Source organism: Aeromonas sp. RU39B (assembly GCF_900156095.1).
Lineage (GTDB): Bacteria > Pseudomonadota > Gammaproteobacteria > Enterobacterales > Aeromonadaceae > Aeromonas.
Genome location: NZ_FTMJ01000004.1, coordinates 228492 through 284112, shown reverse-complemented (window position 1 = coordinate 284112; position 55621 = coordinate 228492). Strand labels below are relative to the sequence as shown.

At 58.8% G+C, this 55621-nt stretch carries 59 protein-coding genes, 1 tRNA gene and 1 pseudogene (2 of these 61 only partly in view); 35 read left to right on the top strand and 26 right to left on the bottom strand.

The window, feature by feature from the left end:
* Window positions 1-338, bottom strand: the start of a protein-coding gene (locus tag BW958_RS08770) for an FdhF/YdeP family oxidoreductase (protein WP_076575348.1). Its footprint begins 1957 nt before the window's first position; 338 of the gene's 2295 nt are visible here — the first part of the coding sequence; the start codon lies at window positions 336-338; its stop codon lies beyond the left edge, outside the window.
* Window positions 322-1101, bottom strand: a complete 780-nt coding sequence (fdhD, locus tag BW958_RS08765; RefSeq protein WP_076575347.1) for a formate dehydrogenase accessory sulfurtransferase FdhD — start codon at window positions 1099-1101, stop codon at window positions 322-324. Before fdhD ends, BW958_RS08770 begins: the two co-directional genes overlap by 17 nt.
* A gap of 187 nt (window positions 1102-1288) precedes the next feature.
* Here fdhD and BW958_RS08760 point away from each other — a divergent pair, with 187 nt between their 5' ends.
* Complete coding sequence (locus tag BW958_RS08760) at window positions 1289-2203, top strand: LysR family transcriptional regulator (protein WP_076575346.1); 915 nt, start codon at window positions 1289-1291, stop codon at window positions 2201-2203.
* A gap of 251 nt (window positions 2204-2454) precedes the next feature.
* On the opposite strand, the gene BW958_RS08755 is transcribed toward BW958_RS08760, so the two are convergent.
* The 5 genes from BW958_RS08755 to BW958_RS08735 form a co-directional block, all read right to left on the bottom strand.
* Window positions 2455-2544, bottom strand: a tRNA-Ser gene (locus tag BW958_RS08755).
* 111 nt (window positions 2545-2655) lie between these two features.
* Complete coding sequence (fecE, locus tag BW958_RS08750; RefSeq protein WP_076575345.1) at window positions 2656-3420, bottom strand: Fe(3+) dicitrate ABC transporter ATP-binding protein FecE; 765 nt, start codon at window positions 3418-3420, stop codon at window positions 2656-2658.
* Complete coding sequence (locus BW958_RS08745) at window positions 3414-4415, bottom strand: iron chelate uptake ABC transporter family permease subunit (protein ID WP_076575344.1); 1002 nt, start codon at window positions 4413-4415, stop codon at window positions 3414-3416. The genes fecE and BW958_RS08745 overlap by 7 nt, the downstream gene beginning before the upstream one ends.
* Window positions 4412-5377: a FecCD family ABC transporter permease gene (locus BW958_RS08740; RefSeq protein WP_076575343.1), complete on the bottom strand. Its 966-nt coding sequence runs from the start codon at window positions 5375-5377 to the stop codon at window positions 4412-4414. The genes BW958_RS08745 and BW958_RS08740 overlap by 4 nt, the downstream gene beginning before the upstream one ends.
* Before the next feature lies 1 nt (window position 5378).
* Complete coding sequence (locus tag BW958_RS08735; RefSeq protein WP_076575342.1) at window positions 5379-6269, bottom strand: Fe(3+) dicitrate ABC transporter substrate-binding protein; 891 nt, start codon at window positions 6267-6269, stop codon at window positions 5379-5381.
* 180 nt (window positions 6270-6449) lie between these two features.
* Between BW958_RS08735 and BW958_RS08730 the strand changes: the two genes are divergently transcribed.
* Window positions 6450-8570, top strand: coding sequence for a TonB-dependent siderophore receptor (locus BW958_RS08730; RefSeq protein ID WP_076575380.1), 2121 nt, complete (start codon window positions 6450-6452; stop codon window positions 8568-8570).
* 59 nt (window positions 8571-8629) lie between these two features.
* On the opposite strand, the gene BW958_RS08725 is transcribed toward BW958_RS08730, so the two are convergent.
* Window positions 8630-9136: a MarR family winged helix-turn-helix transcriptional regulator gene (locus BW958_RS08725; protein WP_076575341.1), complete on the bottom strand. Its 507-nt coding sequence runs from the start codon at window positions 9134-9136 to the stop codon at window positions 8630-8632.
* Window positions 9137-9230: 94 nt separating this feature from the next.
* Between BW958_RS08725 and BW958_RS08720 the strand changes: the two genes are divergently transcribed.
* The 7 genes from BW958_RS08720 (at window position 9231) to BW958_RS08690 (ending at window position 14936) form a co-directional block, all read left to right on the top strand.
* A complete protein-coding gene (locus BW958_RS08720; RefSeq protein WP_076575340.1) occupies window positions 9231-10061 on the top strand; it encodes a DMT family transporter in 831 nt (276 codons plus the stop codon).
* Window positions 10062-10113: 52 nt separating this feature from the next.
* Window positions 10114-10971, top strand: a complete 858-nt coding sequence (locus BW958_RS08715) for a hypothetical protein (protein ID WP_076575339.1) — start codon at window positions 10114-10116, stop codon at window positions 10969-10971.
* Window positions 10972-11575: 604 nt separating this feature from the next.
* Complete coding sequence (locus BW958_RS08710) at window positions 11576-12070, top strand: Lcl C-terminal domain-containing protein (protein WP_179078835.1); 495 nt, start codon at window positions 11576-11578, stop codon at window positions 12068-12070.
* Between the two features lie 62 nt (window positions 12071-12132).
* The gene (locus BW958_RS08705) at window positions 12133-12444 is read left to right on the top strand and encodes a hypothetical protein (protein WP_076575338.1); all 312 of its coding nucleotides are present in this window, start codon (window positions 12133-12135) and stop codon (window positions 12442-12444) included.
* 338 nt (window positions 12445-12782) lie between these two features.
* On the top strand, window positions 12783-13607 hold the full coding sequence (locus BW958_RS08700) for a pyridoxamine 5'-phosphate oxidase family protein (protein WP_076575337.1): 825 nt from the start codon (window positions 12783-12785) through the stop codon (window positions 13605-13607).
* 58 nt (window positions 13608-13665) lie between these two features.
* Window positions 13666-14385, top strand: a complete 720-nt coding sequence (gene pgl, locus BW958_RS08695; RefSeq protein WP_076575336.1) for a 6-phosphogluconolactonase — start codon at window positions 13666-13668, stop codon at window positions 14383-14385.
* Between the two features lie 176 nt (window positions 14386-14561).
* The gene (locus BW958_RS08690; protein ID WP_076575335.1) at window positions 14562-14936 is read left to right on the top strand and encodes an AAA family ATPase; all 375 of its coding nucleotides are present in this window, start codon (window positions 14562-14564) and stop codon (window positions 14934-14936) included.
* Window positions 14937-15101: 165 nt separating this feature from the next.
* Here BW958_RS08690 and BW958_RS08685 read toward each other — a convergent pair whose 3' ends face one another.
* The 8 genes and pseudogenes from BW958_RS08685 to BW958_RS08650 all read right to left on the bottom strand — a co-directional run bounded on the left by BW958_RS08685 (window position 15102) and on the right by BW958_RS08650 (window position 23593).
* Window positions 15102-16052 (bottom strand): transposase, encoded by a 951-nt coding sequence (locus BW958_RS08685; RefSeq protein ID WP_076575334.1) that lies wholly within the window; start codon window positions 16050-16052, stop codon window positions 15102-15104.
* A 41-nt stretch (window positions 16053-16093) separates the two neighbouring features.
* Window positions 16094-16387, bottom strand: coding sequence for a hypothetical protein (locus BW958_RS08680; protein WP_372629362.1), 294 nt, complete (start codon window positions 16385-16387; stop codon window positions 16094-16096).
* A 251-nt stretch (window positions 16388-16638) separates the two neighbouring features.
* Window positions 16639-17103 (bottom strand): annotated as a pseudogene (locus BW958_RS08675) (GNAT family N-acetyltransferase); the annotation flags it as partial.
* A 119-nt stretch (window positions 17104-17222) separates the two neighbouring features.
* On the bottom strand, window positions 17223-17792 hold the full coding sequence (locus BW958_RS08670) for a helix-turn-helix domain-containing protein (RefSeq protein ID WP_076575332.1): 570 nt from the start codon (window positions 17790-17792) through the stop codon (window positions 17223-17225).
* A gap of 194 nt (window positions 17793-17986) precedes the next feature.
* The gene (thrC, locus tag BW958_RS08665; protein ID WP_076575331.1) at window positions 17987-19261 is read right to left on the bottom strand and encodes a threonine synthase; all 1275 of its coding nucleotides are present in this window, start codon (window positions 19259-19261) and stop codon (window positions 17987-17989) included.
* The gene (gene thrB, locus BW958_RS08660) at window positions 19258-20214 is read right to left on the bottom strand and encodes a homoserine kinase (RefSeq protein ID WP_076575330.1); all 957 of its coding nucleotides are present in this window, start codon (window positions 20212-20214) and stop codon (window positions 19258-19260) included. The genes thrC and thrB overlap by 4 nt, the downstream gene beginning before the upstream one ends.
* Window positions 20215-20216: 2 nt before the next feature.
* Window positions 20217-22676: a bifunctional aspartate kinase/homoserine dehydrogenase I gene (gene thrA / locus BW958_RS08655; protein WP_076575329.1), complete on the bottom strand. Its 2460-nt coding sequence runs from the start codon at window positions 22674-22676 to the stop codon at window positions 20217-20219.
* 227 nt (window positions 22677-22903) lie between these two features.
* Window positions 22904-23593, bottom strand: a complete 690-nt coding sequence (locus BW958_RS08650) for a tRNA/rRNA methyltransferase (protein ID WP_076575328.1) — start codon at window positions 23591-23593, stop codon at window positions 22904-22906.
* A gap of 129 nt (window positions 23594-23722) precedes the next feature.
* On the opposite strand from BW958_RS08650, the gene aceK reads away from it, so the two are divergent.
* Window positions 23723-25450, top strand: a complete 1728-nt coding sequence (gene aceK / locus BW958_RS08645; protein ID WP_076575327.1) for a bifunctional isocitrate dehydrogenase kinase/phosphatase — start codon at window positions 23723-23725, stop codon at window positions 25448-25450.
* 127 nt (window positions 25451-25577) lie between these two features.
* On the opposite strand, the gene BW958_RS08640 is transcribed toward aceK, so the two are convergent.
* On the bottom strand, window positions 25578-25973 hold the full coding sequence (locus BW958_RS08640) for an META domain-containing protein (protein ID WP_076575326.1): 396 nt from the start codon (window positions 25971-25973) through the stop codon (window positions 25578-25580).
* 254 nt (window positions 25974-26227) lie between these two features.
* Between BW958_RS08640 and aroQ the strand changes: the two genes are divergently transcribed.
* The 6 genes from aroQ (at window position 26228) to BW958_RS08610 (ending at window position 31781) form a co-directional block, all read left to right on the top strand.
* Window positions 26228-26695: a type II 3-dehydroquinate dehydratase gene (gene aroQ / locus BW958_RS08635; RefSeq protein WP_076575325.1), complete on the top strand. Its 468-nt coding sequence runs from the start codon at window positions 26228-26230 to the stop codon at window positions 26693-26695.
* Between the two features lie 19 nt (window positions 26696-26714).
* Complete coding sequence (gene accB, locus BW958_RS08630; protein WP_076575324.1) at window positions 26715-27170, top strand: acetyl-CoA carboxylase biotin carboxyl carrier protein; 456 nt, start codon at window positions 26715-26717, stop codon at window positions 27168-27170.
* A gap of 10 nt (window positions 27171-27180) precedes the next feature.
* The gene (accC, locus tag BW958_RS08625; RefSeq protein WP_076575323.1) at window positions 27181-28521 is read left to right on the top strand and encodes an acetyl-CoA carboxylase biotin carboxylase subunit; all 1341 of its coding nucleotides are present in this window, start codon (window positions 27181-27183) and stop codon (window positions 28519-28521) included.
* Between the two features lie 30 nt (window positions 28522-28551).
* Entirely contained in the window at window positions 28552-28857 is a 306-nt protein-coding gene (locus tag BW958_RS08620) for a DUF997 family protein (protein WP_372629354.1), read from the top strand.
* Window positions 28847-30304: a sodium/pantothenate symporter gene (gene panF / locus BW958_RS08615; RefSeq protein ID WP_076575322.1), complete on the top strand. Its 1458-nt coding sequence runs from the start codon at window positions 28847-28849 to the stop codon at window positions 30302-30304. Before BW958_RS08620 ends, panF begins: the two co-directional genes overlap by 11 nt.
* Before the next feature lie 82 nt (window positions 30305-30386).
* Window positions 30387-31781: a PTS transporter subunit EIIC gene (locus BW958_RS08610; RefSeq protein ID WP_076575321.1), complete on the top strand. Its 1395-nt coding sequence runs from the start codon at window positions 30387-30389 to the stop codon at window positions 31779-31781.
* On the opposite strand, the gene BW958_RS08605 is transcribed toward BW958_RS08610, so the two are convergent.
* The gene (locus tag BW958_RS08605) at window positions 31769-32662 is read right to left on the bottom strand and encodes a LysR family transcriptional regulator (protein ID WP_076575320.1); all 894 of its coding nucleotides are present in this window, start codon (window positions 32660-32662) and stop codon (window positions 31769-31771) included. The two genes, BW958_RS08610 and BW958_RS08605, sit on opposite strands and share 13 nt — an antisense overlap.
* A 90-nt stretch (window positions 32663-32752) precedes the next feature.
* Between BW958_RS08605 and BW958_RS08600 the strand changes: the two genes are divergently transcribed.
* The 9 genes from BW958_RS08600 to BW958_RS08560 all read left to right on the top strand — a co-directional run bounded on the left by BW958_RS08600 (window position 32753) and on the right by BW958_RS08560 (window position 41650).
* Window positions 32753-33772 (top strand): zinc-binding alcohol dehydrogenase family protein, encoded by a 1020-nt coding sequence (locus BW958_RS08600; RefSeq protein WP_076575319.1) that lies wholly within the window; start codon window positions 32753-32755, stop codon window positions 33770-33772.
* A 683-nt stretch (window positions 33773-34455) separates the two neighbouring features.
* The gene (gene gluQRS, locus BW958_RS08595) at window positions 34456-35334 is read left to right on the top strand and encodes a tRNA glutamyl-Q(34) synthetase GluQRS (protein ID WP_076575318.1); all 879 of its coding nucleotides are present in this window, start codon (window positions 34456-34458) and stop codon (window positions 35332-35334) included.
* A gap of 116 nt (window positions 35335-35450) precedes the next feature.
* Entirely contained in the window at window positions 35451-36848 is a 1398-nt protein-coding gene (gene pcnB / locus BW958_RS08590; RefSeq protein WP_179078834.1) for a polynucleotide adenylyltransferase PcnB, read from the top strand.
* Entirely contained in the window at window positions 36845-37342 is a 498-nt protein-coding gene (gene folK, locus BW958_RS08585; RefSeq protein WP_076575316.1) for a 2-amino-4-hydroxy-6-hydroxymethyldihydropteridine diphosphokinase, read from the top strand. Before pcnB ends, folK begins: the two co-directional genes overlap by 4 nt.
* Before the next feature lie 8 nt (window positions 37343-37350).
* The gene (panB, locus tag BW958_RS08580; RefSeq protein ID WP_076575315.1) at window positions 37351-38145 is read left to right on the top strand and encodes a 3-methyl-2-oxobutanoate hydroxymethyltransferase; all 795 of its coding nucleotides are present in this window, start codon (window positions 37351-37353) and stop codon (window positions 38143-38145) included.
* A 53-nt stretch (window positions 38146-38198) separates the two neighbouring features.
* Window positions 38199-39050 (top strand): pantoate--beta-alanine ligase, encoded by an 852-nt coding sequence (gene panC / locus BW958_RS08575; RefSeq protein WP_076575314.1) that lies wholly within the window; start codon window positions 38199-38201, stop codon window positions 39048-39050.
* A gap of 238 nt (window positions 39051-39288) precedes the next feature.
* Complete coding sequence (locus tag BW958_RS08570) at window positions 39289-40017, top strand: nucleoside recognition domain-containing protein (protein ID WP_076575313.1); 729 nt, start codon at window positions 39289-39291, stop codon at window positions 40015-40017.
* Window positions 40017-40481, top strand: coding sequence for a YjiG family protein (locus BW958_RS08565; protein WP_076575312.1), 465 nt, complete (start codon window positions 40017-40019; stop codon window positions 40479-40481). Before BW958_RS08570 ends, BW958_RS08565 begins: the two co-directional genes overlap by 1 nt.
* A gap of 44 nt (window positions 40482-40525) precedes the next feature.
* Window positions 40526-41650 carry a M20 family metallopeptidase gene (locus tag BW958_RS08560; protein WP_076575311.1) on the top strand — a complete coding sequence of 375 codons (1125 nt, stop codon included), beginning with the start codon at window positions 40526-40528 and terminating at the stop codon, window positions 41648-41650.
* Window positions 41651-41712: 62 nt separating this feature from the next.
* Here the strand turns inward: BW958_RS08560 and BW958_RS08555 are convergent, their stop codons facing one another.
* The 3 genes from BW958_RS08555 to hpt form a co-directional block, all read right to left on the bottom strand.
* Window positions 41713-42486, bottom strand: a complete 774-nt coding sequence (locus tag BW958_RS08555; RefSeq protein ID WP_076575310.1) for an ABC transporter permease — start codon at window positions 42484-42486, stop codon at window positions 41713-41715.
* Window positions 42483-43400: an ABC transporter ATP-binding protein gene (locus tag BW958_RS08550; RefSeq protein WP_076575309.1), complete on the bottom strand. Its 918-nt coding sequence runs from the start codon at window positions 43398-43400 to the stop codon at window positions 42483-42485. The genes BW958_RS08555 and BW958_RS08550 overlap by 4 nt, the downstream gene beginning before the upstream one ends.
* 82 nt (window positions 43401-43482) lie before the next feature.
* Entirely contained in the window at window positions 43483-44013 is a 531-nt protein-coding gene (hpt, locus tag BW958_RS08545) for a hypoxanthine phosphoribosyltransferase (RefSeq protein WP_076575308.1), read from the bottom strand.
* Window positions 44014-44205: 192 nt separating this feature from the next.
* Here hpt and BW958_RS08540 point away from each other — a divergent pair, with 192 nt between their 5' ends.
* Window positions 44206-44838, top strand: coding sequence for a TetR/AcrR family transcriptional regulator (locus BW958_RS08540; RefSeq protein WP_076575307.1), 633 nt, complete (start codon window positions 44206-44208; stop codon window positions 44836-44838).
* A gap of 49 nt (window positions 44839-44887) precedes the next feature.
* On the opposite strand, the gene BW958_RS08535 is transcribed toward BW958_RS08540, so the two are convergent.
* Both BW958_RS08535 and mpl read right to left on the bottom strand, forming a co-directional pair.
* Window positions 44888-45499 carry a flavin prenyltransferase UbiX gene (locus BW958_RS08535; RefSeq protein WP_076575306.1) on the bottom strand — a complete coding sequence of 204 codons (612 nt, stop codon included), beginning with the start codon at window positions 45497-45499 and terminating at the stop codon, window positions 44888-44890.
* Window positions 45496-46863 (bottom strand): UDP-N-acetylmuramate:L-alanyl-gamma-D-glutamyl-meso-diaminopimelate ligase, encoded by a 1368-nt coding sequence (mpl, locus tag BW958_RS08530; RefSeq protein ID WP_076575305.1) that lies wholly within the window; start codon window positions 46861-46863, stop codon window positions 45496-45498. Before mpl ends, BW958_RS08535 begins: the two co-directional genes overlap by 4 nt.
* A gap of 159 nt (window positions 46864-47022) precedes the next feature.
* Here mpl and ppa point away from each other — a divergent pair, with 159 nt between their 5' ends.
* Window positions 47023-47553, top strand: a complete 531-nt coding sequence (ppa, locus tag BW958_RS08525; protein ID WP_076575304.1) for an inorganic diphosphatase — start codon at window positions 47023-47025, stop codon at window positions 47551-47553.
* Between the two features lie 23 nt (window positions 47554-47576).
* Here ppa and BW958_RS08520 read toward each other — a convergent pair whose 3' ends face one another.
* Window positions 47577-47963, bottom strand: a complete 387-nt coding sequence (locus BW958_RS08520) for a hypothetical protein (protein WP_076575303.1) — start codon at window positions 47961-47963, stop codon at window positions 47577-47579.
* A 176-nt stretch (window positions 47964-48139) separates the two neighbouring features.
* Here BW958_RS08520 and BW958_RS08515 point away from each other — a divergent pair, with 176 nt between their 5' ends.
* Window positions 48140-49003 carry a hypothetical protein gene (locus BW958_RS08515; RefSeq protein ID WP_076575302.1) on the top strand — a complete coding sequence of 288 codons (864 nt, stop codon included), beginning with the start codon at window positions 48140-48142 and terminating at the stop codon, window positions 49001-49003.
* A 183-nt stretch (window positions 49004-49186) separates the two neighbouring features.
* On the top strand, window positions 49187-49729 hold the full coding sequence (locus BW958_RS08510; protein ID WP_076575301.1) for a YtfJ family protein: 543 nt from the start codon (window positions 49187-49189) through the stop codon (window positions 49727-49729).
* 43 nt (window positions 49730-49772) lie between these two features.
* On the opposite strand, the gene BW958_RS20180 is transcribed toward BW958_RS08510, so the two are convergent.
* On the bottom strand, window positions 49773-49955 hold the full coding sequence (locus BW958_RS20180) for a hypothetical protein (RefSeq protein WP_083687281.1): 183 nt from the start codon (window positions 49953-49955) through the stop codon (window positions 49773-49775).
* A gap of 148 nt (window positions 49956-50103) precedes the next feature.
* Between BW958_RS20180 and BW958_RS08500 the strand changes: the two genes are divergently transcribed.
* The 5 genes from BW958_RS08500 to BW958_RS08480 all read left to right on the top strand — a co-directional run bounded on the left by BW958_RS08500 (window position 50104) and on the right by BW958_RS08480 (window position 54061).
* On the top strand, window positions 50104-50670 hold the full coding sequence (locus tag BW958_RS08500) for a DUF2796 domain-containing protein (RefSeq protein WP_076575299.1): 567 nt from the start codon (window positions 50104-50106) through the stop codon (window positions 50668-50670).
* 3 nt (window positions 50671-50673) lie between these two features.
* Window positions 50674-51363: an ABC transporter ATP-binding protein gene (locus BW958_RS08495; protein ID WP_076575298.1), complete on the top strand. Its 690-nt coding sequence runs from the start codon at window positions 50674-50676 to the stop codon at window positions 51361-51363.
* Window positions 51357-52604, top strand: a complete 1248-nt coding sequence (locus tag BW958_RS08490) for an ABC transporter permease (protein ID WP_076575297.1) — start codon at window positions 51357-51359, stop codon at window positions 52602-52604. Before BW958_RS08495 ends, BW958_RS08490 begins: the two co-directional genes overlap by 7 nt.
* A gap of 23 nt (window positions 52605-52627) precedes the next feature.
* Window positions 52628-53101 carry a DUF3299 domain-containing protein gene (locus BW958_RS08485; protein WP_076575296.1) on the top strand — a complete coding sequence of 158 codons (474 nt, stop codon included), beginning with the start codon at window positions 52628-52630 and terminating at the stop codon, window positions 53099-53101.
* A gap of 93 nt (window positions 53102-53194) precedes the next feature.
* Window positions 53195-54061, top strand: a complete 867-nt coding sequence (locus tag BW958_RS08480) for a TIGR03899 family protein (RefSeq protein WP_076575295.1) — start codon at window positions 53195-53197, stop codon at window positions 54059-54061.
* Window positions 54062-54121: 60 nt separating this feature from the next.
* Here BW958_RS08480 and BW958_RS08475 read toward each other — a convergent pair whose 3' ends face one another.
* Window positions 54122-55000, bottom strand: coding sequence for a type VII toxin-antitoxin system HepT family RNase toxin (locus tag BW958_RS08475; protein ID WP_179078832.1), 879 nt, complete (start codon window positions 54998-55000; stop codon window positions 54122-54124).
* A 462-nt stretch (window positions 55001-55462) separates the two neighbouring features.
* Between BW958_RS08475 and BW958_RS08470 the strand changes: the two genes are divergently transcribed.
* A protein-coding gene (locus BW958_RS08470) for an HNH endonuclease (protein ID WP_076575293.1) crosses the window boundary here: on the top strand, window positions 55463-55621 show its beginning. Its footprint extends 768 nt past the window's final position; 159 of the gene's 927 nt are visible here — the first part of the coding sequence; it begins with the start codon at window positions 55463-55465; its stop codon lies beyond the right edge, outside the window.

Genomic DNA, 55621 nt, shown 5'->3' with positions numbered 1-55621 from the left:
TAGCGCAGCGGCTCAGTCAAGCGCCCCTGATACTCGAGCCAGTAATCGCTCTGGGTGTTGAGCTGGCGCACCGAATACTCGGCAAAGAAATCAGCGCCGACCATCTTGGCCGTCGACTCCCACGCCACCGCCTTGGCGCCGTTCTCGCAAAACTGGAAGGTGCCGTGATCGTTATCGCCCCAGGCACAACCCGGGCAGTCAAAGCCGTCAGTCTGGTTAACCCGCAGCAGGTTCTGAATATTCTGACGCGCCTTCTGGCTGCGCATCACCTGCCTCATGGTCGATTGCAGGGAGGACAGACCGCCAGCCTTGGCGGGTTTTTCAATGCGAGTGGACATAGGATTCTCCAGTCAACACCGGGCCAGCAAGGCGAGCGTAATGCACCGGCGTATCACAGCGTGGGATATGAACAAGATTGAGGTGATGCGCCAGCGCCATCTTCACCGCCAGCTGGCTTGGCGCCGCCAGACTGATGAGATGGCGGGCACCAAAGCGCACCGCTTTTTGTACCAGTTCACTGCCAAGACGGCTGGTGACCAGCAGCGTCGGGCAGTGTTGACCGGCACGCAGCTGCATACCGATCAGTTTGTCGAGGGCGTTATGGCGGCCAATGTCTTCACGGCAGGCGACAATCGCTCCCTGCTCATCGAGGCAAAGTGCCGCATGCAGGGCGCCGCTCTGTTGGCCTTTAATCTGCCAGGCAGACACTTGCTCGCGCAGTCCCGTCAGCATCGCCAGCGGCAATGGCTCGGCACCGGCTAACAACGGCAGCGCAGGCAGGGCATGCTCAAGAGCCGTCACGCCGCAGATGCCGCAACCGGTGGCGCCAGCCAGACGACGTTGCCGCTGGTTTAACGTGGCCAGACAGCGATTGGCCACCGTGACATTCATGATCCATCCCTCTTCACCAGCAGAGATCTCGATATCATGCACATCGTGGTTGTGTGTGATGACGCCTTCGCCAAACAGAAAGCCGACGGCAAAATCGTCGAGATCATCCGGAGTGGCCATCATCACCGCATGGTTGATGCCATTGATGGTGATAGCCAGCGCAACCTCTTCCACCAAATGGGATAAGGTCGTGGAGACATCACATGACATGGATGATCCTGCGCGATGTTGTGACATAAGAGGGCGGCCATAAAATGCAGATTGAATCCAAGTTTAGTGAGATCAAAAATGTAAAACCAATGAAACAATTCTATATCCTGATAGAACTTCTCTATTGACCATCGCATTTCAATTGAATAGCTTTAGGCCGGTCAATCCACTCTGATGGCACAACGCCATGAATATCAAGCAACTGCGCTACTTCCATGAGCTGGCCCGCCAGCGCCACTTCGCCAAAGCGGCCAAGGCCTGCCACATCACTCAGCCCACCTTGTCGGCCAGTATTACCGCGCTGGAAAAGAGCCTGGGGACCGAATTGGTGGTGCGCACCAGCCAGTTTGTGGCGCTGACCGATGCCGGGCGCATCGTGCTTGAGCATGCAGAGCGAATATTGCAGGAGCAAGAAGGGCTTAGGCAGGCGTTGAGCCGCTTTAGCGGCGAACTGACCGGAGAGCTGCGTATCGGTATCGTGCCGCAATCCCATGTGGATATCATGCCGCTGCTCAAGCGCTTCAACGAGCGCTATCCGGCCGTGACACTCTCCTTGTCGGTGATGAGTCACGAAACCCTGCTCGGCCAGCTCAACCTGCACCAGACCGATATTGGTCTCGGTTTTGATGAACACCTCTCGGGACTAAACCAGCGGCTGTTTGACACCCACGGGCGCAGCCGCAACCAGATGGCGCTGCTTTGCAACCCTCTCCATCACGGTGAAAAGCCCACCGGCAGCGTGACGCTGGCCGAGCTGGCAACCCGCCCCTTGCTGCTGCTCAGTCGCAACATGCAGTTTCGCCAATATCTCGACCAGGCAGCCACGCAAGAGCAGCTCACCTTTCGGGTGGTGCTCGAGACCGATTCACTGTTTCATCTGGTCAGCGCCGTGCGCCATGAACTGGGCTGCGCTATCGTCAGCGCCGGCACGGCCCGCTCGGCCAGCCGGTTATTTAACCTCTCGTGGCAACCACTGGCTGAGGTCGACGCCGGCCACACCCTGTTTATCACCCGCAAGCACAGCGTCACACCGGCCATGCGCGCCTTTATTGCGTTGCTTGATGATGAAGAGAACGAGTCAGCCGAATCAGCTCAGGATTGATACTATCGACAAGAAGAAACAGACAGCCCGAGGAATCATATCGTTCGGGCTGGCCAGATGGCTAAGAGGTGAAGATGCCGCAGCATGGCAGCTCACACCGGTCTTGGGTACGCAGGACATGTACCATCCCGTGTACCAAAAAACGGTGGCTTCCCTCGGATCTTGGCGGATTTAATCGGACAACAAAAAACCCGCAAAGCCTTATGCCATGCGGGTTTCTGGATTTTCCCGGACGTTGCCGGAAGTCAAAGTGGCGGAGAGGGAGGGATTCGAACCCTCGGTAGGCTTGCACCTACGCCTGATTTCGAGTCAGGTACATTCAACCGCTCTGCCACCTCTCCGTGGCGCTATGTTTTACCCAAACTCGCGGCCAAAGGCAATCGACTTTTCCTGCCAGATCAAGCAAGTGGGCAATTTTTCAGCATCAGACGCCTTTTTACGGCGCACACCGGCTATTTGACGATGATCATCGGCGTTCCCGCCAGCGGATCGGGGAAAATCTGGGCGTCGATATGAAACACCTCACGCAGCAACTCCCGCGTCATCACCTCGCCCGGCGCTCCTTCGGCCATGATCCGACCCTCCTTCATCACCACCAGATGATCGGCATAGCGGCAGGCCTGATTAAGATCGTGCAGCACCGCCACCAGGGTTCGCCCCTCATCGCGTAGCGCACCGAGAAGGTTCATCAGTTCAACCTGATGGTTGATATCCAGATAGGTGGTCGGCTCATCGAGTAGCAGATAGGCGGTATCTTGCGCCAACACCATCGCCAGCCAGGCTCGCTGCCGCTGTCCGCCCGACAGAGAAGCAAGCGGCCGCTCGGCCAGATCATCGAGCCCAACCCGCTTGAGCGCCGCCGCCACCAATTGCTGATCACGCGCCGTCAATCGCCCCCAAAAACCACCGTGCGGCGCCCGGCCATAGCCCACCAGTTGGCGCACCGTGATCCCTTCTGGTATCGGCTGGGTTTGTGGCAGCAGAGCCAGCTCGCGCGCCAATTGCCGCGCCGGTAGTGACGTGATCGATTGCCCTTGCCAGCACACCGTTCCTGCGGCGGGTTTGAGCACCCGCGCCAGTGTCTTGAGCAAGGTACTCTTGCCGCAACCATTGGGGCCAATCAGGGCAGTGAAGCGGCCATGGGGCACGGCAAGATTGAGGCTATGCAGCACCGGGTTGGCGTCATAGCCCACCTCGAGCGCAGTGGCTGTCAGCATGAAACGGACCTCATTCTGGCAAGCAAATAGAGAAAATAGGGGGCACCAAGCAGTGCCGTCATGATGCCGGCCGGCAGCTCTAATGGCGGCGCCAACACCCGACCGGCAAGGTCAGCCAGCGTCAGCAGCAAGGCACCAATCAGCATGGCGGCCGGCAGCAACAGCTGATGACGGCCGCCCACCAACCGACGCGCCAGATGCGGCGCCACCAGCGCCAGAAAACCGAGTGGCCCGCAGGTTGCTACGCTCGCCGCGCTCCAGCCGACGGCCACAGCCAGAGCCAACAGCCGCACCCGCACCGGCGCGATGCCAAGACTGGCCGCTGCTTCGTCACCGAGCGCCAGCAGATTGAGCGATTGACTGAGCCACAGCGCCAGCGGTAACAGCATTAGCCAAGGCAACAAGTGCAACAGGGATGACCAACTGCGTCCCCACAAACTGCCGGTCAGCCACAACAGCGCCTGATTGACATCTTGCGGCCGGGTAAGCAGCAGATAGTCGATACAACTGGCATACAGCGCCGAGAGGGCCACCCCGCCCAGCGCCAATTTAAGCGGCGCTGCGCCGGCACCGCACAACCACCACAAAGCCAGTGCCGCCAGCAGACCACCCAGCAGCGCGACGAGCGGCAGAGCACTCGCTGGCAACGCCGGCCAGAGCATCAAGGCCAGCACGGCCGCCAAACTGGCTCCGTGGCTGATCCCAAGCACATCGGGCGATGCCAGAGGATTACGGATCACCCCTTGCACCAGCGCCCCGGCACCTGCCAACAGCGCCCCCACCAGCAACGCCAGCAGCAGGCGCGGCAAACGATACTCCCAGAGGGTAAAACGGGCCGCCGGGTCGGCAGAGCGCAGCCCAGCCAACAGGGTTTGCCAGTCAAAACTGCTGGTGCCACTGCGCAGGCTATACCAGGCCGCCAGCATCAAAAGCAAACTCAGAAAGGTAAAGGTGCGCGCCGGGCCGGCATCACGAATCAGCTGAAGCGCTCTCATGGCTGCCTACGCACCAGATAGATGAAATAGGGGGCGCCGATGAGCGCCAGCACAGCACCGGCGGGAGTCTCGGTGGGAAAGACCATGGCGCGTCCCAGCAGATCACCGGCAGTGACCAGCACGGCGCCCAGCACCATGCACAGCGGCAATACCCGCCGATAATCATGCCCCACCAGCGCACGCGACAGATGGGGCACCAGCAGACCGACAAAGCCCAAGGTGCCACAGGTAGCGACAGCGAATCCCACCAACAGCAAGACCAGCACACTGATAACAAGGCGCGATATAGCGGGTGACAATCCTAAACTCTGCGCCCCTTCATCACCGAGTGCCAGCAGATTGAGGGTGGGGCCAAGTAGCAGGGTCAGCAGCAACAGAGGCAGCGCGAAGGGCCACAAGCGAGCAAAGGCTGGCCAGTCAATCTGTGCCAGTGAGCCGGCCAGCCAACCGAGCACGGCGCTGGCCTGCTCCTCGTCGAGGATCACCAGGGTGCGGGTCAGCGCCACACACAGGGCCGAGATAGCCACCCCGGCCAGCACCAGCCGGGCCTGCGATTCAGCGCCGCGCCAGCCTTGACCAAGCAGCATTACCAGCGCCCAGCTGGCAGCGCCGCCCAGGGTTGCCGCTAGCGGCATCGGCAGCCAGCCTTGTGGCAGGGTCGAGACCAGCGCCATCCCCAGCCCAGCCCCTGCCGTCACCCCAAGCAGACCGGGGGATGCCAGCGGATTGCGGGTCATCCCCTGCATCAGGGCGCCGGCCAGCGCCAGTTGGGCACCCACCAGCATGCCGCCGAGCAAACGGGGCAAGCGGATCTCGTGCACCAACTGCTGCCCAATTACCCCCGACTCGGGTTGCCATAGACCAGCTAGCGCATCTTGCGGTGCAATCGCCAGCGGCGAGAGGGCAAACAGCGATACCCACCCAAGCAGCAGCAACAACGGCAAGGTCCAGAGCAAGCGCACCTTAGTGGCTCCGCGCCCGGATCAGATCATCGGCCATCGACTCGGCGGCCAGAATGCCACGGCTGCGCGCCCAGTTGTTGCCATCAACGTCAATCAGATGACCGGGCTGGGCGGCTTTGAGCAAACGCCACATGGGATCTTTTTGCCAGCGGTCGAGCGTGCTCTGCTCGCTGTAGCGCCCGATGACCAGATAATCGGGGTTGAGCGCCAGCAACTGCTCGAGGCTTACCTGACGCGACGCTTCGCTGTCACGCTCAGCCATCGGCGGCACTTTCAGACCCAGTGCCTGAATCACGCCAGCGGCGAACGAATCAGGGGCATGGATAAACAGGCCGTTTTCACGAGCCACGGCAAATTGCACCTGGCCTTGCCAGCTGGCCAGTTGCTTACCTTTTTCATTCATCACCTTATGATGACGTGCCAGCTCGCGGTTCATTGCCTCGCGTTGACCGAGTACGGCGGCGATGGTTTCCGCTGCCTGAAGCGTCTGCTCATACCCCACCCGGCGAGAAGCCAGAAACAGGGTCGGCGCAATCTTGTTAAGGGCATCGGCCATGGCGCGATGTCGATCCCAATCGGCAATGATGAGATCGGGTTTGAGAGCGGCAATCGCCTCAAGGCTTGGCTGGGAGCGCGTCCCGACCGATTGCCAGGGTGAGATCTTGGCGCGCACGGCCGGCAGCAGACGGTTGGGATCCAGATCATCGGCCACCCCGACCGGGCTAACGCCGATCGCCGCCAGCGCATCGACAAAGGAGAACTCGAGGGCCACAACCCGTTTCACCGGCCGATCCAGCGTAAACGGCCCTTGTGGCGTTGCCACAGTCAGCGCATTGGCAACACTGGCACTTAACAGACAAAACAGGGTCACTACCCACTTCAATGGTCTCATCTCATCCTCCATATAGGCCTGACGGCCCCGCAAACTAACAGACCCAAAGATGGATTGAAAATGAGAATTTAAAGTGTTTAATCTTTTTTGTCGTTGTAATGAGAATTGGTTTTATTTAAGTTACGCCACTTTCCTCACGCTGATTTTACAAAAATGAAACTAAAAACAATGGGTTGCTTGATGGTTTTGGGACTCGTCCAGCCATCATTTGCGGCAACGACAGAGACAGACACCACACTCGCCACCGGCGTTGCTACTGCGCTAGAGAGCAGCACCAGCGGCGCCGAAGCCACTACCCCGGATGAAACTGTGACCGTGCTCGGCCGCGCCCAAACCCACTACAAGGTGGAAGAGAGCGAGCTGGCCACCGGCACGCCCACCGAGATTGCCCGCACACCGCAATCGGTGCAGGTCATCAATCACACCTTGATTGAGGATCAGTCCGCCCGTCAGGTCACCGACCTGTATCGCTCGATCAGCGGCGTGAGCCAATACTCCTACTCCGACGTCACCTTCCGCGGTTTTCGTCAGGAGGAGATCCGCTATGACGGACTGCGTGGCGATCCGTTTGCCGGCTTTGCCATTCCGCAGCTTGCCAACATTGAAGAAGTGCAGGTACTCAAAGGCCCGGCCAGCGCGCTGTTTGGTACCGGCGAACCGGGCGGTCTTATCAACTACGTCACCAAGCAGCCGACCCAAGAGAGCCAGCGCCGTATCAAGGTGACTGGCGGCAATCAGGACTTCGCCGGCACCCAGCTCGATATGAGCGGCCCGCTCGACGATGACGGGGTACACACTTATCGCCTCGGTTTTTATCAGGACCACGAGAACCCGTCGCGCAACAACACCGACACTCGTAACCGCATTTTCGATCTTGGCTACGGCTGGCAGCTCGACGACGACACCCGTCTGGTAGCCCAGTATCAAAGCATCAAGCAGCGTCTTGGTGGTGCACGCCTGCGCGGTATTCCGACCGATGATGATGGCAACTTCCTGGCCGATATCGACTGGAATGCCAACGAGGCCAGCGACTTTCAACAGCTGATCGCCGATGTTTACCAGCTGCGCCTTAACCACAGCTTCAACGACTGGCTGAGCGGCGAAATCGCCACCCGCTACTATCGCAATGAAGAGACCCAGGCCTATCACGAGCCATCGGCGCTCAAAGATACTGACGGAGATGGTGTGAATGACTGGGTAGATCGCGAATTCCGCGCCCAGACCTATGACAACACAGGTGCCACCATTGCCGGCCATCTGACCGCCCAGCTGGGTGATCACACCGTGCTGACCGGGGCTGATTACTACCGCTACACCCAGGATTACGTCTATTACCGCGCCACCAAGGCCGGCGGCGTCACTGGGCTCAGCCTCACCAACCCGCAATATGGCAGCGACAGCAGCAGCTACAAGCTGAGCCTCTCCAAGTCCACCGATACCCTCTCCGAGCGCTACGGCACCTTTATTCAGGATCAGTGGGCGCTGACTGACCGCTGGGATCTGCTCGGCGGCACCCGTCTCGATGGCTACCGTGACCGGGTGAAAAACCGCGTCTCGGGCACCGAGGATGAATATCAGGGCACGGCCCCTTCGGTACGCTTGGGATCAACCTATGAGCTGAGCCAGCAACTGCGGCCTTATGTGGTATGGTCCACCGGCTTTGTGCCGCAAGATGCCGCCGATCAGGCCAGCAGCAATGGCGGCCCGTTTGATCCGGAGCAGAGCCAGTTGTGGGAAGCCGGCATTCGCACCTACTGGCTGGATGAGGCGGTGAACCTCAACCTGGCGACCTATCGCATCATCAAGAAAAACGTGCTGCAGACCGACCCGGACGACAGCGACCGCATGGTGGCCTTTGGCAAGGTGCGCAGCGAAGGATTTGAAGCCGACCTGATGGCCGACTTGACCGAGCGTTGGGTGATGAACCTCTCGTACGCCTACAACGATACCCGCATCAAGCAGGCTTACGATGGCTTTAGCGGCGCAGTTGGTGACCGTTTTGCCAATGCCCCACACCAACAGTTGGGCGCCTGGACCCGTTACGATCTGCCGTTTATCAACTCGGCCTTCTCGTTTGGCATGAACTATGTGAGCGACCAGCTCACCCAGGACGGTCAAACCGTCAAACCTTACACTGTGTTTGACAGCGCCTGGCAAACCCGCTGGCAGCAGTGGGAAGTGCAGCTGAACGTCAAGAACCTGTTCGACCGGGAATATGCGGTCAGCGGCTTCCTCGAGCGCACCGGCGACTTCCCCGGTGAACGCCGCCGGGTCTACCTCAGCCTGAGCCGCGAGTTCTGATAGTCAACCCGCTTCAGCCACAGGGCAGACCACGGTCAGCCCTGTGGCGTGTCAGACGCTCACTCCTCGTGAGCCAACAGCCAGCGGCGCAGCAGCGCGGCCAGTTGTTGCTGCTCGGCAGAGTTCAAGGGCTCCAGCAGTGCCCACTCATTGCTGACGTGGGCCTCCAGCGCCTGATCGATCTTGGCGTTCCCCGCCGGAGTCAACGCTACCAAGAGACTGCGCCGATCGGTGGGTGACGGCTGACGGGCAATCCAGCCCTGCCGCTCTAGCCGGTCGAGACGCGCCGTCATGGCCCCTGATGTAAGCATGGTGCTTTGATAGAGCGCCGTTGGCGTCAAAGGCTCGGCCGCCCGGCGCAAGGTCGCCAGCACGTCAAACTCTCCGCTCGCCAGCCCCTGATCTTTGAGCGTTTCATCGATTTCCCGGCCAGCCAGTGCGGCCATCCGGCCAATACGGCCAAATATCGCCATTGGCCAACAATCCAGATCCGGGCGCTCCCGCTCCCATTGCGTCAACAGGGCATCAACGTGGTCTGGTACAGATGGGTCTGATTTATCGTTCACAGTACTACCCACATATCTTGATAAAAAGATACTTGATGATAAACCAGTTTCGCTCTAATTTATCTTCACGAAAAGATACTTTACAGAGAGATATATGCCATACCTGATCGCCCTGATAGCCCCGCTCACTTGGGGCAGCACCTACGCACTGGTTAGCCTGAGTCTGGAAGGTCTCTCTCCATTTTGGGTCGCCTGCTGGCGGGCATTGCCGGCGGGTCTGTTGTTGGTACTACTGCGACCGCGACTGCCGGATCTGGCGTGGCCTAAATTGTTGCTGCTGGCTTTTTGCAATATTGCTGCCTTTTTTACCCTGCTATTTATCGGCGCTTATCGGCTCCCTGGCGCGGTGGCTGGCACGCTGGGCGCCACATTGCCACTTATCTTGTTGCTGCTGGCCTGGTTGATCGATGGCTCGCGACCGACACTGCGCTGGCTGCTGCTTGCCTTGCTCGGGCTGTGCGGAGTATTGCTGCTGCTTAACCCCTCGACGCGTCTCGATCCGGTTGGTGTGGCCGCCGCGCTGGGAGCGGCGCTGCTGATTGGGTTCTCGGCGCGCTGGATGCAAGGCTGGAGCGTCGGCGATCTGCTCTCTCTCACCGGTTGGCAACTGCTGCTAGGTGGCGTGATGCTGATCCCGATTGCCTGGACACTGGCCGGCCCGATGCCGCTGCCCACGGCCCATGCCCTGCCGGGACTGGCATATCTGGTGCTGGTCAACACGGCGCTGGCCTATTGGGCCTGGCTGTGGGGATTGCGCCGCCTGGGCGCGCAGGTGATGAGTATGCTGGCCCTGACCAACCCGATTGTGGCAGTGAGTCTGGGCGTCTTACTGGTGGGTGAAACGCTTGGCCCGATGCAGTGGTCTGGCATTGCCCTGATCCTGCTGTCACTGCTGTTGATGAAATTGCCGCTGCGGCGCCGTTAACGCTCTCTTAGCGAGCAGGATGCGAATGATGATATGCAAAGGAGTAGACAAGATGACTGACGAATTTGTAGCGCAGGGCATCACAGCCATGGCCAACGTGGTCGCGCTTGATAAGGATAATTGGTTTAACGGCCATATCGGCGCTTCGCTGCTGGCAGGCGCAGGTTTGCTACGCAGCGGGCAATTAAGTCCAGAGGTGGTCAGCACTCTTTCGTTATGCTTGCAGCGGCAACTCAAGCGATACCAACCCTTCTTCAACAATGTGGAGAGCAGCCCAACCAGTTGCGATTACACCACAGTGATTGATGCCATTGAACTCAATAGCCGGCAACTGAGTCGCTCCGGTCACGGCGTTATCTATGGTTCTCTGTTTCTTGATGCCGTTCTTAATAGTGGTGTCACGGTCAGCAAATTACAGATCGAAAATATCGCACGATTAATCCGAAACTGTGCAGTCGATAAATGGTCACGCTACTATGGAATCGACGATTATCGAACGTTCGAGCCACAGATTAAACCGGTCGAGATCGAGCACCTCTGCATGCTGGCGGTACAACAAAGTACCCAAGATGTATTTATGGATGCTGACGGCTATTTCTTTAGCGGTGAAAAGGTGCATGCCATTACCCATGCCCAAGCCATTTTTCTGCTGCAACACAACGGCTTTGATCAATTGGCCCGCCAAGCTGCAACCCAGCTTGCCAAACAATTGATCCTCAACGATCAGCGACCCACCAGAGGTTTGACAAGCGCGTCACCCAAACGGTTTGACCTGACCGATAAAAGCACTTGGGAGTCTCACCTTAAAGATGAGCACCAGATCAAATTGGCCTATAGCTACACCTACTTGACCAGCACTCTTTCCGACTCGTTACCCAAACTGGATCTGCTATGGGGCGCTATCAACTGATAACGGCTAATCTATTGCTACTTCTGAAGGAACCAGTAATGTCATCACGCATAGCACCTGAAATAAGAAAACAAAGTTTACAGGCCGGCAGTATAACCAACAAAATGCCATCTAATCCTGAAACTTCGTTTGCCAACACACTCAGCAGATCAAAACGACAGACTAGTAAGAGTTCATCGCTATCAGCGATACGCAATCTGGCTCAGATTACTTCGGTATAATTTCAAAACATTAATGAGTTGGTACAGATAGGTTACATAAATCTTGATGAACCACCTCATTATTGAGCTTTATGGATGTATTCTCCCTATCTAAATTAAATTTAGATGGTTTGTCACAGACATCGAAAAATCAGCAGGAAGATATATTCCACAAAATGAATATGATAGCCGATAGTTATCGTTGTTGTAACGCGAATTCCAATCTAGACAAACTAGGGTTTGCAACTGAAGATTTACGCTTTCAAGCTCACGGAATTAATAACGGGCACTTATAACAAGTGGGGCGACATATATTAATCAGTCAATTTAAGATACGCTCACATAAATTAAGAGGACACTACCATGTATTTTTACATCAATTACTATAGATGCCGGAGCAGTCTATGAAAACAATATTAACCCTGCCGCTTTTATTCTTATCCTTCAATTTACTTGCAGCTCCAGCATCCTGTATTGCTGAAGCAAAACGCTTTACCTTTCATAATGAGAGTATAATAGATCATCAAACCAACCTCACTTGGCGCCGCTGTAGTGAAGGCATGATGTGGAATGGAAAAACCTGTATTGGTGAATCCACTCTCATGACGCAGGCAGAGGCAACTGAAAGAGTCATAGAAAGCGGGGAGCACTGGCGCCTCCCCACCATTGATGAACTTTATTCATTATTCACAAATCCCTGTACTGGCGAACCGACTAGACATACCCTTTCAGATATACGTGACATGGGAGAAAACTCGGCTCCATATTGGAGCTCAACGCAAGTTGAGGATATTCAGAATTTTTATTATTACGTCGATCTGTTGCATGGCTATGTCGATGCACACTCGGGTGGTTTTTCATTAGCCGTTCGTCTGGTTAGAGAAAGCAAGCCTATCTAATTACTGGTGACAATGACATTATCAGACTCGCATCAATCAATAACCAACACTGGGGAGTAAGTATGATTGTTCGAACATGGCATGGCTGTGTGCCACTTGAGCTCGCAGACGGATTTGCAAAACACCTGGAGAAAACCGGTATCGATCATGCCAAAAGTATTAACGGAAACTGTGGAGCATTTGTCCGCAGGGAAACACAGGGTACATATGAACACTTCTTTCTAGCTACCTACTGGGAAGATATCAATGCAGTTAAAGCATTTGCCGGAGAAAGCTATCACGTTGCAGTCACTTACCGGGATGACGAACAGTTCGAACTGCTCTCTGATCCTTATGTGTTTCAACATACCGTTGATACTGTGGTACCACTCTGATGGTGCTGCTGGCGTGCGTGACGTCCCCACTCGGCATTAGCGCTACAGCGTTCCATTTTATGACTAATCGCAAAAAATCAGCCTTTTCCATGGCTTAGCTTTACTTTTTGCTGGTCAATGTCGCTATAAGCTACTTAGGATAACCACAGGGCGCCCAGGGTGAGGAGTCCTCTCGCAGCTCAGGGCGCACGGTGGAGGCGGTAATCCAGGGGCGGTAGCGTGGCTGCCATGCCTGATTTGCTTTCTCGCCAGCCTCACCTCATTACCACCATCCGGCTTTTACCCCGTTCTGGCCATCTGCGGCGACTTAACGGGGCGCCTTGCTGAGCTCAAAACCCATGAATACACAGACCACGCTTCGATCCTATATTGGCACGCCCGTTCTGGGTGTCGCCGCCAGCTATTGCGCTTTGCAAAAGACTGATGTCTATATTTGCGGGGTCGAGGTGTTGGAAAACGACACCCTGTTATTGACCTTCCCCAAAGGGCATCAGCTGAGTGTGGGCGACAAGCTCACCCTGCATCTGGATAATCGCACCGGGGTGGATGAATACGATGCCGATTTAAAGGTCTATCGCTGCTCTTATAAAGGTCAGGTGGCCAAAGTTCGGGATAATCAGGTGCTGGTTACGCCCATTGAGTGCGAGCTCTATTACGGCATTACCGTGGTTTACCGGCTGGCCAGCGCCGATTATCAGCATCCGGAGGATACCCGCCCCGAATTGGCGCTGCCAATCACGCCGCTGACCACCTTGCCGGTGGCAGATCTTCGAGAAGTGGATAACAAAATTGGCGTGCTGGTGACCGGAGCACAAAGCCAGCCGCACACCACAGTGCTGGCGTTTCTCTCCTCTGATGAAGACGATATTTTCTTTATTACCTTCCCATCGACCTTTAAAGCCAAGCTGCTAAAACGGGATCGTCACTGCCACTTTGTGATTGATTCGCGCGCGGTGTTTACCTATACCCAGGCCATTGAATGGAACTACACCATTATTGAGGCCGATGCGTATCAGATCCCGCCCTCACACCCCTTGTTTGAGCCCATTCGCGAAGCATTTGTGCAGAAAAACCCGTGGGAAGTGGGCTTTTTTAGCCACCCGCACGTCGAGCTTTATCATCTAAAGCCGAAAAAAGTGGTCTGCCCGACCCACGCCAAATAAATCGCTCACCTTTATTGCGCGAGGAATCCGCCCCGCCTCACCTTTTAGCGTCACAGTTATGATCCAAAAGAAGATTTTCCCTACCGCCGAGGCGGTTGTTGATTCCCTGGCCCAAGAGCTCAAAGCCTATAGCGAGCAAGGGCGAGCGGTGCATATCTCCCTCTCGGGCGGCAGTACCCCGAAAAAATTGTTCAAGCTGCTGGCAAGCCCTCCTTATGCAAACTCCATTGCATGGCACAACCTGCATTTTTGGTGGGGCGATGAGCGCTGCGTAGTGCCCGAACACGCCGAGAGCAATTACGGCGAGGCCCATGCCCTGCTCTTTAGTCAGGTGGCGATTGCGCCAGAGAATATCCACCGGATTCGGGGCGAAGCAGAGCCGCAGGCCGAAGCCGTGCGCTTTGCCAACGAGATGTGCGACACCCTGCCCCTGGCTGACGGTGTGCCGGTGTTTGACTGGATTTTGCTTGGAATGGGTGCCGACGGCCATACCGCATCGCTATTTCCGGGCCAGACCGACTATCAAGACCCTCATCTGTCGGTGGTCGCCCGCCACCCCAAATCGGGGCAACAACGTATCTCGAAAACCGCTCGGGTATTACAGGCTGCCAAGCGCATCAGCTATCTGGTGCTCGGCCAGGAAAAAGCCGAGATGGTGCATACCATCTTTACTCAACCCGCCGCAACCCTGCCCTACCCCGCTGCGCGGATTCACGCTCTGCACGGGGAAACCCAGTGGTATCTGGATTTGGCTGCTGCTGCGAAGATCGAGAAATAATAAAATGTAGAGTTTATCATTTATAATATATTTTGGTTAAGAGTAAATCTAGGCAATCGATTGTTCTATTTAACAAAAGGTGGGCGTTTCATTTATCCAACATATTTACTCAAGTAAGTTGACTCTAACAGTCAAAAAGGCAACCCGATCCCAACCATCTAAAAAGCAATTTAAAAATGATAAAAGAATTCAGTATAGAGAACTTTAAATCCTTTAAGCAAAAACAAAAAATGAGGATGGCTCCCATAACATTAATATATGGCCCAAACTCATCTGGCAAAAGCTCTATAATACAATCACTGATATCAATAAAACACACAACAGAAAATAACAGTCCTATTGGTTCATTAAAAACAAGTGGCTCACACATTGAATTAGGCGGTTTTCCGTCAGTCGTTCACAAACATGATGTAGATAGCGATATATCATTTGGAATAAAATACACAAGAAACACACACATAGAACAGTCACCTGATGAGGGTTTCATATTAGGAAGAAAGCAAGATAGACATGTTGACAGGGGGAAACAGGACATCCACCTTTTGGGATAAGGCGTAGTGCTATCGAGATTGTTTGTTGGTTACCCTGAGAAACATATATCTCCAGCAGTGACGAGCAGGAAAAGTTGTGTTTTCAGCAAATCGACGGTTTTACACACAGCCGAACTCGCCGCCGATGATACCGGCAGGGCCCAGACGACAATCAATGAAAGCGGGTCAGTGCTTAGGATGACGACATCGCTGCTGACCGCAGTGGTTGGCGTATTGTTGGCACAGTGCCCCATCCCCAACTGCTCGGATACCTGAGCGCCGAAATACGCTAACCTGACGCAGCCAGCTGCTTTCTGCCAGATGCAAACGCTGTAATATCGGCGCAAGCTCGGCAGGAATATGGCCGCGCTTGTCATCGCGCATCGCCCGTCCGGTCCAATCGACCAGCGTCAGATAATCGGTAAACGCATACGGCAGAGCATGCTCTTGCTCGCGCTGTTTCTCGGAAAACGGCAGCAACAATGGTGGCAGCTCACCGGTTGCACGACCCAGCCGCTGGCTGATGCTGGTGTAATCGCTCTCCTCCGGCCGCTCTGCCACCTTGGCGCGCACCGGATTGAGCTCGACATAGGTCATGCAGGCCAGCAATGCTGATTCCGTCAGTAGCGCCTGACTTTTGAAGCGCCCTTCCCAGAAGTGCCCCTTGCAGCCATCTTCCTGATTAGCTTGTCGTGCCAGGCTTTCGTTAAGCAGACGCACCAGCCAGCTGATGGAGTAGAGCCGCTCCCGCCACTGGGCAAGTAATCCTTGTACCACGGCCAACTCCGGCTCGGTCAGCGACTCTTCCAGATACCAGCGGCGCACCAGCAATGGCCACTGAAACAGCCCGGCCCAGCGCTCGGCTACCTCGCGGTCACTCCAGCCGTTTGCCACCTCCGGCTCGACTTTCAGCACCAAATGGTAGTGGTTGTTCATCACCGCATAAGCGCAAATACCAATGGCAAAGACCCGCGACAACTGACTCAGCTTGTCGACCACCCACTGGCGTCGGTGCTCGAAGCTTTGGCCGGAATGGCTATCTTCGCCGCACAGAAACGCACGGCGCACACAGCGGCTGACCACGTGGTAGTAGGGCGTATCCTGCAAACTGATTTGACGTGAACGGGCGATGGTCATGGCAACCTCCCTCGGCGCTAAGCCTTAAGCCAAGCAGCCCGCTACGCCGCTGTCAAAAAGGTGGGTGTCCTCGAAGGGATGTCGTTTGCCACTTCTGGCTCGACTTTCAGCACCAGATGGTAGTGGTTGTTCATCACCGCATAAGCGCAAATACCAATGGCAAAGACCCGCGACAACTGACTCAGCTTGTCGACCACCCACTGGCGTCGGTGCTCGAAGCTTTGGCCGGAATGGCTATCTTCCCCGCACAGAAACGCCCGCCGCACACAGCGGCTGACCACGTGGTAGTAGGGCGTATCCTGCAAACTGATTTGACGTGAACGGGCGATGGTCATGGCAACCTCCCTCGACGCTAAGCCTTAAGCCAAGCAGCCCGCTACGCCCCTGTCAAAAAGGTGGGTGTCCTCGAAGGCCCCTAGCAACCTCCCTCGGCGCTAAGCCTTAAGCCAAGCAGCCCGCTACGCCGCTGTCAAAAAGGTGGGTGTCCTCGAAGAGTTAAGCCAAGCAACCCACTACGCCGCTGTCAAAAAGGTGGATGTCCTCGAAGAGGTCAAAAAGGTGGATGTCCTCGAAGAGGAGACTCGCCTTACACTGTTTTGGTCATAAACCGGCTATAGGGATCCTCGCGGTAGTGACCAAATGGGCCGCAATCTTCAAATCCAAAGGCGTGATAGAGACGGTGAGCCGGTGCAAAAAATGGCTGGCTGCCGGTTTCCAGACTAAGGCGGGTCAAGCCGCGCATTCTGGCTTCTTCGAGCAGATGAGCAAGCAGTTGGCGGGCAATGCCACGGCGGCGATAACGGGTGGCAGTGCGCATCGATTTGATCTCGCCATGCTCCGCATCCAGCCGTTTAAGGGCCACACAGCCAGCCGCTTCTTCCCCATCCCACAGGGTCCAGAAACTGATATCCGGTGCGCGCAGCGCCGCACAATCGAGGGCGTGCGTGCTCTCGGGGGGCGAAGTAGCACGCATATCGCTCAAGTGTTCTTCCAATAGCGCTATCACGCGCGGGTCGGTCACATCATCCAGTCTGATTTGCATCCCTGCTCTCCTCTCTTTTCTCTCTTCTTACTGTTGCTCGGTGCTAAACCTTGCAGCACTGCACCAGCCGCTCTTAGCTGTATTTACCGCATTCTCTCTGCCCAGCGTCTTGGTCAATACCTGTTGGCTCAGATGGCATGCGTACTCCGTACCAGGGCCACCAGATAACGAGCTGTTGTGCTGCCCGGATTCACAAAGCGGGTGCCCCCCTCAATGCTCATACAGAGGCAGTCGCCGGCGCGAAGCTGCCACTGCCCCTCGGGCGATTCAATCTGCATCTCGCCGTCGAGCAGCCAGATCTGCTGGTGCCAGTGGGTCGGCAGTGGCTGCGGGGCATAGTGCACGCTCTGCCCGGCGGGAAAGCGCACCTCCACCATCTGCAGCGGCGCTTGGGCCAACGCCGTCAGGCGGCGGCGCTGATACCCAGATTGCGGATCAGTCCAGACCGGCTGCTCTTGCACACGGCTGCAGGGCGACACCGATTCCTCGGGCTCACTGGTAAACAGTGAGGCCAGCGGGACACCCAGCGCGGTCGCCAGTTTATCGAGCACTACTGCGGTCGGGCTGCTCTGGCCGCGCTCGATATTGGAGATATTGGAGCGGCTCACCCCGGAGCGCTCGGCCAGTTGCTCGAGCGACCAGCCTTGCTGTTCGCGCAATCCGCGCAGGCGCGCCGCCAGCATCTGTTGAAAGTCCATGTTAATCCACAATAAAGGAATTAAATCCAACATACTGGATTTTCACCTTAAGTCGAGCCCTTTTACACCCAGCGTTTTGCTCCCATGCAGCAACGGCAGCTGTCAGTGACTCACGGCCCCTCGTTTGACTGATCTGGCTACAAAAAAGCCCCCACCGTCACCGGAGGAGGCTTTATCGGCTTACCGCGCTCGCGTTAACCGAGCAAAAATGCTCTCAGCTTGGCGAAATCGGCCGGCAGGTTGTGGGAGAGCAGCGGCAGCTCGGCGTGCTTGGCCAGCGGGCCGGGCAGCGGGATATCCAGACCCAGGATATCGTCCACTCTCTCTTTGAACTTGGCCGGATGAGCGGTACAGAGGAACACCCCGACTTCGTCATCAGCCAGCTGCGCTTGCAGCGCATCCCAGGCAATCGCGCCGTGCGGCTCGCACAGATAGCCTTCGCCGTAGAGACGCTTGAGGGCATCGACGGTCTGCGCATCGTCACGCATGGCCGACCCCAGGGCCTCGAGCGACCAGCCCATGCGGCGGCACAGCTCTTCAACACGCGGCCAGTTGTTGGGACGGCTTACGTCCATGGCGTTGGACAGGGTGGCCACGGTAGCGTGGGGCTCCCACTGACCGGTTTTCAGGAAACGCGGCACGGTGTCGTTAGCGTTGGTGGCGGCGATAAAGCGCTTGACCGGCAGGCCGAGCGCCTTGGCAATCAGACCGGCGGTCAAGTTGCCGAAGTTACCGGACGGCACGCTCACCACCGCCTTGGCCCGTTCAGCCTTGGGCAGCTGGGCAATCGCTTCAAAGTAGTAGCAAACCTGCGCCAGCAGACGGCTGATATTGATGGAGTTGGCGGAGTTCAGGCCAATGGCCTGTTTCAGCGGCTCGTCATCAAACGCCTGCTTGACCAGTGCCTGACAGGCATCGAAATCCCCGTCGATGGCGACAGTGCGAATATTGCCGCCGAGGGTGCAGAAGAGTTTCTCCTGCAAGGGGCTGATCTTGCCCTTCGGATAGAGGATCACCACTTCAATGCCCGGCAGGCCAAAGAAGGCGTGGGCCACAGCCGCACCGGTATCGCCGGAGGTGGCGGTCAGGATGGTGATCTTCTCATCGGTTCTGAACGCGGCCAGACACTGGGCCATAAAGCGGCCGCCAAAGTCCTTGAATGCCAAGGTCGGGCCGTGGAACAGTTCAAGGGCATGGATGCGCTCGCTCACCTTGGCCAGCGGTGCCGGGAAGGTAAAGGCAGCATCGACCATGGCGTGCAGCTTTTCGGCGCTCACCTCGTCACCGAGCAGATGCCCAAGCAGGCGGGCCGAGCGCTCACGCAGCGGCAGATCCAGCAGGGCATCCACGTCGGGAAGCGGCGCGAGATGTTCGGGGAAGAACAGGCCCTGACCACGCCCCAACCCTTGGCGCACGGCCTGGGCGAAGCTTACCTGTTCACTGTTGTCCTTGATGTTGTAGAGATTCATAGCGCCTTTCCTGTTACCCGTGCCCCTTGCATGTCGATTTTGCAGACCCGGGCAAATCCATCTTCATTCTGAATAAAATTGGCTTCCAGCCACGCCTTGAGGCGCTCGGCCTGCGCCGCATCTTTGAGCACCGAAAAGACGGTGGGGCCGGAGCCGGAGATCCCGGTCGCCAGCGCGCCGCTGCGGGCTGCCTGCTCGCGCACCTGATGGAAACCATCGATGAGCGCAGCACGGTAAGGCTCGGCAATCACGTCCTTGAGCATGACGACGGCCAGACTCTCCTGCCCGGTGTAGCTGGCATGCACAAAGGCAGCCAGGCGGCGACCGTAGGTCAGGCAATCCTGCCGGCGATACTGGGCCGGCAAGATGGCGCGCGCGGCGGCGGTCGATACCACGGTGCCGGGATAGCAGACCACCCAATACCACTCGTCGAACGCCGGGATGCCCTGACTGATAACGCCCGCTTCATCAATGATGAGCTGCAAGCCCCCCAGATAGCAGGGAGCCACGTTATCATAGTGAACCCCGCCCGAGATACGCCCTTCCATCTCGCCCATCAGAGCCAGCATTTCATCTTCATTCAAGGGCGCGCCGTGAAACTCGTTGAGAGCCACCAGCGCGGCCACCACGCTGCACGAGCTCGAACCGAGCCCGGAGCCCACCGGCAGGTTTTTCTCCAGCACCATGGCAAGCGGCTTGAGCGAAAGACCACGCGCAACCAGCGCCTCGCCATAGCCGGTCCAGCAGTCATACAGAATGTTCTTTTGCGGGTCATCAGGCAGCTTGTGGGCATAACGCCCGACCGCCGAGAGGGAGAACGGGCTGTCACCGGTTTCCACCAAGACCCGATCCCCGAGCAGTGAGCCGTCGATGGGGGCGAGCGCCGCCCCCAGTGCGTCAAACCCGACGCTTAAGTTGGCACTCGATGCCGGTGCATAGGCCACTACGCTCATGCTTATACCTCCTGCTGCCAGTTTTGGGTGCGCAGGATGTCGGAGAACACACCGGCGGCGGTCACTTCAGTGCCGGCGCCATAGCCACGCAGCACCAGCGGAATCGGTTGATAGTAGGTAGAGAAGAACGCCAGGGCGTTTTCACCCTCCTTGACCTTGAATAGCGGCTCGTCCGCGCCGACCGCCTTGATGGCGACCTTGCACTTGCCACCTTCGATAGAGCCCACATAACGCAGCACCTTGCCCTCGTTCTGGGCCAGGGCGAACTGCTCGCGGAACCAGCCATCGGCTTGCGGCAGACGGGCCATAAAGCTGTCGACATCACCGCTGGCATCAAAGCCGGGCGGCAGCGCCTGCTCGACCTCGACATCGGAGAGCTCAAGCGGCATACCGGCTTCACGGGCCAGGATCAGCAGCTTGCGCGCCACGTCCATGCCGCTCAGGTCATCACGCGGATCCGGCTCGGTAAAGCCGTTGCCACGGGCCAGCTTGGTCGCTTCGCTAAAGGCCATCCCTTCGTCGAGTTTGCCGAAGATAAACGAGAGCGAGCCCGACAGGATGCCGTCAAAGGCACGCAGGCGGTCACCGGCCTTGATCAGGTTCTGCAGGTTTTCGATAACCGGCAGACCGGCACCGACGTTGGTCTCGTAGAGGAACTTGCGACGGGTCTGCTGGGCGGTGCGGCGCAGCGCCTTGTAGAACTCCATCGAGCCGGTGTTGGCCTTCTTGTTCGGGGTCACCACGTGGAAACCGGCCGCCAGGAAGTCGGCATACTGGGCGGCGACATCATCGCTCGAGGTGCAATCGACGATCACCGGGTTGATGATATGGCTCTCTTCGGCCAGTCGCTTGACCGATTCGAGATCGAACGTTTCGCGCCCTTCGGCCAGCAGTTCACGCCACTTGGAGAGATCCAGACCCGCTTTACCGCTCACCATCTGGCGACTGTTAGCCAGCGCCACGACGCGCAGACCAATGCCCTGCTCGGCCAATACCGGCTGCTGACGGCGGATCTGTTCGACCAGCGCCTCACCGACGCCGCCGACACCGACCATAAACAGATCGATAAACTGCTGGCTGCCAAAGAAGTTCTGGTGGCACGACTTGATGGCTTCCGCCACCTTGCCCGAACGCACTACCGCAGAGATGGAGCGCTCGCTCGAGCCCTGGGCAATCGCCACGATGTTGATAGACGCCTGCGCCAATGCAGTAAAGAAGCGGGCGGCCATGCCGGTCGCGGTACGCATGCCGTCACCGATCAGGGAGATGATGGCCAGATCGCCGACGATCTCCAGCGGGTCGAGCAGCTGGTTTTTGAACTCCAGCGCAAATTCACGCTCGAGCACCTTGCGGGTCTTCTCCTGATCGTAACTGTGGATGCAGAAGCTGACGCTGTATTCGCTGGAGGACTGGGTGATCAGCACAATGCTGACGCCAGCGCGCGAGACGGCGGCGAAGATACGACCGGCCATGCCGACCATGCCCTTCATACCGGGGCCGGAGACGTTGAACATGCACATGCCGGAGAGATCCGAGATGGCCTTGACCTTGAGGTTGTCATCGCCGCTGTCAGCGCTGATGAGGGTGCCCGGCCCCTGCGGGTTGAAGCTGTTTTTGATAAGGCAGGGGATCTGGAACTGGGCAACCGGCGCCACGGTTTTCGGGTGCAATACCTTGGCACCGAAATAGGAGAGCTCCATCGCCTCTTTGTAAGAGAGCGTCTTGAGCAGGTAGGCATCCGGCACCAGACGCGGGTCACAGCTGTAGCAGCCCTCTACGTCAGTCCAGATTTCGCAGCACTCGGCATCGACGCAAGCGGCCAGCACGGCTGCGGAGTAGTCCGAGCCGTTGCGACCCAGCAGCACGGTCTCACCCTTTTCATTACCTCCGGTAAAGCCCGGCATCAGGTAGAAACGCTCCTTATCAAGACCGGCAGCCGCAAAACGGACGCGGGAGGCTTCGATGTTGACATGGGCTTCGAGGAAGTTGCCGTCGGTGACCAGCAGTTGCTCGGGGCTGATAAAGCCGGTCTTGATGCCACGTGCTTCAAGCAGGGCCGTCATAAAGGCGATGGAGAGGTTTTCGCCGCGGCTTAAGATGCGGGCTTGTACGTTGTCCGGGCACTGACCCAGCAGGCTGATACCGCGCATCAGGCGCTCGACGGTGGCAAGTTCAGAGTCAAGACGCGCCTTGAGCTTGGCATCGTCCAGCGCCGGGAACGCCGCCTTGAGACCGGCCAGAACTCGTTCGAAAATGGCGCGGATGTCAGCGAGGGTGGCCTGGCCATCCATGCCACGGCTGGTCTGCTCGACCAGCGCCACCAGATGGTTGGTCACCTTGGCCGGCGCCGACAGAACCAGTGCCACCTGGGACTGGCTATGGGTATTAACGGCGATCTCGGCGGCCCGCAGAAAACGCTCCGGATCCGCAAGGCTAGACCCACCAAACTTCAACACTCTCATCGCATCTCTCTCCCTGTAAAATCGCCTAACAAAAAGGCCCGTACTGGGTGGTACGGGCCTTTTCGTGATTTGGAACGTGTTTCGTTCGCGTATCAACCGACCCCAGTGCCACCCGTGGTGGTACCGGTAATAATGGTGGTGGTAGTACGCAGGAACGCAGACATGAACGAAATCTCTGAAATTTGAACTGTATCTAGCAATACCTTGCCGGATGCGAGGCTGTCAACTCAATCTTCGAGACCCAGACGGCGAGCGAGGTCCTTGCACAGGAGGTGAAGCATGTTTAAATCGCGCTGCGGCAGCATGGGCACCCGGTCTTGTACCCACTGATACAGTTTTTCATCCTGTGAAACGCCCAGTTCACCGAGCAGTTCTGCCGTTTTGTTTTTCAAGACCCTAACCTGCCCAGAACTGACGCGATCTTCTGCTGTCGGCGTGGCCACACCGAGCAGCGGGCTCATCTCCCAGGCGTAGAGCATGATGGCCTGTCCCAGGTTGAGCGACGGGTAGGTGACCCGCAGCGGCAGATAGCTGATAAGGTCGCACTGGGCCAGCTGTTCGTTAGAGAGGCCAGACTCCTCACATCCAAACACGATGGCAACATTTTCCACGGTTTTCTCGGCAATATGCTCACGCACTTGCGCCGGAGTGAGGAGGTGCTGATAGCGGCCACGCTGGCGCGCCGTGGTGGCGATCACCAGATCCATATCTGCCAGCGCCTCGGGCAAGGTGGCAAAGGCTTGTGCATTGGCGAGGACATCCTGAGCGCCGTGGGCAACCCAGCCGGCCGCCTCTTCGGTATGGGCCTGGCTTGCGACGATGCGCATGGCATCAAACCCCATGGTCTTGATGGCACGGGCAGCAGCGCCGACGTTCTCGGGACGGGCCGGGGCCACCAGAACAAAGTGGAGCTTCATGGGTTGGGTCCTCTCATCATCGCGGCGAAACGGGGGGCCGCAATCTACCCCGTTCATCGGCAAAATGCCACTTGAACGACTGTTTGATGCTTGCCATAGTGGCTAAAAAAGCCACAAGGAATGTGCCCTATGACTCCCCCTCTGGAACAAGCGGTCGCCGAGACCATACTGCAGCGCTTTGAATCCTTCTACAGCCGGTTTCTCGAGATCACCCGTGGCGCCAAGAGCCGGTTTGAGCACAGCGACTGGCTTGGCGTGCAGCTCGCTGGGCGTGAGCGCATCAGGCTCTATGACCACCATGTGGGGGCGACTACCGCCTCGATTCGCACCATGATGGGCGAACACCACCCAAGCCAGGCGTTTCTCAAGCAGGTCAAAAGCGCGTTTAGTGATCTGCTGCCACGCTGCGAAAACTTCGAGGTGGCCGAATCCTTTTTCAATTCGGTGTACCGGCGCATCTTTCGTCACCGCAATATCCGCGATGAAAACCTCTACATTCACCCGTTCCAGAGCCGTGGCGAGCACCCGGATCTGGGCAAACTGCTGCGCTGCTATCCGACCGATGCCAGTAGCCTGCCGCGCACCTTGCGCCAGATCCTGGGCGATTACACCTTCACCCTGCCCTATGAAGATATTCAGCGTGATATTTTCGATGTCTGCCGCCATCTCTCTGAAAGCGGCCCGGCCGAGTTGCAGGAAGAGCGCTTTGAGATAGAGATGCTCAAAGAGGTGTTTTATCGCAACAAGGCGGCCTATCTGGTGGGGCTGATCCGCAGTCGCAGCGGCATCTATCCCTTCCTGCTGCCAATGATGAACAGCGGCGAGGCACTCTTTATCGATACCGTGATTTTCGAGCCGGATATCGCCTCTATCATCTTTGGCTTTGCCCGCGCCTATTTCATGGTTTACTCCCCCGAGCCGGCGCTGCATGTGGCGTTTTTACGCCAGATCCTGCCTAACAAGGCCGATTATGAGCTCTATAACGCCATCGGCTGCCAAAAGCACGGCAAGACCGAGCTCTATCGCCACTATCTGCAGCATCTGGCACGCAGCCGCGATCAGTTTGTTATCGCCCCGGGTATCAAGGGGATGGTGATGAGCGTGTTTACCCTCCCCTCTTATGACGTGGTGTTCAAAATCATCAAAGACGAGTTCACCCCGCCCAAGGAGGTGAGTCATGCCCAGGTCAAAGAGAAATACCGGCTGGTTAAGCAGCACGACCGGGTCGGCCGTATGGCCGATACCCAGGAGTTCACCAACTTTGAGTTTCCACTCGAGCGCATCCATCCCGAATTGCTCGACGAGCTCAAACGGGTGGCACCATCGGCGCTGACCATCACGGCCGACAAGCTGGTGATCCGCCACCTCTATACCGAGCGCAAGATGACGCCGCTCAACCTCTATCTCGAGCAGGCGGACGAGCAGCAAACCCGGCTGGCGCTGGAAGAGTACGGTAACGCCATCAAGCAACTGGCGGCCGCCAACATCTTTCCCGGTGACATGCTGTTTAAAAACTTTGGCGTGACCCGTCACGGTCGGGTGGTGTTCTACGACTACGACGAGATCTGCTACATGACCGAGTGCAACTTCCGCCAGATCCCGCCACCGCGCTATCCGGAAGATGAGCTCAGTTCAGAGCCCTGGTACTCGGTAGCGCCCAACGATATCTTCCCCGAAGAGTTCGCCACCTTCCTGCTGCAAAAGCCGCTGGTGCGCGAGATCATGCTGGCGCTGCACAAAGAGATGTTCGAGGCGAGTTTCTGGCAAGGATTACAGCAGAAGATTCAGGGCGGCCATATCGAGGATGTGTTTCCCTATCGCCGTCGCAAACGCTTCTGTTATCAGCGCGGTGGTTAAGAGGCGGTGAGCTTTTCACAACAAGGTCACGTTTCGGTCAGTCAATCCTAAAGATTGCGACAGACGGTGTCGGTTGCCGGCAAAAAAGTGCAACCATTTGCCGGCAACGTGGTCTCACATCTGAGGATCAGGGATGCTGCGCCACCAGCGTCAACAGCGTCTGGCCAGCGCTACCGTGCAGCTCCAGAGTCTGCCCGTCGATGCGATAGCTACTCACTTGCCCGAGCGCCTGCAAAAATTGCTGCTCTTGCTGCGCCAACGCGGGCTCGGGGCAGAGCATGCGGGTCGAGCCCACCGGACCGAGCGACAGTACCCCGTCGGAGGGCATGCTGGCGGCGGCAAAGTAGCGGTTACAGCCCCCCATACCGGCTAACCGGTCACCGGCGACTTGCAGGGTGAAGCGCTCCCCGTCGGCCCCTTGGAGTTGCCAGCGGGTCGCTTGCAGCGAGGCCGAATTGCTGGCCCCCAGCAGGGAGCAACCGGTCAGGCCAAGGGCAAGCAGGATCATCAGGCTTCGCTTCATTTTTCTCTTCTCCGGCAATATCAGTGAGCCCCATTTAGAAACGATTGCGGCACGCTGTCAAATGGCTAGATTTGTTCAAAAAAGCACCTGATGTAGAGATTAGACCAGTAAAATGCTGTGATTTTTCACGAAATCAATATAATTGCGAAATCTGTGTGCCTGGGCACACTCGATCGAGCAAAAAATAGCTAGATTGCATGATGGTCGCAAGTTAGTGCGAAGATCACTGCAAATTCGGCGAGGATGACCACAACATGGCCCAAAAACACCGAATTCTCGTGCTTAACGGTCCCAACCTTAATCTGCTGGGAAAACGGGAACCTGGGATCTACGGCAGCAAGACGCTGGCGGACATCGTCAATGACCTGCAACAACAGGCCATCGCACTGGATGTCGAGCTGGATCACCTGCAATCCAATGCAGAAGCCGAGTTGGTCAACCGCATCCACCAGGCGATGGGCGAGGTTGATTTTATCATCATCAACCCGGCAGCCTTCACCCACACCAGCGTCGCCCTGCGCGATGCGTTGCTGGGGGTGGCCATCCCCTTTATTGAGGTGCACCTGTCCAACGTCCACGCCAGGGAGCCTTTCCGTCACCACTCCTATCTGTCGGATGTCGCCAAGGGCGTCATCTGCGGCCTGGGTGCTGACGGCTACGAGTTTGCCTTAACCGCGGCAGTGCGTCATCTGCGCGCCGCATCATCTTTCACGACCAGATAAAAGAAGAAAGAGAATGCTAATGGATATCCGCAAGATCAAGAAACTGATTGAACTGGTAGAAGAGTCCGGCATCGCTGAACTGGAAATTTCCGAAGGCGAAGAGTCGGTGCGCATCAGCCGCAACTTCTCCGGTCAGGTGACTGCCGCTCCGCAGATGATCATGCCGCAGGTTGCCGCGATGGCTGCCCCGGTTGCGGCCCCTGTCGCTGCTGCCGCCCCGGTTGCCGATGCTGCTCCGAGCGGTCATCTGGTGCGTTCGCCGATGGTCGGCACCTTCTACCGCTCCTCCAGCCCGGATGCCAAGTCGTTCGTGGAAGTGGGTCAGCAGGTCAGCGTCGGCGAGACCCTGTGCATCGTCGAAGCCATGAAGATGATGAACCAGATCGAATCGGACAAGTCCGGTGTCATCAAGGCCATCCTGATCGAGAACGGCCAGGCCGTCGAGTTTGACGAACCGCTGTTCATCATCGAATAAGGGACGTCTCATGCTGGATAAAGTAGTCATCGCCAACCGCGGCGAGATTGCCCTGCGAATCTTGCGCGCTTGCAAGGAGCTGGGCATCAAGACCGTGGCCGTGCATTCGACCGCGGATCGCGAGCTCAAGCACGTACTGCTGGCTGACGAGTCGATCTGTATCGGTAAACCGGCCAGTACCGACTCCTACCTGAACATTCCGGCCATCATCGCCGCCGCTGAAGTGACCGGCGCTGTGGCCATCCACCCGGGCTACGGCTTCCTCTCCGAGAACGCCGACTTTGCCGAGATGGTGGAAAAATCCGGCTTCATCTTCATCGGCCCGCGCGCCGAAACCATTCGCCTGATGGGTGACAAGGTTTCCGCCATCGAGGCGATGAAGAAGGCTGGCGTTCCGTGCGTTCCGGGCTCTGACGGTCCGGTTGATAATGACGCCAAGCGTAACGCTGCCATTGCCAAACGCATCGGTTATCCGGTGATCATCAAGGCCGCCGGTGGTGGCGGTGGTCGCGGTATGCGTGTGGTACGCAGTGAAGCCGAGCTGGCGAACGCCATCGCGCTGACCAAATCCGAAGCAGGCCAGTTCTTCAAGAACGACATGGTCTACATGGAAAAGTATCTGGAGAACCCGCGTCACATCGAGATCCAGGTGCTGGCCGATGGTCAGGGCAGCGCCGTTTACCTCGGTGAACGTGACTGCTCCATGCAGCGTCGTCACCAGAAGGTGGTGGAAGAAGCGCCGGCTCCGGGTATCACCGAAGAGATGCGTCGCAACATCGGCGAGCGTTGTGTGCGCGCCTGTATCGAAATCGGCTATCGCGGCGCCGGTACGTTCGAGTTCCTCTACGAAAACGGCGAGTTCTATTTCATCGAAATGAACACCCGTATTCAGGTAGAGCACCCGGTGACCGAGCAGGTTACTGGTGTCGATCTGATCAAGGAGCAGCTGCGCATTGCCGCCGGTCAGCCCCTGTCGATCACCCAGCAGGATATACGCGTTCGTGGCCACGCCATCGAGTGTCGTATCAACGCCGAAGATCCGGCGACTTTCATGCCGTCGCCGGGCCTGATCCAGCGCTTCCATGCGCCGGGTGGTCTGGGTGTACGTTGGGACTCGCATATCTATGCCGGTTACAAGGTACCGCCCCACTACGATTCGATGATCGGCAAGCTGATCTGCTTTGGCGAGAACCGTGACGTCGCCATCTCCCGCATGCGCCAGGCGCTCGACGAGCTGGTGGTTGAGGGGATCAAGACCAACGTTCCGCTGCAAAAAGAGATTATGAAGGACGAGAACTTCCAGCACGGTGGGACCAACATCCACTACCTGCACAAGAAGCTCGGACTGTAAGCATCGCTTATCCGTAGCGTGAAAAGGGCCATGGCGACATGGCCCTTTTTTGTTATTCTTGCGCCCTTCACTGTGATGGAGGCCAAGGTGAACCGCTTTACCCTTGCCAGCCGGGAAGCCCTGCTCTGCCTCGGGCTGACCCTGCTCTATTTCGTGGCCTGGTATGCCAGCGCCTACTGGATTTCGCCCCAGCTGCTCTGTCTGGGTATTCCGCTCTGGTTTCTGCTGAGCTGCATTGTGATGCCACTGCTGTTTATCGTCCTGTGCGCCCTGATGCTCAATCACCTGTTTGTCGATGTCAGCCTCGATGCCACGGAGGAGCAGCATGAAAATTGAATTGATGCTGCCGCTGGTGGTGTATCTGATCGTGGTGCTGGCGGTGGGCCTGTGGGCCAACCGGCGCCGCCAAGGTGGCAACTTTATCGAAGAGTACTTTATCGGTAACCGCAGCATGGGCGGGCTGGTGCTGGCCATGACGCTGGTGGCGACCTACACCTCCGCCTCGTCATTTATCGGTGGGCCGGGCGCGGCCTACAAGGTCGGACTGGGCTGGGTACTGCTGGCGATGATCCAGCTGCCGACTGTCTGGCTGACCCTCGGGGTACTGGGCAAGAAGTTCGCCATCATCGCTCGGCGGGTCAATGCCGTGACCATCAACGACATGCTGTGGGCCCGCTACCGCTCACGCGCCGTGGTGTTTATCGGCTCCATCACCATCGTACTGGCCTTTATCGCCACCATGGTGGTGCAGTTTATCGGTGGTGCCCGCCTGCTCGAGACCGCGACCGGACTCTCCTACCAGCAGGGCTTGTTCCTGTTTGCCGGCTGCGTACTGCTCTATACCGTGATCGGCGGCTTTCGCGCCGTGGTACTGACCGATGCGGTGCAGGGAGTGATCATGATGATCGGAACGGCTGCGCTGCTCGGCGGAGTGCTGGTTGCCGGTGGCGGCATGGCTAACCTCATCCACAGCCTGCACCAGATCGATCCCAAGCTGGTCAGCCCGCAGGGAGCCGGTGACATGCTCAGCCAGCCTTTTATGCTGAGCTTCTGGGTGCTGGTGTGCCTTGGGGTGATTGGCCTGCCCCATTCTGCGGTGCGCTGCTTTGGTTATCGCGACAGCAAGGCGCTGCATCGCGGCATTCTGATTGGCACCATCGTCAGTGCCTTTCTGATGTTTGGCATGCACCTGGCTGGCGCGCTCGGTCGCGCCATCCTGCCGGGCATGGAGACACCGGACAAGATCATGCCCTCGCTGATGATGGCGGTGCTGCCACCCTGGCTGGCCGGGGTGTTTCTGGCCGCGCCGATGGCGGCCATCATGTCGACCATCGATTCGCAGCTCATCCAAGCCTCGGCCACGCTGGTCAAGGATCTCTGGCTCAACTACCGCAAACCGAGCCCGGAGAAGATGACGGTGCAGGTGCCACGCCTGTCGCTGCTGTGCACCCTGCTGCTCGGTGCGCTGGTATTGCTGGCAGCCCTGCAGCCGCCCGACATGATCATCTGGCTCAACTTGCTGGCCTTTGGCGGCTTGCAGGCCGTGTTTCTCTGGCCGCTGGTGCTTGGTCTTTATTGGCCGCGCGCTAACGGCGCCGGGGCGCTAGCCAGTATGCTCGGCGGTGCGCTCTGCTACGGTATTCTGAGCCAAACCGGTATCAAACTGTGGGGCACCCATCCCATCGTGCCGAGCCTGCTGCTGGCACTGGTTGCTTTTGTGGGGGTGAGCCTTAGCACGGCGCCGCCCAGCGCCGACGTGAGACAACTGTTCCGCCGCGCCTGACAGGAGATTCATTCAAGACTATCCCCAAATGGGGATTTATAGGGTAAACTGTGCGCCAAGTCACACTTTAATAGCGGTAAAAATGCAGTTTCCCCGTTCTGTCGCCAAGAACCTGCAGCGACTGGGTTATGCCCTGTTGCTGCCGGTTTCCCTGCTGCCGGTGGCAGCATTGATGAATCGTCTTGGTGAACACTTCCTGCCCGAGCTGGCCATTGCCGGCCACGCCCTGTTCAGCCAGATGCCGCTGATCTACGCTATCGCGATCGCCTTTGGTTTGAGTCGTGACGGGCACGGCTCGCAGGCTCTGGCCGGTGCCGTGGGTTATTTGCTGCTCTCAAGCGGGGTGGATGGGCTGCATCCCGGTCTGCACGCCGATATGATCTGCGGCATTTTGGTGGGGGTCACCACCGCCATCTGCTGGCCATTCGTGGCCAACCGTCGCCTGCCCGGTTTGCTGGGCCATCTGCCGGTGGAAGTGCCGGCTACTCTTGCCTCGGCACTGGTCTGTCTGCTGCTGGTACTGCCGATGGCGCTGGTATGGCCCCATTTCGAGCACGGCATCGTGCTGCTCGCCCAGGACATGATCGACTCACCGCTGGGCACCTTCTGTTACGGCATGCTTAACCGGCTGCTGATCCCGCTCGGTCTGCACCAGGTGCTGGGTAGCCTGGTCGGTATCGGGACCGGCGATCTGGAAACCCTGCAGCAATCCATTCCCCCTTACTCCGAGTTTGTGGCCGGCCTCTACCCCATCATCATGTTCGGCCTGCCCGGCGCGACATTCGCCATCTGGCTGCATCGTCAACGTGAAGGTAAACCGGAACATGGCGGTCTGATGCTGACCCTGGCGCTCACCTCGGCGCTGCTCGGGATTACCGAACCTATCGAGTTTCTGTTTGCCTTTACCGCTCCGCGCCTGTTTATCACCCATGCGGTGCTAACCGGCATCTCGTTCGCCCTGTGTAACGAGATAGGCATCCAAGTGGGCAGCTACTTCTCGGCCGGCCTGCTCGATCTGCTGCTGTGCGCCCCGAGTGGCCATCACGCCTTCTGGCTGATCCCCATCGGTATTCTCTTCTTTGTCTGCTACGCCATCGTCTTCTGGCTGCTGCTCGAAGAGCAGACGCTGGCCCAGATCACACCGCAACTGCCCCATGCCCCGACCACCTTGCCCTCTTCCGATCCCCAGATGCTGGCTATCCAGTATCTGAAAACCTTGGGCGGGCTGGATAATCTGCAAGCCATGAGCGTCTGTCTGACGCGCCTTAGCCTGCGCGTCTGCAACATGAATCTGGTCGATCAACGTCGCCTGCCAGAGCTGGGCTGCCTCTCCTGGATGGTGGTCAGCGACCAGCAACTGGTGCTGGTGCTGGGCCCCAACGCCACGCCGGTCGAAGCGCAGATCCGCATGTTGGCCAGCCGCCAATCGGTGCCGCTCGGTCAGTATCACACCCAGCCAAGCGGTCAGATTGTCTGATTGCGGTTACCGGAAAACGGCAACCGTTTCACCAGCCAGTCCATCAGTGCCACCAGCGCCGGCGCCAGATATTCACGGCTCGGATAGATGAAATAGAAAGGGTTGGGCGGGACTGGCACCTGCTCGAGAACCACTTGCAGGCGCCCCTCCTGCAGAGAGCTCCGGCAAACATGCTCGGGGAGCAGCGCAATACCGGCGCCCGCCAATGCCATGTTGTGCAGGGCCAGCAGGCTGTTGCACTGCAAATGGCCGGGCACTGCAATCTTCTTATCCCCCAGCGGCCAGTTGGGCAGCGACAGGTGGCGCAGACAGTCGTGCTGCTGCAACTCCTCCACCCGCACCGGCACGCCCCTGCGCGCCAGATAGTCCGGTGACGCCACCAGAAAGCGAGACACCGCCCCCACCTTGCGGCAGATAAAGCTCGAGTCTTTAAGCGGCGCAGCGCGGATTGCCAAGTCATACCCCTCGGCAATCAGATCCTGCTGCTGGTCGGTCAGAATCAGTTCAATGGCCACCTGGGGATAAGCGAGCTGAAACTCGGCAAGCATGCTGCCAAGCAGCAGAGTTCCGCTCGCCTCCGGCGCCGTGATGCGCAGTCGTCCCGATGGCTCGGCACTGAGCATTGCCATATCGCGCGCCGCCCGCTCGGCCTGCTCGCGCAGGGCCCGGCAGTGGCCGTAATAGATCTCCCCTTGCGGAGTCAGGCTCAAGCGGCGGGTGGTGCGCTGCAGCAGACGCACCCCAAGATGCGCCTCGAGCCTAGCCAGCTTCTGGCTCACCGAGGATTTGGGCATGCCGAGCAATTCGGCAGTCGCGGTAAAGCTGCCCTGCTCCACCAGCACGGCAAACAATCCCATCAGCTCTAGCGGTTGATTGTTCATTTATGCGAACAGTCTTATCAGATAACCCATCTTAATCAGAATAATGAAGGGATCTACACTGTTTGCCAAGCCACATAAGGAGCCCTATTCATGAAAGCCATCGCATTGACCCGTTATCTGCCGAGTAACCACCCCGAGTGCTTTATCAACGCCGAGTTGCCCACCCCGACCCCGCGTGAACACGATCTGCTGGTCAAGGTAGCGGCAGTGTCCGTCAACCCGGTGGACGTCAAGGTGCGCGCTCCCAAAGAGAAAGTAGAGCCGGCTCCCCGCGTATTGGGTTGGGATGCGGTCGGTGAGGTGGTCGCCGTCGGGAGTGCCGTCACCCTGTTTAAGCCCGGTGATCGGGTCTGGTATGCCGGCGACATCAGCCGTCCTGGCAGCAATGCCGCCCTACAGTGCATTGATGAGCGTATCGCCGCTCTGGCACCGAGCAGCCTGAGCGATGCCGAAGCCGCCGCGCTGCCGCTGACCGCCATCACTGCCTGGGAAGCGCTGTTTGAGCGCATCGGTCTTAATAGCGAGAGCAAGGGACGCCTGCTGATCATCGGCGGCGCCGGTGGCGTTGGCTCAATTGCCATCCAGCTGGCACGCCATTTCTTGCCGAAGATGGAGGTGATTGCCACCGCATCCCGCCCGCAGAGTCGCGACTGGTGCCTGCAGATGGGGGCAGATCTCGTGGTCAACCATCACCACCTGAAAGAGGAGCTGCTTGCCAACGGCATCGACAAGCTGGACGCCATTTTCTGCACCAATGCCACCGAGAAGCACTGGAAAACCATGGCTGAGCTCAGCGCCCCGTTTGGCCATATCTGCACCATCGCCGAATCCGCCGAGCCGTGGGATTTGTCGCTGCTCAAAGCCAAGAGCGTTACCTTCAGCCAGGAGTTCATGTTTACCCGCTCCCTGTTCAACACCCCGGACATGGTGCGCCAACATGAGCTACTGACCGCCGTCGCACGACTGGTTGATCTGGGCAAGCTCAGCACCACCCTGACCCGCACTCTGCCGACCCTGACTACCGAGACGCTGGCTGAAGCCCACCGAATCGTGGAAGCCGGTGACATGGTTGGCAAACTGGTGATCGAGAGCCGCAACCTGCACGCGTGATGGTCACAGTGCGCCAGTTCGGTGCAGTGTAATGCGCACCCTGATGGTGCAGTTGCTCACGCGACTGCACCATCAGGCGCTTTAAACGAGGCCCAGACGAAAAAAAACCGCCCTGCGGGCGGTTATCAAAACGTGGGGGAGCTAATTTTGCCCTCCCAGGAATGGGGCTTCATGCAGACGAAACGTGCCTCTTGCACCAGAAAAAAGGGACTGGCCCATCCCGGGCCAGCCAATACCTGAAACCTGGGTCAAGAACACACACATCCTGCCTGGCAGGACGATAAATACTTTGCATCTGCCATGCCAAGTTCAGTGAAACAGTTAAAACAAACTGAAAAAACTGCGTTTTGATATAAAAAAAGCGGCCACTCAACAGTGAGTGGCCGTTCAAACATGACGGAGCGCAGCGAAAGGCCCTGAGATCAGTGCCCCCCGCAAAGAGCAAAGGAACGTGCAGGAACTGGCAGGAGGTGCCCCTGCCATTGCAATCAGAGTGATTCACGATACGTGCCAACTTTGCGCGTGGGTAGCATTGTTGTGCCACCCTCAGGCAAACCTGCCCACCCCTTCCTGCTTGGCACCATCAAACCAGCCATTCATGACAGAAGGATGAACCGGGTAGACTTGAGTTTTTCCGCTGGCGGCGCAGAATGCGCCCTGTGTAATGCGTTTCGGATAACTTCATGACCCAGCCCTACGTCGGCCGTTTTGCCCCTTCCCCTTCCGGTCCCCTCCATTTCGGCTCGCTGATCGCTGCCGTGGGCAGCTACCTGCAGGCCCGTGCACAGGGCGGACGCTGGCTGGTGCGGATTGAAGATATCGACCCGCCACGGGAGATGGCCGGGGCCAGCACCCTGATTTTGCGCACCCTGGAGCGTTACGGCCTGCATTGGGACGGCGAGGTGATGTTCCAAAGCCAGCGCCATCAGCGCTATGACGAGGTGATTGAGCAGCTCTATCAGAGCGGCGATCTCTACTGGTGCCGCTGCACCCGCCGCGAGATTGCCGACGCAGGGGGGTTTTACCCCGGCACCTGCCGAACGCTGGCACTGTCTGCCTCCGGCTGCGCCGCCCGCCTGCGCCAAAGCCACCCGGTCTATCACTTCGATGATGCCCTGCAGGGGCGTATTGAGGTGGCCCCTAGGCTGGCCGAAGAGGATTTCATCATTCGCCGGCGTGACGGCTTGTATGCCTATAACCTGGCGGTGGTGATTGATGACATGGACAGCGGCATTACCGAGGTGGTGCGCGGCGCCGATCTGCTGGAGCCCACGGTGCGCCAGATTGCGCTTTATCAGCGCCTCGGCGCCCCGGTTCCCGACTGGGTGCATCTGCCGCTGGCGCTGCAGCCCGACGGCAACAAACTCTCCAAGCAAAACCACGCGCCGGCCCTGCCGGATCATGAGGTAGAGCGCCACCTGCTGGCTGCACTGGCCTTTCTCGGCCATCCGGCCCCCATCGAGTTACACGGGGCGAACGCAGCCGAGATATTGGCCTGGGGCGCCGCTAACTGGCAGTTATCTCGCGTTCCACGGCAGCAAACGGGGTATCAACCGGCATGATGGTTTTTCATTTACGCCACCCTGCGCTATCATAAGCCGCTATTTTTTTGGCCTGCCAACCAACCGGATTATCGAGGTGTACCATTTTTTCCCAGATCGCAAACTTTTGCCGCAAGGTGCTAGGCAAGGACGAGGGCGGCGAAACGCAGATGGAATCTGAACAACGCGCTCCCGACATCCACCAACGCCGCATCCTCTCCCGCGACGAGCACCCCATCTCGCGCAAGGAGATCAGCGAGAATGCGCTCAAGGTACTCTACCGTCTGAACAAGGCCGGCTATGAAGCCTATCTGGTGGGCGGCGGTGTCCGCGACCTGCTGCTGGGCAAGACGCCGAAAGATTTCGACATCGCCACCGAAGCCACGCCGGAGCAGATCAAGGCACTGTTTGGCAATTGCCGCCTGATCGGCCGTCGCTTCCGCCTGGCTCATATTGTGTTTGGTCGCGACATCATTGAAGTGGCCACCTTCCGCGGTCACCACCATCAGGTTAACAACAGCCGCCACGTCTCCGCCCAGAGCGAAGAGGGGATGCTGCTGCGTGACAACGTCTACGGCACCATCGAAGAGGATGCCGAGCGCCGCGATTTTACCGTCAACGCCCTCTACTACAGTGCCAAGGATTTCACCCTGCACGATTTCTGTGGTGGCCTGGCCGATCTCGAAGCGCGCCGTTTGGATCTAATTGGCGACCCCGAGACCCGCTATCGCGAAGATCCGGTGCGCATGCTGCGTGCCGTGCGTTTTGCCGCCAAGCTCGACATGACCATCAGCCCGCGCAGCGCGCTGCCGATCCACGAGTTGGCTCCGCTGCTGCAAGACATTCCGGCTGCGCGTCTGTTTGAAGAGACCCTCAAGCTGTTTCTGGCCGGCGATGCGCTGCAGACCTATCGCCTGCTGCGCGAATACAACCTGTTCCAGCAACTCTTCCCGCAGCTCACACCGCTACTGACCCCGAACGGCGATTCGGTGCATGAGCGTCTGATTGAGTTTGCCCTCATCGACACCGACAACCGGGTGCGTGAGGAGAAGCGCGTAACCCCCGCCTTCCTCTATGCCACCCTGCTGTGGGGCGCAGTCGAGAGCCGGGCCCGCATTCTGGAAAACGAGAGCGGTCTGCCTTGGCACGACGCCTTTATGATGGCGGTCAACGAGGTGCTGGATAGCCAGACCCGCATCATCGCCATTCCGCGCCGCTTCACCACCGACGTGCGTGACATCTGGGCCCTGCAACTGCGTTTGACCCGCCGTCAGGGACGCCACCCGGAGCGCGCCATGGAGCATCCCAAGTTCCGCGCCGCTTACGATTTCCTGCTGCTGCGCAACCGCGTCGAGCGCGGTATCGGCGAGCTGGCCAGCTGGTGGGAGCGTTACGTGGAGTCAGCCCCCGAATCGCGTCATCAGCTGCAGCGTGAAGCCAGCCGTGATGAACCGCGCGAGGCCCGCGAAAATAACAACAAAAAGCGCCGCCGTCCGCGTCGTCGCAAACCGGGATCGGCTCCGAGCGCATCATGACCCTTGCGTTTGTTGCCATCGGCGCCAACCTGAATGACCCGCAGGATCAGGTGCGCCGCGCCATCGCAGCACTGGGGGCCCTGCCAGGAACGACCCTGCTTGGCTGCTCGAGCCTGTATGGCAGCAAACCGATGGGGCAGCAGGATCAACCGGATTACATCAATGCCGTGGCGCAACTGGCCACCACGCTGGCGCCGCTCACACTGCTCGACGAACTGCAGCGCATCGAACGCGAGCAGGGGCGTGTGCGCAAAGATGAGCGCTGGGGGCCGCGCACACTGGATCTCGATCTGCTGCTGTTTGGTGACCAGATCATCGAGAGCCCGCGCCTGACGGTGCCCCACTACGGCATGAAGCAGCGCGAGTTTGTGCTGTTACCGCTTTATGAAATTGTCCCCGATCTGCGCCTGCCTTGTGGCAGTGCGCTTCGTGAGCTGGCGCTGCAGTGTCCGCCCAACGGCCTGCAGATCATTGCCCCCGCTCCCTCTGTGTAGGAGTCCTTATGAGCAAGGTCACTATCGCCACCCTGCAAAAAATGAAGCAGGAAGGCAGCAAGTTCACCTCCATTACCGCCTATGACGCCACCTTTGCCCGGCTGTTTGACGATGAAGGGGCTCATGCCCTGCTGATCGGCGACTCACTGGGGATGGTGCTGCAAGGCTGTGACGATACCCTGGCGGTGACCATGGATGACATGGTCTACCACACTCGCTGTGTCGCTCGCGGGACTCGTAATGCCCTGGTCATCGCCGATCTGCCGTTCATGAGCTTCACCACCCCGGAGCAGGCCTGCCACAACGCCGGTCGGCTGATGGCGGCCGGTGCCCGCATGGTCAAGATCGAAGGGGGCGACTGGCTGTGTGAGAGCATTCGCCAGCTGACCCGCAACGGCGTGCCGGTGTGTGGTCACCTCGGTCTCACCCCGCAATCAGTGCATGTATTTGGCGGCTTCAAGGTGCAGGGCCGTGACGAGTTTCAGGCCGAAGAGATCTATCGCCACGCCCTCTCTTTGCAAGAGGCCGGCATCCAGCTGCTGGTGCTCGAGTGTGTGCCGGCCGCACTGGCCGAGCGAATCACCAAGGCGCTGCGTATCCCGGTGATCGGTATCGGTGCCGGCCCGGCCACCGATGGCCAGATCCTGGTGATGCACGATGCGTTTGGCGTCACCTCCGGTTATACCCCCAAGTTCACCAAGAACTTCCTGGCTGAAACCGGTGACATGCGCGCCGCAGTCCGCCTCTATATCCAGCAGGTGGCCGAAGGCACCTTCCCCGGCCCGGAACACAGCTTTAACTGAATCGACAGGGGGCCACGGCCCCCTTTGCCTTACTGCGTACAGGAGTCAACGTCATGTTGGTTGCCAATCAGATCGCCGACCTTCGTTCCACCCTCTCCACCTGGCGTCGTGCCGGTGAGCGGATCGCCTTCGTGCCCACCATGGGCAACCTGCACCAGGGCCACCTGACCCTGGTTGCCGAAGCCCGCCGCCATGCCGACCGCGTGGTGGTCAGCATTTTCGTCAACCCGATGCAGTTTGATCGGGCCGAAGATCTGGCCAACTACCCGCGCACTCTGGAGCAGGATTGCGCCGCCCTGCGCGGTGCCGGTGTCGATCTGGTCTTCACCCCGACCCCAGAGATCATGTATCCCGAGGGACTGGCCAGCCAGACCTTCGTGGAAGTGCCGGGCCTCTCGGCCCTGCTGGAAGGGGCACTGCGTCCGGGTCACTTCCGTGGCGTCAGCACTGTCGTCACCAAGCTGTTCAATCTGGTTCAACCGGACGTGGCTTGCTTCGGTCAGAAGGATTTCCAGCAACTGGCGCTGCTGCGCAAGATGGTGGAAGACATGGCCATGCCGATCGAGATCATCGGCGTGCCGACCGTGCGGGCCCACGACGGTCTGGCGCTCTCCTCCCGTAACGGTTATCTGACCGCTGCCGAGCGCGTCGTGGCACCGACCCTAGCCAACGTCATGCACGCGCTGGCCGATCGCCTCGCCTCTGGTGAACGGGATCTCGACCTGCTGGTACGCGATGCGGCCCACCAACTCGACAGCGCCGGTTTTCGTACCGATGCCATCGATATTGTCGATGCCCGCACCCTGCTGCCCCTGTCGGAGCAGAGCCGCGAGGCAGTGATCCTGATGGCCGCCTTCCTCGGCAAGGCGCGCCTGATTGATAATCAGGTCGTCAGCCTCGGCTGATGAGATAAGGGGACGCCACGGCGTCCCCTCTTGTTTTGCCCTTTCGTTACCCCTTTACGCCCCACTTGCCGGACTCATCCGGCATGACCCGCCTCACAGAAGCACGATCCGATTGGACAGCAGCACGACACGACGCCGCTTATTTTGATTTCAATCAATAAGCCACCAGCTAATTAATCGAAAATTCATCTCCCAATCACCGACCTCGTGGTCCGCATTTCGGACCCAAGGAGAGACAATGAGTCAATCAGGAGACGCCAAGCGTCGCGTTACCATAGGCTGCTATCTCGCCCTCGCCTTTGCCGTGATCTTTTTCTCGGGTCTGCTGCAATCCAAGCAGTGGTATGGCGTATTCGATTTCACCACCCTGAACGGCAGTTTTGGTACTGTCGTACAAGCGGTCAACCACACCGGTGACGGCGTCACCACCGCCATGAGTGACATGCGTGGCAAGGGGGGCAACGGCGCCCGTGACGGCTTCCTGTTCGCCCTGACCCTGATCCCCACCGTGATGTTTGCCCTGGGCATGATCAACGTGCTGGAGCACTACGGCGCCCTGCGTGCCGCCCGCCAGCTGCTCAGCCCGCTGCTCAAGCCGCTGATGGGCCTTCCGGGTAACTCGGGGCTGGCGCTGATCGCCTCGCTGCAAAGCACCGATGCCGGTGCGGCCATGACCCGCCAGCTCAAGGATGAAGGCCACCTCAACCAGCGCGAAACCGACGTGTTCACCATGTTCCAGTTCTCGGCTGGTGCCACCATCGTCAACTTCTTCTCCTCCGGGGCAGTGCTGTTCACCCTGCTGCTGAGCGATGGATCGCTGGCGGTGCCCACCTCGATTGGTCTGGCGGTCGGCGTGATGTTTACCTTCAAAATTGTCGGCGCCAACCTGTTTCGCGTTTACCTGAACCTGACCGAGCGCAAGCGTGAGCAAGACGAAGTCACCACCGAACAGAAGGAGGTCGCGTGATGTCTACTGAAGTCAAAAAGCCCATGGTGACCGATATCTTTATCGAGGGCGCCCGCAAGGGCTGGACCATCGCCACCACCTCCACTGTCCCCAACGTGCTGATGGCGTTTGTCATCATCAAGGCATTGCAGATCACCGGCACCCTGGATGCCATGGGTAGCGTCTTCTCGCCGCTGATGGGGCTGTTTGGCCTGCCGGGCGAAGCCGCTGCCGTGTTGATCGGTGCCTGGATGTCGATGGGCGGCGCCGTCGGTGTGGTCATCTCCCTGTTCGATCAGGGCATCCTGACCGGTGAACACATCGCGATTCTGGCGCCGGCCATCTATCTGATGGGCTCCCAAGTCCAATACATTGGGCGTATTCTGGGCCCCATCGGTACCGAAGGCCGCCACATCCCGGTGATGATCATCATCTCTGTCATCAACGCCTTTGGCGCCATGTGGCTGATGAACCTGCTCGTCTGAGCCTGTGTTATGCGGGGCCTGGTGCCCCGCTCAAGGAACTGTCCATGCAATTTTCCCTCTCTGACTATCTCGATGAACTGCGCCCCTTCATCAATGTCGATTGCGGCACCATGAATCTGGAGGGTAACCGTCAGGTCGCCAGCCAGATGGCCGCCCATTTTGCCGCCCTGCCCGGCTGGCAGGTGCGTGAAGTGCCGTGCGGCGATGCCGGCATCGGTCTGGAAATCCGTAACCGTCCTGCTGGCGAGCCCATCGACGTGCTGATGATTGGCCATCTTGATACCGTCTTCCCGGTCGGCACCGCGGCCAAGCGGCCGCTGCGGGTAGAGGGCAATCGCGCCTTCGGGCCCGGCGTGTCTGACATGAAATCGGGTCTGCTCAATGTGCTGTGGGCCATGCGCCATCTCGACCCGGCCACGGCGCAGCGCCTCTCCCTGTGCATCTGCATGAACCCGGATGAAGAGACCGGCTCCAACTACTCCCATACGTGGTTAAGTGAAGTCGCCCGCCAAGCGCGGCATGTGTTGGTGGCCGAAGCCGCCCGCGCCGATGGCTCTTTGGTCAAGGCGCGCAAGGGGATGGCCCGCTATCGCATCGAGTTTGCCGGCAAAGCGGCCCACGCCGGTAACGACCCGCGTGCCGGGCGCAGCGCCGTGCTGGAGCTGGCACACTGGACCCTGGCACTTGATATGCTCAACGACCATGAGCGTGGCACCACCCTCAACGTTGGCGTCATCAAGGGCGGCAGCGTGGCCAATATTGTGCCCGACAGCGCAACGGCCTGGGTGGATGTGCGTTTTTGGAACAACGACGACTATCAGGCGCTCGATCAGAGTGTGCGCAACATGACCGAGCAACCGTTCGTCAATGGTGTGCGGGTCACGCTCGCGCGGGAAGCCTACAAGCCGGCCATGACGCCGGATGCCGGCACCGAGCAGCTGATGGCGCTGGTCGAGCGCTGCGGCGCCAAGATGGGGCTGCCCATCACCTGGCAAGCAGTTGGTGGCGGCTCGGATGCCAATCTCACCGCCGTGCTGGGCGTGCCGACCCTTGATGGTCTCGGCCCTATCGGCGCCGGCTTTCACAGTGAGGATGAGTATCTCGATCTCGATTCCATCGAGCCGCGCATCCGCCTGTTGCAAGCAGTATTGACCGAGCTGGCCCGCTAAATCGGGCCGCTCTGCAGATAGCAAAAAGGCGCCCACGGCGCCTTTTTCATATCCAGCCAGACTCAGTGGCGCAGACCGATACCACGGGATATCAGCCACCAGGCCAGCGCATAGAGCGCCACGATAAACAGCCCGATAATGGAGTAGGCCACGCCGAGCGAGACATCGGAGATCCCCAAAAACCCGAAGCGAAACGCATTGACCATGTAGATGATCGGGTTGACCTGCGACACCCCTTGCCAGAACGGTGGCAACAGGTGAATCGAGTAGAAGACGCCACCGAGGTAGGTCAGCGGAGTCAGCACGAAGGTCGGGATAATGCTGATGTCATCGAAGCTCTTGGCAAACACCGCATTGATAAGCCCACCCAGCGAGAAGACGATGGAGGTGAGCAGCACAGTGATGCAAACGCTGAACAGATGGTGGATCTGCAGCGGCACAAAAAACAGCGACACCAGCGTCACGATAAAGCCAACGCACAGACCGCGCGCCACTCCCCCCCCCACGTAACCGGCGATGATCACGTAGTTGGGGATCGGCGCCACCAGCACCTCTTCCACGTTGCGCTGAAACTTGGCGCTGTAGAACGATGAGGCGACGTTCGAGTAGGAGTTGGTGATGACCGACATCATGATGAGGCCGGGCACGATGAACTGCATGTAGGTAAAACCGCCCATCTCGCCAATCCGCGACCCAATCAGGTTGCCGAAGATGACGAAGTAGAGGCTCATGGTGATGGCCGGCGGCACCAGAGTCTGGATCCAGATCCGGGTAAAGCGGGCAATCTCCTTGGAGATAATGCTCTGGAAGGCGATCCAGTAGGATTGCGGATTCATGCTTTTCTCCCCTCCTCAACCAGACGGACAAACAGCTCCTCAAGGCGGTTGGCCTTGTTGCGCATGCTGTGCACCGGGATCCCCTGCTCGCTCAGCGCCGCAAACAGGGCATTGAGTGACTGGCTCTTGTCGAGCTCCACCTCAAGCGTGCGCGGGTCGGGCTGACGGCAGAGGAACTGGGGCAGCACCGGCGCTGGCGTATCAGGCGCCAGATCGAGCAGGAAGGTCTCGCGCCCGAGCTTGCCGAGCAGATCCTTCATGCTGGTATTTTCGATAAGGCGACCCTTGTCGATGATGCCGATGTTGCGGCACAGCATCTCGGCCTCTTCCAGATAGTGGGTGGTGAGGATGATGGTCACCCCTTCACGGTTGAGCTCCTGCAGGAACTGCCACATGGAGCGGCGGATCTCGATATCCACCCCGGCGGTCGGTTCGTCGAGGATCAACAGACGAGGCTCGTGCATCAGGGCGCGGGCAATCATCAGCCGGCGCTTCATGCCGCCGGAGAGGGTGCGCGCAGCCATGTCGCGCTTTTCCCACAGATCGAGCTGACGCAGGTACTTCTCGGCACGTTCGCGGGCCACGGCTTTGGGGACGCCATAGAAACCGGCTTGGTTGAGCACAATCTGGCTCACCTTCTCGAACTGGCTGAAGTTGAACTCCTGCGGCACCAGACCGAGCTGACTCTTGGCCAGTTCCAGCTCTTTGTCGATGTCGTAGCCAAATACCTTGACCGACCCGGCACTCTTGTTCACCAGCGAACTGATGATGCCGATGGTGGTCGACTTGCCGGCACCGTTGGGGCCGAGCAGGGCAAAAAAGTCCCCTTCCCGGACACACAGATCGATGCCCTTGAGGGCCTCTACGCCACCGGCGTAGGTCTTTCTCAATCCACTGATTTCCAGTGCGTTCATGAATTCCTCTGGAGCGTCAGCACACTACTGGGAGTGATAGGTGAAGCGGCAGATCAGATCTGCCGCTGGCAACGGGCAGCGCTTACGCGAGCGGCACCACTTTGCCGATGTAGGGAAGGTTGCGGTAACGCTGGGCATAATCAATCCCGCAGCCCACCACAAATTCATCCGGAATAGCAAAACCGACCCACTGCACCGGCACGTTGACCTCGCGGCGCGACGGTTTGTCGAGCAGGGTGCAGATGGCCAGCGATTTGGGTTCGCGCAATGTGAGGATCTCGCGCACCTTGCTCAGGGTATAACCGGTGTCGATGATGTCCTCGACAATCAGCACATCTTTACCCTTGATGTCGTCATCCAGGTCTTTGAGGATGCGCACGTCACGGCTGCTGTTCATGCCGCTGCCATAGCTGGAGGCGGTCATGAAATCGAGGCTCACCGGCAAATCGATATGACGGCACAGGTCGGCCAGAAAAACACAGGAGCCGCGCAGCAGCCCTACCAGCACCAGCTCTTCGGTGCCCTGATAGTGGGCGGTGATAGCCTGTCCCAGTGCGACAATCCTTGCCTGCACATCACTTTCGGCGATCATCACCTCAACGGTATGTTTCATGGGGTACTCCATTGGCATCATGTGAATCACATGATACGACTGATTTCGAGGGCGGGAATTGTACCATCTGCCGTGGCTCACGTCAGGAACACGTCTCTCTTTCACCGGTTTAATTTAGTTGGTAAAGTGCTCAACGTTCACAGGCTGTTAGACACGACAACTCCTAATAAACCACTAAAAAGAACTGACAATATGGAACCACGCGCAGAAATAAGGCGGCGTACCCGGCTTTCGCCGGAGGCCCGTCGTACCCAGCTTATGGAGTGTGCCATCGAAGTGTTCTCCCGCCGCGGAATCGGCCGGGCCGGACACGCCGAGATTGCCGAACAGGCAAAGGTCTCGGTGGCCACTGTCTTTAACTACTTCAACACCCGCGAAGATCTGGTCGATGATGTGCTCGGCGAAATCGAGCAATTCATGCACAAGGTCATGACCCAGGCTTATGCCGCCGGTCAGCCCATCAACGCCTGCATCCGCCGTCACGTCGAAATGTTCATTGATGTTGCCTACGACAAACCCGATCACGCCAATATCTGGCTGGAGTGGAGTTCGTCGGTGCGCGAAGAGGTGTGGCCGCGTTACGTCAAGCTGCTCGACAGCAGTCTTGGCCACATCGCCCAGCACCTGCAATCGGCCATGGATCGTGGTGAAGTGGAGAGCTCGCTCTCTGCCGCCCAGCTGGCCCGCGGCCTGACCAGCTTTGGCTATCTGGTGATGCAGATGGTCAACGCCCCCGAGCGTCCGGACCGCCGCGACGTAGTGGATACCATCTATCACTACGTGACCGCTCCGCTCACTCTGCGTGCCCAAGGGGCCCGCGCCTGAGCATGACATTTTGCCTGTGGTGTGAATGTAAAGGCGGCCTCGGCCGCCTTTACTGTTTCTGGTAACCCCAGCGCTGCATCAGCTGATGCTCGATGCCCAAATGATCGAGAATCCGCGCCACCATAAAGTCCACCAGATCACCCACCGACTGCGGCTGATGATAAAAACCGGGCGCCGCCGGCATGATGGTCACCCCGATGCGCGACAGGCTCAGCATGTTCTCCAGATGGATCGGCGAGAACGGTGATTCGCGCGGCACCAAAATCAGCTGGCCACGCTCTTTAATCACCACATCGGCCGCCCGCTCAATCAGATTGTCTGAAGCGCCATGGGCAATCGCCGATACCGCCCCCATCGAGCAGGGGCAGATCACCATCTGTTTGGGCGCGGCAGAACCCGACGCCACCGGCGAAAACCACTCCTCTTTGCCACAAGCGACAATCTGCCCTTCCCGCGCGCCATAGTCGGCGCACAGTTGCTGCGACAGCGCCTGCGGCGACGCCGGCCAGTCGATGCCCTGCTCGGTTTTGAGCACCACGCGGGCGGCGCTGCTGGCCAGCACAAACACCTGATAGTCAGCCTGCACCAGACATTCGAGCAGGCGCAGGGCGTAAGGGGCGCCAGAGGCGCCGGTCAGGGCAAGCGTGATGCGTCGGGTCATAGCATGCCGTGGTATTCGCGCAGACGGGCCAGCAGCTTGTCGTGAATGCCACCAAAACCGCCGTTGCTCATGATGAGGATATGATCGCCGTCGCGGCTCTCGGCCACCAGACGGTTGATCAGGGTATCGAGCTCATTAAACACCTTGCCGGGTTTCTCCATGTGGGCGGTCACCTCACCCAAATCCCAGCCGATGTTGGGCGGCTGGAAGAAGAACACCTCATCAGCGCCGTTAAAGCAGCCGGCCAGCTCCTCTTTATGGACCCCGAGTTTCATGGTGTTGGAGCGCGGCTCCAGCACGGCCAGAATCCGCTCGCCACCGACCTTGGCGCGCAGTCCCCCGAGGGTGGTGGCAATCGCGGTCGGGTGGTGGGCAAAGTCGTCATAGACGCGGATGCCGGCCACTTCACCTTTAAGCTCCATGCGGCGCTTGGGCGAACGGAAGGCAGACAAACCGGCGATGGCGTGTTCAATCACCACACCGGCATGACGGGCCGCAGCGATCGCCATCAGACCGTTATTGACGTTGTGATCGCCGATGCACTCCCAGTGCACCTCGCCTTGCTTCTGGTTATCGAGCCACACCTCAAAGGCCGAGCCATCGTCAGCCAGCTTGACGGCGCGCCAGGTGGCATCTTCACCAACCAGCTCCACTTCGCTCCAGCAGCCCATCTTGTGCACGGCGGCGAGGTTCTGATCAGCTTTGGGATAAAAGACCCGGCCATTGCCCGGCACGATACGCATCAGATGGTGGAACTGGCGCTCAATTGCCGCCAGATCGGGGAAGATGTCGGCGTGATCGAACTCCAGATTATTCATGATCAGGGTGCGCGGCCGATAGTGGACAAACTTGGAACGCTTGTCGAAGAAGGCGCAGTCATATTCGTCGGCTTCGATCACAAAGAAGGGGGCGGCGCCCAAACGGGCCGACACCGGGAAGTTACCCGGCACGCCACCAATCAGAAAACCGGGTTCGAGCTTGGCATACTCCAGCACCCAGGCCAGCATGCTGGCGGTGGTGGTCTTGCCGTGAGTACCGGCCACGGCCAGCACCCAGCGGTCTTGCAGCACATGCTCAAGCAGCCACTGCGGGCCGGAGACATAAGGCAGGTTGCGGTTGAGCACATATTCCACACAGGGGTTGCCACGGCTCATGGCGTTGCCAATCACCACCAGATCCGGCGCCGGGTCGAGCTGGGCGGGGTCGTAGCCTTCAATCAGCTCAATGCCCTGCTCTTGCAACTGGGTGCTCATGGGGGGATAGACGTTGGCGTCTGAACCGGTGACCCGATAGCCAAGCTGCTTGGCCAGCACCGCGATGCCGCCCATGAAGGTGCCGCAGATCCCGAGGATGTGAATGTGCATACCGCTTCCTTTTCCTGTCATTGTGGGCGCCATTCTAGCAATCGCCCCACCGTTTGCCAGCGATGCACTCCTCATCCGCCGCCGATATGGTCATTTGAAGCAAGCTCGCTATAATGTCCCCCTGCATTTATTCATCGACACACCATTGAAGGAAACGTCATGAGCCTGAATCTGGTACCGGCTGGCAAGAGCCTGCCCGAGGACATCTACGTTGTCATCGAAATCCCGCAAAACGCCGACCCCATCAAATACGAAGTAGACAAAGACAGCGGCGCCATCTTCGTTGACCGCTTCATGGCTACTCCCATGTTCTATCCGTGCAACTACGGCTACGTGAACAGCACCCTCTCCCTGGACGGTGATCCGGTTGACGTGCTGGTTCCGACCCCGTACCCGCTGCTGGCCGGCTCTGTGATTCGCTGCCGTCCGGTTGGCGTGCTGAAGATGACCGACGAATCCGGTCAGGACGCCAAGGTTGTGGCCGTTCCGCACTCCAAGCTGACCAAGCAGTACGACCATATCCAGGACGTGAACGATCTGCCGGAACTGCTCCGCGCCCAGATCCAACACTTCTTCGAGCGCTACAAAGAGCTGGAAGCTGGCAAGTGGGTCAAGGTTGACGGCTGGGGCGACAAGGCCGAAGCCGAAGCTGAGATCATGGCTTCTGCCGAACGCTACGCCGCCAAGTAAGACGGCTTGCGACAGAAGGCGCCTCAGGGCGCCTTTTGTGTTTCTGGCGCAGCCGGCGCGGGTGTGGCATTTACGCTCGGCGTGGTACTCGCGCCCGGAGTGGTGCTGTTGCCCGAGGGCTCGCCGCGGATATACATCTGCTCGCCATCCTGCTGCTGATAAGATTTGTACCACTGTCCGCCGCAGCGATAACTGCCATCGTCCTGACTGACCACCTCGCAATTGACCGGCAGCACCTTGAGCCACTCGATCGCCTGCTGATGGCGCAGCCAATCCTGCCACTGCTGCTCGCGCACCAGCTTGTCGCGCAGGGCAAACACATCGACATGCTCATCACCGCGCGTCACGGTCACGCTACCGGCCAGCGCCGGCAGCGCCACTAATCCAAGCACTGCGATCACTCTGTTCATCGTTGCATCTCCTTGATGTGCGCTCGTTACGCCCAGCCGCCATCTGCCACTTTACCGACCCGCAGCCCGTTAAAAAAGTTGACGCGGCAGCGGCAAACTTTCCCCCATCACCTACACATTAAAGGGTGTCTCACTGCCTGTGCAGTGCCCTGTCAACCCATCGGGAGAGAACAGCCATGACGTGGTTCCCCTCTGCAGTGTGCAGTCTTTTGCTCACGGTTGCAGCCAGCGCTTCGCCCTTGCAATGGCAGTGGCAATCAGTGCAAGGCAAGCAGCAAATCGCCTTTGAGGTCAGCGAGCGCGACCTGCGTGCCAGCGAGCTGGAGATGCAGCGCCTCGACAGCGCGCTGAACTTTCCCATCGAGAGCCTCTACTCCAAGATGGGCAGCAAGCTGGAAGGCAGTCTGGTCGAAATTAACCGCGTGACGCCGGCAGACAACCTGAAATTTGCCAGCCTCGAGCAGGCGCTCGCGCTGCAAGATGACAGCATTCCCTCGATTCTGTTCTGGCAGGCCTATCAGCAATATGAAGAAGATGCCTTCTTTGAGATGCGTATCGTGCCCTGCCAGAGCCAAGATCGCACGCCGTGCGTGCGCCCCAACTATTCGCAGCTGTTTTATGGCCTCAAGCATGCGCTGCAGCCGCTGGCCCGTCAGTTTGTCCGCCCCGATATCCGCCAGAGCGTCACGCTGTTGCAAGAGTGGCTGGCGCGGATCCCGGCGGGTCACGAGCAGCAGGATCACTTCACACCGCCGCTGCAGGCCCTTGAGCGCAATCAGGCCGACAGCGATGAAAAGGCGCTGCTGATGGCGGTGCTGCTGGCCGAATTGGCACCGCGTTATGGCCTGCGACTGGTTTATCCCGACAACAGCCGTGGCAGCGTGTCACCGGCCTGGCTGATTATCAGCGCCGACAGCGGCTTGCCGGGTGCCACCATCATGATCAACCAAAAACCGCATGTGCTGCTCACCGGCAATCTCGGCGATGTCAAAAAGCTGATGGATGCCCGGGTGCAGCTGGTCAGCGAATCTCTCTACTGACAGCGCGACTGGTTAGACCTCATCGACTCACATTGCTTTTGGGGCGTGGCATGGCATGCTGCGCCCCGGATTGCGATTGCCGATTTTAACACTTTTTAAACAGGTCTGATGAGTTTAGGATACAGACGTCGGCTTTCTTCAAGCCCCAACCCGTTATAACATAACAACAGGAGTGTCATGAGGATGAAATATCTGGCCCTGACCCTGGCCCTGCTCTCCCCGCTGGCCATGGCGCACAATTTTCAGGAATCGGCCCCGTTACCGCTGGTCAAGGTGAGTGACAAGGGCGAGCTGGTACTCAATGGCAAAGAGGTGAGTTATCAGAGCTGGCAGAGCAGTGCCCTGACCGGCAAGGTATTTCTGGTGCAGCACATCGCCGGTCGCAGCAGTGCCAAAGAGCTCAATGCGCCGATGATCGAGGCTATCAAGGCAGCCAAACTGCCCCATGACCAGTATCAGACCGTCACCGTGATCAACAGCAATGACGCCATCTGGGGCACCTCGGGTTTCGTCAAAAGCAGTGCCGAAAGCAGCAAGCAGGAGTTTCCCTGGTCGAGCATCGTGCTCGATGCCAAGGGAATGGCGCGTAACGCCTGGGGCCTGAACCCGGAAAGCTCGGCCATCGTGCTGCTGGGCAAAGACGGCAAGGTGTTGTTTGCCAAAGACGGGCAACTGGCACCGGCCGATATCGACAACGTGATGGCACTGATCAAGTCCCATCTTTAAGCAGTGAGGTCAACGGGGCAGCGCCCCTTGCAGTATGGTCAGGTTACGCGCTCTGCTCTGGATATGGCTGGCGGGCTGGTTGTGGATGCAACCGGCCCTTGCCCTGCACCAGATAGATAGTCTCTCCCCCGACCATTCGCACCACTGCGCGGTGTGCGCCATGCATCTGGATGGCGCCCATCTGCTGGCCACTCACCTTCACCGGCCGCTTATCACGCCGCAACATCCCGAGCCCGCCAGCACGCTTGCGAACTCCCTTATCCCCCCAGTCAGCGCGTATTGCACCATTCGAGCCCCTCCCGTCCGGTTGTCACGTTAAACCACGCCACACGGCAACCTTTGCTCAATCTTATTGACCGATATGGGAGTATCGAATGAAAGCTTTCGCTCTGACGCTGGCACTGGCCAGCTTTGCGGCCAGTGCCGACCACCATTCTCACGACAACACCGCCGGCCACGGCGCCCATGAACATGGCCACGGCCAGTTCAATCTGGTGCTGGATGGCGATCAGCTGATGCTGGAGCTGCAAGCTCCGGCGGCGGATCTCATTGGTTTTGAACATAAGGCCAGCAGCGACGCCGAAAAAGCGCAGCTCAAGCAGGCGCTGGCGCGCCTGAACGCGGCAGACACGTTGTTTACCCTGTCGCCGGATGCAGCCTGCAAACTGACCGAGCAGCAGGTGGAAGTGGGCCATGATGAACATGACCACGACCATGACGCCGCCCACGAGCAGGATCACGACGATCATGACGGGCACGAGCACGCCGATGTGCACGCCACCTACACCTTCACCTGTGCCAAACCCGATGCGCTCAAAGGCATCACAGCCACCCTGTTTGGGCTTTACCCAACGCTGCAGCGCCTGACTGTACAAGGCATCGTGCCCGGCAATCAGGTGGCAGGCGAACTGACCCCGAGCGACAACACACTGAGCTGGTAAGTCATGGGCAACCCTGTCGTCACACTGCGTGATCTGGTCTTTGCCTGGCCACATCACGAACCGGTGCTGGAGATCCCCGAGCTAACCCTTTATGAAGGCGAGCGCGTCTTTATCAAGGGGCCTTCCGGCTCGGGCAAATCCACCCTGCTCAGCCTGCTGGCCGGTATCCACACCGCGCAACGAGGCACACTTGAGGTACTCGGCCAGTCACTGGCCGAGCTATCTGCCTCGTCGCGGGATCGCTTCCGCGCCGCTAATCTGGGCTACCTGTTCCAGCAGTTCAATCTGCTGCCCTACCTGTCGGTGCTCGATAACGTCACCTGCGCCCTCACCTTTTCGCCACAAAAGCGGACCCGCCTACTCGGTGGCGAACAAAAAGAGGCGCGCCGCCTGCTCGCAGAGCTGCAGATCCCGAGCGCCTTGTTCGAGCGCCCGGTGCATGCCCTGAGCATCGGTCAGCAGCAGCGGGTGGCCGCGGCGCGGGCGCTGATTGGCGCGCCGCCTTTGGTGATTGCCGATGAGCCAACCTCGGCGCTCGATACCGACAATCGCGCCGCCTTTATCCGCCTGTTGTTCGAGGAGTGCGACAAGCAGGGCTCAACCCTGATATTTGTCAGCCACGACCCCTATCTCGAGCCGCTGTTTGGCCGGGTTGAAAGTCTGCCGGCCCTGAACCGGAGGTCCACATGCTGAAACTGGCGTTATCCAGCCTGTGGGCGCGGCGCCTGACCGCCACGCTGACCATGCTGGCGGTGGCTATCAGCGTCACCTTGCTGCTTGGGGTCGAGCGTGTGCGCACCCAGGCGCGGGAGAGCTTTGCCAGCACGGTGTCGGGCACCGATCTTATCGTTGGCGCCCGCTCCGGTCAGGTAAACCTGCTGCTCTATTCGGTGTTTCGCCTTGGCAACCCCACCAACAATGTCGGTTGGGATGCTTATCAGGAGATTGCCAAACTGCGCGGCATCGCCTGGACCATTCCGCTCTCGCTCGGTGACTCCCACAAGGGATTTCGGGTGCTGGGCACCAGTGGCGATTACTTCAAATACCTGCGTTATGGCCGCAACCAGCCGCTGCAATTGAGCGAAGGGCGTCCTTTCACCACGCCGTTTGAGGCGGTGCTGGGCGCCGAGGTGGCGAAAAAGCTGCGCTACCGGCTCGGCCAATCCATCGTGATCGCCCACGGCGCTGGCAACACCTCGTTTTCGCTGCATGACAACCTGCCGTTCAAGGTGGTGGGGATTTTGGCGCCGACCGGTACGCCGGTCGATCGCACCGTTCATGTGCCACTGGCTGGTATCGAGGCGATCCACCTCGGTTGGGACAGCGGGCGCCACAGCAAGTCGGTCACCGCCGAGCAGGCGCTGGCGCAAGATCTCACCCCCAAGACCATCACCGCCTTTATGGTGGGCCTTAACCAGCGCATTCTTGCGTTCCAGTTGCAGCGCACCATCAACACCTGGCTCAGCGAGCCGCTGATGGCAATCCTGCCCGGCGCCGCCTTGCAGGAGCTGTGGAGCCTGATGAGCGTGGCAGAGACGGCGCTCTCGGTGATCGCCGGGTTTGTGGTGGTGGCGGGGCTGATTGGCATGCTGACCACCCTGCTGGCCGGGCTCAACGAGCGGCGCCGCGAGCTGGCGATTTTGCGCTCGCTCGGCGCCCGTCCCCTGCACCTGTTTGCGCTGCTGGCGCTGGAAGCTGCAGCCCTCACCACAGCCGGTTTGCTGGTGGGCGTGTTGCTGCTCTATGGCGCCGAGGCACTGGCCATGCCCTGGCTGCTGGATCGCTATGGTTTGCAACTTATGCTCAGCTGGCCGAGCGAACGTGAGCTCTGGTTGCTGGCGCTGGTGTGGATAAGCGGCTTGGTGATAGGTCTGCTGCCTGCCTGGCGCGCCTATCGCTATTCGCTCAGCGATGGCATGAGCATCCGGTTATGATCCCTTTGCAACAAGGAGCCTTGATGAAACGACTGTTAGCGCTGCTGCTGGCCCTGCTTTGGGTCTGTCCGGCCAGTGCCACCCAATATAAAACCCTCGACTGGGATGCCTTAATCCCGCCCGGTGAGAAAGTGGTGCCGCCGCCGATGATCAACCACGACGCGCCGGCCGCTGAGCAGCCACAGCCGGTCGGTGGCGTGGTGCAAACCCTTGATCAGCAGACGGTGCGCATGCCCGGCTTTGTGGTGCCGCTGGAGGGGGATGCCGAAAAGGTGACCGCCTTCCTGCTGGTTCCCTACTTTGGCGCCTGCATTCACGTGCCGCCACCGCCGACCAACCAGGTTATCTATGTGCAGTACCCCAAAGGGGCGCCGGTGGATGACTTGTGGGATGCCATCTGGGTCAAGGGCACCATGAAGGTAGTGAGCTCCAACCACGACATGGCCAACGCCTCATACGCCATGGATGCGGTAGAGGTGGTCCCTTACGACCAGTAATCAGTGAGCCCAAAACCACCGCGACGCGGTGGTTTTCTCGTTCTGGGCGACAGAGTAAGATGACCACTCTTATCCACTGCGTACTGGTGCGCCATGTCCGATCTGCCGCCACCCAAACGTGACTCCAGCAGTATCCTGAGCAGCCAGGAGCAGACCCTGCGACTGGCCCGCAGCCGTCATATCGACGGCATGCTGACCAAAAACAGCGACAGCACCTTTGAGCAGCGCGCCAGTGCACGGCTCGCCACCGAGCAAGCCACCCGCCAGCGCAATCTGGAAACCATCATGGTGATGGCCTCGCGCCAGTGCGGCGAGAGCGCCGCCGGGGGCGATGTGGACCCCGACTGGCTGACCCGCTTTTTGCAGCTGGCCGAAGAGATAAGCTCGGTGCCGATGCAGCAGTTGTGGGGACAGATCCTCGCTCTGGAAATCGCCACACCGGGCAGCTTTTCGGTGCGCGCCCTGGTCACCCTCAAAGAGATGACCCAGCGCGATGCCCAGCTGTTCCAGCGCCTGTGCGCCCTCTCTTGCGCCTATGTCGGTAATGACGAGCGCCGCCTGCTGATCGGTATTTTCAAAGGCTCAACTCTGCTTAGCCGCGCCCGGGTGTCACGCCTTGGCCTTGGCAAATATCGCCTGCCCTATAACGCCCTGTTGCAGCTGTTTGAACTGGGGTTGCTGCACAAAGGCGAGCTCGAATCCGGCGCCCTGCCGGCCGACGGGCTGGAGCTGGAATTTACCAACCAGCGCTGGCGCCTGCGCAGCCGTCAGAGCAACACCAAATTGCTCTATTACCGCCTGACCCCGGTCGCCAACGAGCTGGCCCAGTTGCTGCGTGACGTGCCCCCCGAAGAGTACCAGCAAGATCTGCAAGTGCTGCTGGCGCAAGGTATGCAACTCGAAGTCGCCATGCTGGCACCACCCATTGCGACCGATGGCAGTGAAGAGAAAGGGGGCTGATGCCCCCTGATTTATCAGTGCGTTATCCCGCCATACCCGGGTGCAGAAACCTTGAGATCGTTAAACATAAGGTAGTTTGCCCAAATGCGCGGCCAGCCAGTCCAGCCCTTGATGGGCAAAGGTAAAGAGCTGATCGCTATAACCTTGGCCGATCACGCTGCGAATAATGTCAGGGTCAATATTGAGATAGTCGTGCACCAGCGCATTACGCAGCCCGATAATCTTGCGCCAGCCAAGCAGGCTATCTGCGGCAAGTTCGCCGCGCTGAGACAAGATCTCGAAAGCCTGATAAGCATCTTGCGGCGTATGCCCCGCCAGTGCCCTCGCCCAATGTTTTGACACGCCAATACACGCTTCAATCGTCACTTGAAGCGTCCGCTCTGCGGCGCGGTATTCCAGATTGGAGAGCGCACGCTCTGCCAAGATGGTGCGGATCTCTGATAACTCGGCCTGATAGCGTGACAGGCTGATACGCAAGGCGCTGATATAGGCGTTATCGCTGCTTTCATTGCTGGAGTAGTTCGCCCATGCCGCAGAAGAAAAATCGATCTCCTGCCGGGACATAATGCGCGCCTCTTCCTGTAATCGCCGCCCTTCGTCACGACTATAAAGCAGGTGATTGGCGGCCACCACGGCAAACGCCAACGGAATGGGAGCCTGATTGATATCCAGCACAGAGAGCGCACCATCAGCCAATCCCAAGGCTCGCTGCCACTCCAGCGCCAACAGCTCTGGCCGTAACCGGTTCTCAAGCACAACGCCCAACGGACCGTCCTGTTTGACTGGGTCAAACGCCACCGCCAGATCCCAATCACTGGCCGGGTCGTGCGTACCTTTGGCCCGTGAACCATAGAGCCAAAGAACCTGTACCTGAGGATTGCTGCCGGCAAGGCTGGCCAGCTTACCCAGCATATCGCCATCCGCTGTAATATCGGGCATGACCTGATTACTGAAAAGGTGGATGAGTATGGTGCCACAAGGCTGAGGGATGGAGCCAATGTCGCTTGTTAGCGGGGCCATCAATGTGCCCACTCTTCCCGTTCACCCTTCGTTATCAACGCTGTGCGCAAACAGGCTGGATGGGTAAGCCGAGTCTCCGGCCAAAGGCAGGGGCTCAGTTAATCTCGATTAGTTTATTGATCTTGCTCAGGAAATTTTCCTCTTCCACTTTCCTGACCCGCTCCGCTCGATATTATACCCACTTGGCAACCGTCTCATTGGAGTCAAGCCTGAGCCAGATCAGCATCACACCGCAGATAACAAGCAGCAGACTGAAAGCTGTCATTCAGGGGCGGTAGCGTTGTCTGATGTAATTGATAAGCGAGTAAAGTCAACTACGAACAACTCAAAATGGTGACTGTCCCAATTTCAGTTCATAAGCAGTAGTACATAGGAAGTATTATGCAATTATTTTTTCATGATGTAGGCATAAAAGGGGCGAATAGTGACTTCCCTAAAACAGTCTTTGGTGATGTTGCTATTGCGGATATCGTTGAACGTTGCCCTATTCATCTGCAGGCAGAAATCGAGAATGCGCTTAATAATGAATTCCCAGAAGGG

Coding starts and splice junctions, on each gene's coding strand:
- fdhD (WP_076575347.1), bottom strand. CDS start 1,101: ATGTCATGTGATGTCTCCACGACCTTATCCCATTTGGTGGAAGAGGTT.
- BW958_RS08760 (WP_076575346.1), top strand. CDS start 1,289: ATGAATATCAAGCAACTGCGCTACTTCCATGAGCTGGCCCGCCAGCGC.
- fecE (WP_076575345.1), bottom strand. CDS start 3,420: ATGCTGACAGCCACTGCGCTCGAGGTGGGCTATGACGCCAACCCGGTG.
- BW958_RS08745 (WP_076575344.1), bottom strand. CDS start 4,415: ATGAGAGCGCTTCAGCTGATTCGTGATGCCGGCCCGGCGCGCACCTTT.
- BW958_RS08735 (WP_076575342.1), bottom strand. CDS start 6,269: ATGAGACCATTGAAGTGGGTAGTGACCCTGTTTTGTCTGTTAAGTGCC.
- BW958_RS08730 (WP_076575380.1), top strand. CDS start 6,450: ATGGTTTTGGGACTCGTCCAGCCATCATTTGCGGCAACGACAGAGACA.
- BW958_RS08720 (WP_076575340.1), top strand. CDS start 9,231: ATGCCATACCTGATCGCCCTGATAGCCCCGCTCACTTGGGGCAGCACC.
- BW958_RS08715 (WP_076575339.1), top strand. CDS start 10,114: ATGACTGACGAATTTGTAGCGCAGGGCATCACAGCCATGGCCAACGTG.
- BW958_RS08710 (WP_179078835.1), top strand. CDS start 11,576: ATGAAAACAATATTAACCCTGCCGCTTTTATTCTTATCCTTCAATTTA.
- BW958_RS08705 (WP_076575338.1), top strand. CDS start 12,133: ATGATTGTTCGAACATGGCATGGCTGTGTGCCACTTGAGCTCGCAGAC.
- BW958_RS08700 (WP_076575337.1), top strand. CDS start 12,783: ATGAATACACAGACCACGCTTCGATCCTATATTGGCACGCCCGTTCTG.
- pgl (WP_076575336.1), top strand. CDS start 13,666: ATGATCCAAAAGAAGATTTTCCCTACCGCCGAGGCGGTTGTTGATTCC.
- BW958_RS08690 (WP_076575335.1), top strand. CDS start 14,562: ATGATAAAAGAATTCAGTATAGAGAACTTTAAATCCTTTAAGCAAAAA.
- BW958_RS08685 (WP_076575334.1), bottom strand. CDS start 16,052: ATGACCATCGCCCGTTCACGTCAAATCAGTTTGCAGGATACGCCCTAC.
- BW958_RS08680 (WP_372629362.1), bottom strand. CDS start 16,387: ATGACCATCGCCCGTTCACGTCAAATCAGTTTGCAGGATACGCCCTAC.
- BW958_RS08670 (WP_076575332.1), bottom strand. CDS start 17,792: ATGGACTTTCAACAGATGCTGGCGGCGCGCCTGCGCGGATTGCGCGAA.
- thrC (WP_076575331.1), bottom strand. CDS start 19,261: ATGAATCTCTACAACATCAAGGACAACAGTGAACAGGTAAGCTTCGCC.
- thrB (WP_076575330.1), bottom strand. CDS start 20,214: ATGAGCGTAGTGGCCTATGCACCGGCATCGAGTGCCAACTTAAGCGTC.
- thrA (WP_076575329.1), bottom strand. CDS start 22,676: ATGAGAGTGTTGAAGTTTGGTGGGTCTAGCCTTGCGGATCCGGAGCGT.
- BW958_RS08650 (WP_076575328.1), bottom strand. CDS start 23,593: ATGAAGCTCCACTTTGTTCTGGTGGCCCCGGCCCGTCCCGAGAACGTC.
- aceK (WP_076575327.1), top strand. CDS start 23,723: ATGACTCCCCCTCTGGAACAAGCGGTCGCCGAGACCATACTGCAGCGC.
- BW958_RS08640 (WP_076575326.1), bottom strand. CDS start 25,973: ATGAAGCGAAGCCTGATGATCCTGCTTGCCCTTGGCCTGACCGGTTGC.
- aroQ (WP_076575325.1), top strand. CDS start 26,228: ATGGCCCAAAAACACCGAATTCTCGTGCTTAACGGTCCCAACCTTAAT.
- accB (WP_076575324.1), top strand. CDS start 26,715: ATGGATATCCGCAAGATCAAGAAACTGATTGAACTGGTAGAAGAGTCC.
- accC (WP_076575323.1), top strand. CDS start 27,181: ATGCTGGATAAAGTAGTCATCGCCAACCGCGGCGAGATTGCCCTGCGA.
- BW958_RS08620 (WP_372629354.1), top strand. CDS start 28,552: ATGGCGACATGGCCCTTTTTTGTTATTCTTGCGCCCTTCACTGTGATG.
- panF (WP_076575322.1), top strand. CDS start 28,847: ATGAAAATTGAATTGATGCTGCCGCTGGTGGTGTATCTGATCGTGGTG.
- BW958_RS08610 (WP_076575321.1), top strand. CDS start 30,387: ATGCAGTTTCCCCGTTCTGTCGCCAAGAACCTGCAGCGACTGGGTTAT.
- BW958_RS08605 (WP_076575320.1), bottom strand. CDS start 32,662: ATGAACAATCAACCGCTAGAGCTGATGGGATTGTTTGCCGTGCTGGTG.
- BW958_RS08600 (WP_076575319.1), top strand. CDS start 32,753: ATGAAAGCCATCGCATTGACCCGTTATCTGCCGAGTAACCACCCCGAG.
- gluQRS (WP_076575318.1), top strand. CDS start 34,456: ATGACCCAGCCCTACGTCGGCCGTTTTGCCCCTTCCCCTTCCGGTCCC.
- folK (WP_076575316.1), top strand. CDS start 36,845: ATGACCCTTGCGTTTGTTGCCATCGGCGCCAACCTGAATGACCCGCAG.
- panB (WP_076575315.1), top strand. CDS start 37,351: ATGAGCAAGGTCACTATCGCCACCCTGCAAAAAATGAAGCAGGAAGGC.
- panC (WP_076575314.1), top strand. CDS start 38,199: ATGTTGGTTGCCAATCAGATCGCCGACCTTCGTTCCACCCTCTCCACC.
- BW958_RS08570 (WP_076575313.1), top strand. CDS start 39,289: ATGAGTCAATCAGGAGACGCCAAGCGTCGCGTTACCATAGGCTGCTAT.
- BW958_RS08565 (WP_076575312.1), top strand. CDS start 40,017: ATGTCTACTGAAGTCAAAAAGCCCATGGTGACCGATATCTTTATCGAG.
- BW958_RS08560 (WP_076575311.1), top strand. CDS start 40,526: ATGCAATTTTCCCTCTCTGACTATCTCGATGAACTGCGCCCCTTCATC.
- BW958_RS08555 (WP_076575310.1), bottom strand. CDS start 42,486: ATGAATCCGCAATCCTACTGGATCGCCTTCCAGAGCATTATCTCCAAG.
- BW958_RS08550 (WP_076575309.1), bottom strand. CDS start 43,400: ATGAACGCACTGGAAATCAGTGGATTGAGAAAGACCTACGCCGGTGGC.
- hpt (WP_076575308.1), bottom strand. CDS start 44,013: ATGAAACATACCGTTGAGGTGATGATCGCCGAAAGTGATGTGCAGGCA.
- BW958_RS08540 (WP_076575307.1), top strand. CDS start 44,206: ATGGAACCACGCGCAGAAATAAGGCGGCGTACCCGGCTTTCGCCGGAG.
- BW958_RS08535 (WP_076575306.1), bottom strand. CDS start 45,499: ATGACCCGACGCATCACGCTTGCCCTGACCGGCGCCTCTGGCGCCCCT.
- mpl (WP_076575305.1), bottom strand. CDS start 46,863: ATGCACATTCACATCCTCGGGATCTGCGGCACCTTCATGGGCGGCATC.
- ppa (WP_076575304.1), top strand. CDS start 47,023: ATGAGCCTGAATCTGGTACCGGCTGGCAAGAGCCTGCCCGAGGACATC.
- BW958_RS08520 (WP_076575303.1), bottom strand. CDS start 47,963: ATGAACAGAGTGATCGCAGTGCTTGGATTAGTGGCGCTGCCGGCGCTG.
- BW958_RS08515 (WP_076575302.1), top strand. CDS start 48,140: ATGACGTGGTTCCCCTCTGCAGTGTGCAGTCTTTTGCTCACGGTTGCA.
- BW958_RS08510 (WP_076575301.1), top strand. CDS start 49,187: ATGAAATATCTGGCCCTGACCCTGGCCCTGCTCTCCCCGCTGGCCATG.
- BW958_RS20180 (WP_083687281.1), bottom strand. CDS start 49,955: ATGTTGCGGCGTGATAAGCGGCCGGTGAAGGTGAGTGGCCAGCAGATG.
- BW958_RS08500 (WP_076575299.1), top strand. CDS start 50,104: ATGAAAGCTTTCGCTCTGACGCTGGCACTGGCCAGCTTTGCGGCCAGT.
- BW958_RS08495 (WP_076575298.1), top strand. CDS start 50,674: ATGGGCAACCCTGTCGTCACACTGCGTGATCTGGTCTTTGCCTGGCCA.
- BW958_RS08490 (WP_076575297.1), top strand. CDS start 51,357: ATGCTGAAACTGGCGTTATCCAGCCTGTGGGCGCGGCGCCTGACCGCC.
- BW958_RS08485 (WP_076575296.1), top strand. CDS start 52,628: ATGAAACGACTGTTAGCGCTGCTGCTGGCCCTGCTTTGGGTCTGTCCG.
- BW958_RS08480 (WP_076575295.1), top strand. CDS start 53,195: ATGTCCGATCTGCCGCCACCCAAACGTGACTCCAGCAGTATCCTGAGC.
- BW958_RS08475 (WP_179078832.1), bottom strand. CDS start 55,000: ATGCCCGATATTACAGCGGATGGCGATATGCTGGGTAAGCTGGCCAGC.